The 41,047-nt window shown below is 44.7% G+C and carries 39 protein-coding genes and 1 riboswitch; of the genes, 10 read left to right on the forward strand and 29 right to left on the reverse strand.

Annotated features, from left to right (window positions below; all coding sequences use genetic code 11):
• Positions 1 to 121: 121 nt before the first annotated feature.
• Entirely contained in the window at positions 122 to 631 is a 510-nt protein-coding gene (locus tag KSP24_RS23865) for a GNAT family N-acetyltransferase (protein ID WP_025674556.1), read from the reverse strand.
• Between the two features lie 109 nt (positions 632 to 740).
• On the opposite strand from KSP24_RS23865, the gene xerS reads away from it, so the two are divergent.
• Positions 741 to 1,841 carry a tyrosine recombinase XerS gene (gene xerS / locus KSP24_RS23870; RefSeq protein WP_216976963.1) on the forward strand — a complete coding sequence of 367 codons (1,101 nt, stop codon included), beginning with the start codon at positions 741 to 743 and terminating at the stop codon, positions 1,839 to 1,841.
• A gap of 8 nt (positions 1,842 to 1,849) precedes the next feature.
• On the opposite strand, the gene mobB is transcribed toward xerS, so the two are convergent.
• The 3 genes from mobB to KSP24_RS23885 all read right to left on the reverse strand — a co-directional run bounded on the left by mobB (position 1,850) and on the right by KSP24_RS23885 (position 4,118).
• Positions 1,850 to 2,401 carry a molybdopterin-guanine dinucleotide biosynthesis protein B gene (mobB, locus tag KSP24_RS23875; protein WP_137078615.1) on the reverse strand — a complete coding sequence of 184 codons (552 nt, stop codon included), beginning with the start codon at positions 2,399 to 2,401 and terminating at the stop codon, positions 1,850 to 1,852.
• Positions 2,398 to 3,675 carry a molybdopterin molybdotransferase MoeA gene (locus KSP24_RS23880; protein ID WP_216976965.1) on the reverse strand — a complete coding sequence of 426 codons (1,278 nt, stop codon included), beginning with the start codon at positions 3,673 to 3,675 and terminating at the stop codon, positions 2,398 to 2,400. Before KSP24_RS23880 ends, mobB begins: the two co-directional genes overlap by 4 nt.
• A 203-nt stretch (positions 3,676 to 3,878) precedes the next feature.
• Positions 3,879 to 4,118: a helix-turn-helix domain-containing protein gene (locus KSP24_RS23885; protein WP_058711193.1), complete on the reverse strand. Its 240-nt coding sequence runs from the start codon at positions 4,116 to 4,118 to the stop codon at positions 3,879 to 3,881.
• Positions 4,119 to 4,206: 88 nt separating this feature from the next.
• On the opposite strand from KSP24_RS23885, the gene KSP24_RS23890 reads away from it, so the two are divergent.
• Complete coding sequence (locus KSP24_RS23890; RefSeq protein ID WP_016820733.1) at positions 4,207 to 4,422, forward strand: helix-turn-helix transcriptional regulator; 216 nt, start codon at positions 4,207 to 4,209, stop codon at positions 4,420 to 4,422.
• Between the two features lie 268 nt (positions 4,423 to 4,690).
• Here KSP24_RS23890 and KSP24_RS23895 read toward each other — a convergent pair whose 3' ends face one another.
• The 4 genes from KSP24_RS23895 to KSP24_RS23905 are packed head-to-tail and all read right to left on the reverse strand — an operon-like array spanning position 4,691 to position 6,747.
• Positions 4,691 to 5,425, reverse strand: a complete 735-nt coding sequence (locus tag KSP24_RS23895) for a hypothetical protein (protein WP_013371423.1) — start codon at positions 5,423 to 5,425, stop codon at positions 4,691 to 4,693.
• Positions 5,426 to 5,430: 5 nt separating this feature from the next.
• Complete coding sequence (locus KSP24_RS25520; RefSeq protein WP_013371424.1) at positions 5,431 to 5,562, reverse strand: hypothetical protein; 132 nt, start codon at positions 5,560 to 5,562, stop codon at positions 5,431 to 5,433.
• The gene (locus KSP24_RS23900; RefSeq protein ID WP_043885981.1) at positions 5,535 to 6,083 is read right to left on the reverse strand and encodes an accessory gene regulator ArgB-like protein; all 549 of its coding nucleotides are present in this window, start codon (positions 6,081 to 6,083) and stop codon (positions 5,535 to 5,537) included. Before KSP24_RS23900 ends, KSP24_RS25520 begins: the two co-directional genes overlap by 28 nt.
• A complete protein-coding gene (locus tag KSP24_RS23905) occupies positions 6,034 to 6,747 on the reverse strand; it encodes a hypothetical protein (RefSeq protein WP_040103619.1) in 714 nt (237 codons plus the stop codon). The genes KSP24_RS23900 and KSP24_RS23905 overlap by 50 nt, the downstream gene beginning before the upstream one ends.
• Before the next feature lie 265 nt (positions 6,748 to 7,012).
• On the opposite strand from KSP24_RS23905, the gene KSP24_RS25700 reads away from it, so the two are divergent.
• A complete protein-coding gene (locus KSP24_RS25700) occupies positions 7,013 to 7,240 on the forward strand; it encodes a helix-turn-helix transcriptional regulator (RefSeq protein WP_216976967.1) in 228 nt (75 codons plus the stop codon).
• A gap of 137 nt (positions 7,241 to 7,377) precedes the next feature.
• Here KSP24_RS25700 and KSP24_RS23915 read toward each other — a convergent pair whose 3' ends face one another.
• The 5 genes from KSP24_RS23915 to KSP24_RS23935 form a co-directional block, all read right to left on the reverse strand.
• Complete coding sequence (locus KSP24_RS23915) at positions 7,378 to 8,133, reverse strand: DUF4247 domain-containing protein (protein WP_025674568.1); 756 nt, start codon at positions 8,131 to 8,133, stop codon at positions 7,378 to 7,380.
• Between the two features lie 13 nt (positions 8,134 to 8,146).
• A complete protein-coding gene (locus tag KSP24_RS23920) occupies positions 8,147 to 8,653 on the reverse strand; it encodes a DUF4178 domain-containing protein (protein WP_017427734.1) in 507 nt (168 codons plus the stop codon).
• Between the two features lie 24 nt (positions 8,654 to 8,677).
• Complete coding sequence (locus KSP24_RS23925; RefSeq protein WP_040103617.1) at positions 8,678 to 9,085, reverse strand: DUF350 domain-containing protein; 408 nt, start codon at positions 9,083 to 9,085, stop codon at positions 8,678 to 8,680.
• A gap of 129 nt (positions 9,086 to 9,214) precedes the next feature.
• Positions 9,215 to 9,883 carry a PspA/IM30 family protein gene (locus KSP24_RS23930; RefSeq protein ID WP_013371430.1) on the reverse strand — a complete coding sequence of 223 codons (669 nt, stop codon included), beginning with the start codon at positions 9,881 to 9,883 and terminating at the stop codon, positions 9,215 to 9,217.
• A gap of 86 nt (positions 9,884 to 9,969) precedes the next feature.
• Positions 9,970 to 10,992 carry an NADH:flavin oxidoreductase/NADH oxidase gene (locus KSP24_RS23935; protein WP_216976969.1) on the reverse strand — a complete coding sequence of 341 codons (1,023 nt, stop codon included), beginning with the start codon at positions 10,990 to 10,992 and terminating at the stop codon, positions 9,970 to 9,972.
• Between the two features lie 303 nt (positions 10,993 to 11,295).
• On the opposite strand from KSP24_RS23935, the gene KSP24_RS23940 reads away from it, so the two are divergent.
• Entirely contained in the window at positions 11,296 to 12,102 is an 807-nt protein-coding gene (locus tag KSP24_RS23940; protein WP_216976971.1) for a polysaccharide deacetylase family protein, read from the forward strand.
• 197 nt (positions 12,103 to 12,299) lie between these two features.
• Here KSP24_RS23940 and KSP24_RS23945 read toward each other — a convergent pair whose 3' ends face one another.
• The 3 genes from KSP24_RS23945 to KSP24_RS23955 all read right to left on the reverse strand — a co-directional run bounded on the left by KSP24_RS23945 (position 12,300) and on the right by KSP24_RS23955 (position 15,560).
• Positions 12,300 to 12,968, reverse strand: a complete 669-nt coding sequence (locus KSP24_RS23945) for a 3D domain-containing protein (RefSeq protein WP_216976973.1) — start codon at positions 12,966 to 12,968, stop codon at positions 12,300 to 12,302.
• Positions 12,969 to 12,974: 6 nt separating this feature from the next.
• Positions 12,975 to 13,144, reverse strand: a riboswitch (cyclic di-AMP (ydaO/yuaA leader).
• A 243-nt stretch (positions 13,145 to 13,387) separates the two neighbouring features.
• Entirely contained in the window at positions 13,388 to 14,110 is a 723-nt protein-coding gene (locus KSP24_RS23950) for an amino acid ABC transporter ATP-binding protein (RefSeq protein ID WP_013371435.1), read from the reverse strand.
• Positions 14,097 to 15,560 carry an ABC transporter substrate-binding protein/permease gene (locus tag KSP24_RS23955; RefSeq protein ID WP_013371436.1) on the reverse strand — a complete coding sequence of 488 codons (1,464 nt, stop codon included), beginning with the start codon at positions 15,558 to 15,560 and terminating at the stop codon, positions 14,097 to 14,099. The genes KSP24_RS23950 and KSP24_RS23955 overlap by 14 nt, the downstream gene beginning before the upstream one ends.
• 148 nt (positions 15,561 to 15,708) lie before the next feature.
• Here KSP24_RS23955 and KSP24_RS23960 point away from each other — a divergent pair, with 148 nt between their 5' ends.
• Together KSP24_RS23960 and KSP24_RS23965 are read left to right on the forward strand one after the other, a co-directional pair.
• The gene (locus KSP24_RS23960; protein ID WP_025674578.1) at positions 15,709 to 16,887 is read left to right on the forward strand and encodes a M20 family metallopeptidase; all 1,179 of its coding nucleotides are present in this window, start codon (positions 15,709 to 15,711) and stop codon (positions 16,885 to 16,887) included.
• Positions 16,888 to 16,926: 39 nt separating this feature from the next.
• On the forward strand, positions 16,927 to 17,997 hold the full coding sequence (locus tag KSP24_RS23965) for a glycine-rich domain-containing protein (protein WP_216976975.1): 1,071 nt from the start codon (positions 16,927 to 16,929) through the stop codon (positions 17,995 to 17,997).
• A gap of 88 nt (positions 17,998 to 18,085) precedes the next feature.
• On the opposite strand, the gene glgA is transcribed toward KSP24_RS23965, so the two are convergent.
• Positions 18,086 to 19,528, reverse strand: coding sequence for a glycogen synthase GlgA (glgA, locus tag KSP24_RS23970; protein WP_013371439.1), 1,443 nt, complete (start codon positions 19,526 to 19,528; stop codon positions 18,086 to 18,088).
• 21 nt (positions 19,529 to 19,549) lie between these two features.
• On the reverse strand, positions 19,550 to 21,475 hold the full coding sequence (gene glgB / locus KSP24_RS23975; protein WP_216976977.1) for a 1,4-alpha-glucan branching protein GlgB: 1,926 nt from the start codon (positions 21,473 to 21,475) through the stop codon (positions 19,550 to 19,552).
• Between the two features lie 236 nt (positions 21,476 to 21,711).
• Here glgB and KSP24_RS23980 point away from each other — a divergent pair, with 236 nt between their 5' ends.
• Positions 21,712 to 22,938 (forward strand): glucose-1-phosphate adenylyltransferase, encoded by a 1,227-nt coding sequence (locus KSP24_RS23980; protein ID WP_064964185.1) that lies wholly within the window; start codon positions 21,712 to 21,714, stop codon positions 22,936 to 22,938.
• Positions 22,939 to 23,018: 80 nt separating this feature from the next.
• On the opposite strand, the gene KSP24_RS23985 is transcribed toward KSP24_RS23980, so the two are convergent.
• The 5 genes from KSP24_RS23985 to KSP24_RS24005 all read right to left on the reverse strand — a co-directional run bounded on the left by KSP24_RS23985 (position 23,019) and on the right by KSP24_RS24005 (position 28,441).
• A complete protein-coding gene (locus KSP24_RS23985; RefSeq protein ID WP_129550327.1) occupies positions 23,019 to 24,449 on the reverse strand; it encodes a sensor histidine kinase in 1,431 nt (476 codons plus the stop codon).
• Positions 24,446 to 25,144, reverse strand: coding sequence for a response regulator transcription factor (locus tag KSP24_RS23990; RefSeq protein ID WP_007432526.1), 699 nt, complete (start codon positions 25,142 to 25,144; stop codon positions 24,446 to 24,448). The genes KSP24_RS23985 and KSP24_RS23990 overlap by 4 nt, the downstream gene beginning before the upstream one ends.
• Position 25,145: 1 nt before the next feature.
• Entirely contained in the window at positions 25,146 to 26,480 is a 1,335-nt protein-coding gene (locus KSP24_RS23995; RefSeq protein WP_216976979.1) for a hypothetical protein, read from the reverse strand.
• Complete coding sequence (locus KSP24_RS24000; protein ID WP_216976981.1) at positions 26,477 to 27,202, reverse strand: phosphonate ABC transporter ATP-binding protein; 726 nt, start codon at positions 27,200 to 27,202, stop codon at positions 26,477 to 26,479. Before KSP24_RS24000 ends, KSP24_RS23995 begins: the two co-directional genes overlap by 4 nt.
• A gap of 81 nt (positions 27,203 to 27,283) precedes the next feature.
• Complete coding sequence (locus KSP24_RS24005) at positions 27,284 to 28,441, reverse strand: MFS transporter (protein WP_216976983.1); 1,158 nt, start codon at positions 28,439 to 28,441, stop codon at positions 27,284 to 27,286.
• Positions 28,442 to 28,893: 452 nt separating this feature from the next.
• On the opposite strand from KSP24_RS24005, the gene KSP24_RS24010 reads away from it, so the two are divergent.
• The 3 genes from KSP24_RS24010 (at position 28,894) to KSP24_RS24020 (ending at position 32,120) form a co-directional block, all read left to right on the forward strand.
• Positions 28,894 to 29,811 (forward strand): hypothetical protein, encoded by a 918-nt coding sequence (locus KSP24_RS24010; RefSeq protein ID WP_013371448.1) that lies wholly within the window; start codon positions 28,894 to 28,896, stop codon positions 29,809 to 29,811.
• Positions 29,812 to 29,877: 66 nt separating this feature from the next.
• A complete protein-coding gene (locus KSP24_RS24015) occupies positions 29,878 to 30,642 on the forward strand; it encodes an HAD family hydrolase (RefSeq protein ID WP_013371449.1) in 765 nt (254 codons plus the stop codon).
• Between the two features lie 117 nt (positions 30,643 to 30,759).
• A protein-coding gene (locus KSP24_RS24020; protein ID WP_216976985.1) for an IS1182 family transposase occupies positions 30,760 to 32,120 on the forward strand; the annotation gives its coding sequence in 2 pieces (ribosomal slippage) (positions 30,760 to 31,327 and positions 31,327 to 32,120; 1,362 coding nt in all).
• A 164-nt stretch (positions 32,121 to 32,284) separates the two neighbouring features.
• On the opposite strand, the gene KSP24_RS24025 is transcribed toward KSP24_RS24020, so the two are convergent.
• The 6 genes from KSP24_RS24025 to KSP24_RS24050 form a co-directional block, all read right to left on the reverse strand.
• Positions 32,285 to 34,636, reverse strand: a complete 2,352-nt coding sequence (locus KSP24_RS24025) for a type IA DNA topoisomerase (RefSeq protein WP_216976987.1) — start codon at positions 34,634 to 34,636, stop codon at positions 32,285 to 32,287.
• Positions 34,637 to 35,181: 545 nt separating this feature from the next.
• A complete protein-coding gene (locus KSP24_RS24030) occupies positions 35,182 to 36,669 on the reverse strand; it encodes a glutamate synthase subunit beta (RefSeq protein ID WP_064964191.1) in 1,488 nt (495 codons plus the stop codon).
• 237 nt (positions 36,670 to 36,906) lie between these two features.
• Positions 36,907 to 37,395, reverse strand: a complete 489-nt coding sequence (locus tag KSP24_RS24035) for a dihydrofolate reductase (RefSeq protein ID WP_013371452.1) — start codon at positions 37,393 to 37,395, stop codon at positions 36,907 to 36,909.
• Positions 37,396 to 37,412: 17 nt separating this feature from the next.
• The gene (thyA, locus tag KSP24_RS24040) at positions 37,413 to 38,207 is read right to left on the reverse strand and encodes a thymidylate synthase (RefSeq protein ID WP_013371453.1); all 795 of its coding nucleotides are present in this window, start codon (positions 38,205 to 38,207) and stop codon (positions 37,413 to 37,415) included.
• A gap of 249 nt (positions 38,208 to 38,456) precedes the next feature.
• The gene (lpdA, locus tag KSP24_RS24045) at positions 38,457 to 39,878 is read right to left on the reverse strand and encodes a dihydrolipoyl dehydrogenase (RefSeq protein WP_013371454.1); all 1,422 of its coding nucleotides are present in this window, start codon (positions 39,876 to 39,878) and stop codon (positions 38,457 to 38,459) included.
• Between the two features lie 3 nt (positions 39,879 to 39,881).
• Positions 39,882 to 41,047: dihydrolipoamide acetyltransferase family protein (locus KSP24_RS24050; RefSeq protein WP_216976989.1), on the reverse strand; the 1,166-nt coding region annotated here is incomplete at its 5' end.

The following is a 41,047-nucleotide window of genomic DNA, read 5'->3' on the forward strand; positions in this document are numbered from 1 at the left end:
GTTGTCTCCATATCTTACGACATGGTTGCATTCTCTTGAAGGTGTTTTGATTTGTCTCACGTTAAGGGGTCAGTCCCTATTCTCCTCGGCTCTTTTCTGATGATTTTCTATTATGAATTTTTCATGTATTGAAAAACTGACTTATATTTCCTCGCACTGGATGTGTCTGCTCCCTATACTCACCATTCGTATAGCTTCCAATTACCTTGCGCCAAAAGGATTGGGCTGGTCTATTCGTGCTCATCTGCGTCACCTTCCACCGCCCGTTAAAACGTCCAAACAGCTCATGAGCCGCCCATGTACCCACACCATTGTACCGATAAGGACGAAGTACAAAGAACTCAGCCATGTAATAGTCAGCTTCTCGATTGCTAGACATTCGGTCAACGAGTGCAAAGCCCACAGGAATATCCTGTCTCCAAATCAGAAAAGGTAGCTTCTGTTCGCCGCTCGTCCAGTATTGATACAAGTCTGGATAAGCCGGGAATGTTCCCTTCTCAGTGACATCAATTCGCAGATAGGCTGTAAAATCGTATAAGTAAAATTGCATGAGTTGGACAATAATGTCCTTCTGCGACTCTGGTACACTCTTTATGGACAGCTTCAATTCTGATTTGATATTATATCCCATACTTTCACCTCTCTTGGCGGTCAGCTTGTTCTTTACTTTGATTACTCCCATCCAGTGCTGTTCAAAATATGCTAAAATACATGTATTATGACCGGACGAGGTGGACCCTATGAACATACAAAAGATCATCGACCGGCGCAAACTGGATGAAAAGATGCCGGATCTGCCATGGTACGTACAGCAATTTATGGATTACAAGCTTCCCGACCTATCCCCCTCTACTTTGCTGGAATATGTACGGGATTACGAAGCTTTTTTTTCATGGCTTCGCTCGGAAGGCTTGTCTGCCGGAGAAGCGAATGCCCAAGTTACGCTGGAAGAATTAGAGAGACTTCATATGGATAGCATTACAGGCTTTCGCTTGTTCCTGTCTACCAAACGCGAAGGCTCCAATTCCCGCATCACCATTTCACGTAAGTTGTCGTCCCTGCGTTCACTCTTTCATTACTTGAGTCAAATCGCTGAGGATGAAAACTTTTATCCGTTGCTCAAGCGCAATATTATGGCCAAAGTCGAAATTAAGCGCGTACATAAACCCAAGGATACGGCCGCCAAGCTCAAAGGAAAAATACTGGAAGAGGAAGAGCTGCTTGAATTTATCGGCTATATTTATGAAGGCTACGGACAAGATTTGGCTGATAACAAGCAAGCCCTATACTCCTATGAATTAAACAAGGAGCGGGATGCCTGTATCGCAAGTCTTATTCTGAACTCGGGGCTACGTGTATCCGAAATCGTCAACTTGAATATGGATGATCTCGATATAAACAATAAATTACTGTATGTGTACCGCAAAGGAAATAACGATGAAACTTTTAAAACGCCAGTATATTTCCGCGAGCAGTCCAAAGATGACCTCGCACTTTATTTGTCCTTAAGACATACCCGTTATCGCGCTCCAAAAAAAGAAAAGGCTCTTTTTGTCGCACGTCCCAACGGCAGTACGGAGGGCAAACGGATGACTAAAAGAGCGATTCAAGCTATGATCATCAAATACGCCAAACGGTTCGGCAAGCCCTATTTGACCGTTCACAAGCTCCGTCATTCCTTTGCTACTGACTATTATTTACAAAATGATATTTACAAAACCAAGGAACAGCTGGGGCACGCTTCGACAGAAACAACGGAGGTCTATGCCCACCTGACTGACAAAACGATGTCTCAGGCGATCGAACGACGGATAGAGACTCAGACTGACCCAGCCGATTAATGGCCCTCTCAGCCCTGCTCTTTCTGGAATCCTGCTCTGTGCCTCTGAATTTGTTCGAGTAACCAGCGGCCTGCCGGGTCGCTGGCATCGGCAGGATATATCTGCACCGTTTGTTCATCTGAGTAGTAATCCTGAGCCCAATCCATATGGCACTCCCAAACTACTACTCCCTGTACATTTGTCAGCTCCTGAACAAGTCGGGCATCCGATTGTTCTCGCACCATGACCAGCTTCGGATATTTTTCCTGCTTGAAGCCTTCCAGCAACACACAGTCATACGCCTGAAAATGCCGGATGAGTCCGGTCACAGGCCGACTTTGTTCCTCTAAAATCGCTGTTCTTCCTGCCGAAACAATCGCTACGCCTTCGGCGCCTGCCTGTCGGTGCTTGTACGTATCTGTTCCCTCATGATCCATCTCAAATTCATGGCCATCATGCTTGATCACTGCTACACGTAGTCCTGACTGCTGCACATAACGAATTAAACCTCCGAGGAAGGTGGTTTTTCCTGTATTTTTGAATCCGACGATTTGACATACAAATGGATGTTTTGTTTTCACGTCACCTGTCCGCCTTGAAGCACCAGTACATGCACCTCTTCACCTTCGCGCAAGCCTTCTGTTGTGGGAGGAACTACGATCAGACAATCGCTGTCCTTAATCGTGACCATGGCACTGGATTCATCTACTCGCGCAGGAATCGCATATACTTGTCCACCACGTATCTCCAGAGAACTGCGTACAAAGCGGGTATAGTTGTTTACCTTCGTATAATCTGCTCCTAGCTTCGCTGTCCAGGTTTGCAAATACGGATGTGCCGAAGATAACATCATTTGAATAGTTGGACGTACAAACAGCTCACAGCCTACAAAGCATGCGCCGGGATTGCCTGAGAGCGCAAATAACAGCTTGCCGTCTATCACTGCGGCTGTGGTTACACTACCTGGACGCATCGTAACCTTGTTGAACAGCATATTCACATCTTCCTGTCGCACGAGGTCACCCATAATATCAAAATCACCCACCGACACTCCACCACTCGTAACCACGATATCATAGGTAGCTATTGCTTCTCTGACAGAAGCCCGAGCAAGGTTCAAATCATCATGAATGGCTTGCAGAATGAACGGCTCTCCTCCTGCCTCTCTAATTTGAGAAGCCAGCATATATGTATTACTGTTTCGAATTTTCCCCGGTTGTAACGGCTCATCCACTGCGAGCAATTCTGACCCTGTGGAAAAGACGGCCACCCTTGGCTTCCTGTAAACAGGCACCCGATGTACACCAAAAGTAGCCAGTACCGAGATGTGCCCCGCTCCCACGCAAGTTCCCTTACTGAGCAAAAGCTGACCTTCCTTAATCTCATGACCAATTTGTGTCACATTTTTGCCAACTTCCATACGCTTCTTCAAGCCAACATATGTCTGTCCATTTTCCTCACGCAGCTGTGTCGCCTCCAGCATAACCACCGTGTCCGCTCCTTCAGGTAATTGTGCTCCTGTCATGATGCGGGCTGCCATTCCCGTCTCCACCCGCTTGTCCGATACGGTGCCACAAGGAATTTCATCAATCACATGTAGCCAGATTTCCTGACCAGTCGAACAGACTTCAGTGTCCGAGGCAAGGATCGCATAGCCGTCCATACCAGAGCGACGAAAGCGGGGATACGGATGTGGCGCAGTCAAATCCATCGCCAGATAGCGACCATGTGCTTGCTCAAGCCCTACGTCCTCCCTTTCGCCCTGTTGAACATAACTAGCTATCCTGCTTTGTGCCTCTTCCACCTTAACTGCTTTACGTTGGAATTTTTCTGTATTTAATGGCGTCTGATTCATGTTCTCACTCCGTTCTTCTAAAATACCCTCTTTCTGTTATAACGCTAAAACCGTTATCTGGCAAATCCGAACGGTATTTATTGGATTGCTGCAAGTCTCTATCCGCCAAAAAACAGCCTGAATATCATATCGCGGCTGTTTTTGGTAGATTTTAGTCTTTGGTTTTTGGTTTTGCATGTCATCACGTCAGTTTTCTACGTATATTAGGTTATATTATTTTTACCGAAATAGATTGAATCTATTGTAACCTCATACAACGAGGACATTTGCTGCGCTCGAGCTATTGTTAAATCAGATGAATCTTCCTCTATATGTTTTAATTCATTCATTGACATACCAAGTATATTGCAAGCTATTAACTCACTATATCCTGAAGCGAGTCGTGCCATCTTTATTGTATAAAAGCTAGTGCAAGTTACATTTTCATTTTTATCTGCAACCATCCAATCAACTCCACAATATAATTGATAAAAAAGTAATTTACCTGTATACTCTGAACGAAACACTTTTCCCCTGTTAGGAGCAAGTAAGGTGCAAAAACTTACTCGGGGGAAATGCCTTTTGAAAGAGGAGCTCAAATCTCATGGACGCACTCAATCATGGCTCGCCCGACGAACTGGATATTCGCGGCAACAAATATCCAACTGGATCGCGGGACGTGACAAAATGTCATTCGAGGCGGCAGTCCTCATTTCTAGGATATTGGAGTGTAAAGCTGAGGACTTATATGAGTGGGAACTTGCCTGACAAACAGGCATTTCCTTCGGGGCATTTGTACATGCCGGCATTTACAATATATATCCCGCTTTCACCCTCCTTTTCTTATATGTAGATTGTTTCACCTTAATTTAAAAGATTGTTATTTTTTTCATAATCAATTTTATCACATGGAAAATGATTAAAAACGGGAAATATGTCGAATTAAATCGAACCCGTCCGGCTTATCCTAGTCTAACTGATTATTGACTTATTCATTTAAATCTGGTAATAAAAATGACCCCTGAATTTTCATGGGTCATTTCCACAGTTTTTTAAGCGCTTTAAGTTTATTATGAGACATCGAGCATGTGAAGTCAGATCCTTCGAATCGTACCAGCCCTCCAAATGCGTTAGACTCAATTTCACAAACCAAGTCGAGATTTATCAGGGTATCTTTATAAGCTGGATATAGATACGGAAAAGCTTCCCTGCAAGCCTGTGCGGTTAGCCCGATTGTATAAGAGCGATCTCCAGAGTGGAAACGCGGGACATAGTAATTTTTTTTAGGTTCCCACATATCCACACTAAGCATATTCCCTACCTTAAAAAAACCGCTCACTGTTGCCTTACCCACTACCTTGATTTCCGATCCGAAAATATAACGAATTTCTCTATCGGCATTCATTGCATCCGCATATATTTGTTTCCATCGAGATAAATTGGCTGAATTTATACTTTCTTTGATGTCTTGATTTTTAAAAACAACCTGCCCCCCTCCATAATCTCCCGTAACGATCTTGTCCACTTGTGTGATGTTAACCAAATTAGATCCGTCCAAATTGCAAAAAGTGGGTAAGCCTACGGAACATTCATGGAGGGTGGTGGGAACTGTAAATCTTCCATGAGAAGTATGAAAAAGCGGGATGTGATAATTGCTTTTAGGCTTCCACAATTCAATCGCAACTAGGTGATTTTCACAAAAGAAAGAGCAATCTCCAAGTGAATTGTCATCAAGCAATGGAGTGGCTAGGATTCGCTTTCCCTCTTCCATTAAATTCAGTTCTTTTCTGTTTTCTTCAGCTCAGCTGGTACCGGTTTAGCGCCAAATATTGTTTTTTCTTTTTTGGTAGACTCGTTAGCGTATTTCCCAAGGCTTATACTTAAAACTCTCGCCAATTTCTTATCCATTTTCGCTCACCTCCTTTCCATAAAGGAAGAATACTGAATGCTTGTATAACTATAGATAAACATATTATGTGAGATTGTACAAAAAAATTTAATATGCAAACCAAAATACATATCGTTTTATAATACTTGTGATATTTGGTCTTATTAATATAGATAAAATGATTGGGAGCATATACTACAAACACTAATAATGAACAAGCGTTAATTATCAAAATTGTTGATAAACCTAAAGAAACAAAAGGTATAGTTACACATATGGCCGTTGTAAAACAGACACAAAGGGTAAGGTTGCTGAAGTGTACCCCACCTGAAAATCTCCTTACAAACATGATCGTAGCCAGAGCTAGTAATGCCCCCCAAAAATGTCCTGTTATCCAGGCTATAACTGCAACCATTAGTACTGCCGAAATTTCGGTTATTTTTATACCAATCGCATACTCCATCACTTCTACACTTGTAGGTCCATCAGGATCAGCTTTCTTTATTTCTGATGCGATGTGCCTCGATAGCGTTTCTAGCATCCTCGTAATCTCCTTTCTCTGAAAAGAAGTACGAAATTCCAAAAGTTAGCAATGAGATGGAAAGTAGTCCTATCGTATTGGAGTTATAGAGCATATACAAAGTAACAAGAATAGTGACAAATGATATTAGGGAGCCTATGATGAACATTTTATTAAGGGGTGATAGGTAATTTTCACCTTTCAAAAAATCATGTGGGGGCTGAATGATAAATGAGAAACCAAAGTTGTATTTCCCCATGACAAAAGAAATAAAGTACGCAGTAAAAATAGAAGCTAACTGTATAACGTAAATGGAAGAACCAGAAGTATTATTAATAATATCAGGTTGTGCTACTCCGAAAAAATTTGCAAATATATATACAAATAGCTGTAGGTTAATGTAAGCTGTTAGACCAGAACCAGCAGAAAATGCTGCAAGATATGTTTTGATCCCTAAACCAAATCTTAAAAAGAGAACCATTAACAAATACTGAAGCGGAAAATCAAATTTAGGCATGCCTATAACTTCTCTCATGAGAAAGGAAAAGAAAGCTATGCCAATTGCATAGAAAAGTATTTTTCTTCGATTTTCCCACACCGGAAGCATATAAAGCTTCAAGACCAAAGTAACTGCCGCTAAAGCATCGAAAAAACCAAGTAAAATATATAAAAAAGCAGATAACACAGTTACATCATCCTCCTATTTCGCCTGATGTAATTGTATATTTTACTAATAGATGTGGCAATGAAATAATCTAGTAAACTGTCATTTTTTGTATAAATATGAGGTAAAATTTTCTTTCTATGGCTTTCTTCTTCAAACTCGACACCCATTCGTGCTAACAAAAAAATCCCCCCAAGTGAGCGACGTTGCTTTTGCTAATGTATTATGTTGGTTTTTTTTCGATATCAAGGTTATAATCTACTTAATTTGGGGTGGAGGGATTATAGTGGCTTTAAGTGACAATTTTAAAAAATTACGTATAAAATATCATTTGACTCAACAAGAGCTTGCTGAGATCGCTGGGGTTACCAATAAAGCAATTTCAGCTTGGGAGAGCGGACTTTCTGAACCACGAATGGGTGCTATAGAAAAGATAGCTCGTCATCTCCATATCAAAAAAAGCAACATCATCGAAGACGATGGCATTGAGCACATAAGCACTGATCAAGTGTAGGTCAAAGTAGACGGTAATAAAATCGAAGTGAGAGCATCCGTTCAATTCACTGTAGGTTATATCAAACAACAAAAAAGGAACTGTGCAACAGCTCCACAGTTCCGCAAACAACTTTAGAAGAATATAAAACATTACCATTATCGTCGACTTCGTCGGCTGATTTTACCTGAGCCGCTGCGTGTTTTAGGCTTACTATACGATTTGCGCGGCGAATCAAATATGCTGGAACCGCCGCTGCTGCCTCGGTCACGTGAAATCGAGCCTCTGCTCGGTGAACTGCTGGAGCCTCTATCGAATAGACTCCCGCTTGATCCAACGCTGGAATCCGAATTTTTCCCTCTACGGGTAACTGAGCCTTTTCGCTCCACCGTTATCGGCGGGATCGCTTTTTTCTCCTGTGCTGTTGGAGCACGATATTGCCCTTGTGAAGGTCGGTATACATCTCTGCTCGAATAACCTCGATAGGAGCCAGACCCCCGCAACGAATCGAACAGAGCATCCAGCACAGTTGCAGTTAAGTATCCTTTTAGAAAGCTGGAACTGTAATTTTGCTCGACATACTTTTTACTATCAATTTCAATGAGTGTGTCTTCCTTCTTAGCTGGATCCTGCTGCAAATGGTACCACTCATCACTATATACCAGAAACATCCGCTCATTGCTCTGAGGTGACATTTGTTCCGGTGTACGCTGTTCTTTCAATTCCTCCGCTACTTCGGGAACCGTTTTGCCTGCCGCCCGATACACGTACGAGGTCGAGTTTCCGCTACCACTAACGGATTCCAGCGGATACGTATCTTTCACATTTGGCGCGCCGCAGCCGCTTAACACGGATACGAACAAGCTCAGCGCCACAATGACCTTTAATGCATATTGCCAGGTGCGTTTGCTCATGTGTAACCCTCTCCTAGCTTGCCCGAATAACCTTGACGTCTCCGGTAATCACTTCTTCTCCTTCATAAAGCATAAAGCGACCGTCCTGCCATTCTACCCGCAATAGATGGTAATCATCAGACTGGTACTGCCAAACATGTTGCTCTCCACCCTGCCGGAAAGGAGCACGGCCCATAACGGTAACATGCCCAAAATACTGTTCTTCCAAATGATACGTTGTATCATCCAGTTCTAAAATGGTCGGTACTTCCTCCGGGTTGTCTAGTCTGCCATCGATGGCCTGATAAAGTCCGAATTGCAGTGTTTCCCGTTCCTCAATATGAAGATAACTCACTTGATTACCATCCTGAAGCGTCAAAACAACGGCATTCCGAGCACGATTATGTACACGACCTACCACTTCATAGGTGACAAGCGACACCTCACAAATATCCCCTGGATTTAAGTGAAGCATGCTTTTTTCCGCTTTCGGCGGTTCAGGCTTGGCAAATAGATTTGAAATTCGTTTCCATACACTCATGGTCATATTCCCTCCTTACTTTGCCTAGAAGCATGCTGTAATGATTAAGGCACCAACCAAATGCAGCGCTCCCGAAAACAGACCGAAACCAATTTTACCTTCCTGGGTACCTTTATCCAGATCAAACTGTGCCCAATACCGCAACAGCAGGCGCACAATCACTTCCAAAACAAGCAGGATAATAAAGGCAATCACAGAATACACAAGCGCTTCAAGCAAATTATTAGCGGTAGCAATTGAACCTGATAAAATATATCCTTGTGCAATCAGCTTCATAATCATCCGTACCGTTACGGCCATATTTCCGGATTTTACTTCGGCAAAATCCTTATACTTTGTAAATAAAGAATCGACATACATTAATACGAACAGCAAAATAGCACCCGCGCCCGTCCATACCAGCATCGCTTTCATCGTTTCTAAAAAATGCATTTGCTACCATCCTCCACATCTTCTTGACTACATATATTGATTTACGCCCCCAGGCAGGGAAAAGCGAAGGAGAAAACGTTTCTCCTTCGCTTACTGAGCCATCACACTAGCGGCAATGCTTAAAAGTTCTTATTTGTTTTCGTATTGTTTCAGCAAAGCAGCAAGTTCATCGTCCACAGCACTTTTCTTATCCAGCTCTTTGAACTCTTCATCCAGCGATTTTTCCTTGGAAGCCATTTCGTTGCTCGCTTCAGCACGTGCTTCTGCTTGCAGCATTTTTTCCTCCATACGCTTCAATCCAGCAGTTGCCGTATCCGAGCTAAAACCGTTCATAGCTTTGTTAATTTCAGTTTGCGCTTTAGCTGCGTTATAACGGGCAACCAGTGTCTCGCGCTTGTTTTTCATTTCAGTCAGCTGTCTACGCATTTCATCCAGCTTACCACGCAGGTTGTCAGCTGCAGCTTTGTTTTGCTCATAACCAGCTTGGAACTCGTTCATTTTTTGTTCGGCAGATTTCTTTTCTTCCAGCGCACGACGAGCAAGATCCACATTTTGTGCTTTTGCAGCCGTATGAGCCTGTTCTTCGCGTTTTTTCACCAAAGCTGCCTGTTCTTCGTATTGCTGTTTGAATCTCTTTTCAATAGCAATTTGAGCGGCTACCGCTTTCTCTGCGTCTTCCAGATCCTCTTGCATATCACGAATGTATTGATCCGTCATTTTAACTGGATCTTCTGCCTTGTCGATAATGGCGTTAATGTTAGACATCGTAAGATCTCTTAATCGTTTGAAAATAGACATGTGAAGTTCCTCCTAGAATTGAATGCTTAAATTTTAAGCTCTGTACACATGTTTACGCAAGCTTTGCAAAGAGGTTTCAAAAATATCTAAAAACCGCGTAGATAAGGCTCTGGGATATCTGCCTGTACTTTTAGCGCCCGTGAAGCATGCAGCGCCCAATAGGGATCACGCAGCATGGCACGCCCTATGGCTACCAGATCAGCTTCATTTTGCTGAACGACTCGGCGGGCATCCTCATAATCATCCAATAAGCCGACAGCAATGACAGGCACATTCAATTTTTCACGGATGGTATGAGCCAAATCGACCTGGTAACCAGCACGCGCAGACGGGCCTCCGCTGGAGCCTATCGGACCCTCACCACCAGAAGAAATATGGAAAATGTCCACACCTGCATCACGATATCGTTCCCCTATGGCTGCTATGTATTCAACATCATATCCGTCTTGGACATATTCTTTGGCAGATATCCGCATTAGCACAGGCATATCAGCAGGAAGTACCTCTTTAACAGCACGGATCACCTCAACACCAAACAGTGACAAACCCTGCCCATACTCATCTTCTCTGGTATTGGTTAAAGGGGAATGAAATTGATGGATCAGATAGCCGTGAGCACCATGAATCTCTACCGTGTCAAAACCCGCTTCTACCGCCCGGCGAGCCCCCTCTTTGTAGGCCTGAACCAGTTCCTTGACTTCTGCTCTCGTCAAAGTGTGCGGATCTTTAAAGCGTTCACTAAAGGGGATCGAGGACGGGCCTACAGGTGTCTCAGCATCCTCGGCCTTGCGTCCGGCATGGCCTAATTGAATGGCAATTTTGGCACCATACTTGTGGACTTCCTCTACAATTTTACGATATGCAGGAATATGTTCGTCACTCCAAATGCCCAAATCACGATCTGTAATGCGTCCATCCGGATGAACCGCTGTCATTTCCACAATTATGAGCCCAGTCCCTCCTATCGCGCGACTCACATAATGGACATAATGCCAATCCGTCGGTTTGCCGTCCTTGGCCTTCACGCTGTATTGGCACATTGGGGGCATGACAATCCGATTTTTTAATGAAAGCCCCTTTAATTGATAAGGAGTAAACAAGTCGGTCACTTTTATCCATCCTTCCCTCAATTCCAAGTATGTATTATTATGAATAGCATCCCCATTATACACCAGCTGTCATGGTATACCGAATCCTTTGTAAGGCTAAAACTTGCGAAAATGCTTCAGTTTTCGGTCATGTTTAAGAGAATATGTACGTTTACTTCGTCATCTTCACGGATACCCGCTTCATGATGTACTTCTCTTCAGCCGTGTAGGGCTTCACTCAATCACCAGCATAATTTTAATAGGACAGGTACATAATAGCTGAGAGCACCACTAGGTACCACTGCACGGAAAGGGGGAATACAAATGCGGTACAGGGGAGTGTTGCCATGTTTAGCACTGTTACTAGCATTTTCAAGTTTTCCCGTTCACGCGGACACGCCTTCCAACATTGGAACGCCCCATCCCAAGGAAGCTGTTGTCGCTACTTCGGTATATCAAAGTAAAGATCGAGCTACTCCAACATTAGCGATGCTACGAAAAAAGCATGCGGACATTTTTAAAATGTGCGGCCCGCACACCCGCCAAATTGCCTTAACCTTTGATGATGTGCCCGATTCAAGGTATACGCCGCAGGTTTTGGACGTATTACACGCAAATGGTATCAAAGCTACCTTTTTTATCGTCGGCCACCGTGCGGAAAAGCATCCGGGGATCATACGCCGTATCATCCGTGAGGGTCATGCTATAGGAAACCATTCCTATACTCATCCGGATTTCAGGAAGGCCAGACCAGAACGTTTTCGCCACCAGATTACAAAAACAGAACGCATTTTAGAAGCCAGTATAGGTTTTCGGCCCAGATTGATACGACCACCCTATGGTGAAATCACGGAGCCTCAAATCCAGTGGGCACGTCGTCATGGGTACATGATCGTCAATTGGAATGTGGACTCTCTAGACTGGAAGGGATTAAGCAAAACACAAATTCAGCGCAACGTGATCCCGGCTACCGGACCTGGCTCCATTATTTTAATGCATGCAGGTGGAGGTCAAAGTTCCAACTTGCAAGGCACTGTCCAAGCTTTGCCGGGTCTAATCCACTCTCTAAAAGCTAAGGGCTACAAATTTGTCACTGTCCCCCGGCTACTTCACACATCGGAACGAAAATAACAGTATGTCTAAGCTTCAAATATACCAACAACGTAAAAAGGCTGCCTTAACGAGCAGAATACTTCTGCTTGTAAGACAGCCTTTTTTAGCGATAAACAACCGGGCCTAATAAAAAGTTGTCCCAGTTATATGTTGTATGATAGATCAAGTTTACATAACTTATATTATGTTTAATTAAATCATACATAAGCACAATGCTATTTATCAATGACGTACAGTTTCACATTCTGGAAGCCGAAGTCGTTCACGAATGATTTATTGCCAGGGATAAAGATATCAATCCGCTTTCCGGTAATAGCACTGCCCTGATCACGGGCAACGGCCACAAAAGAATGGTCTGGCAATCCGGGATGGGAATAACCTGTAACTAGCACCTTTGTTCCCATAGGAATGACTTTCGGGTCTACCGCAATTGTACCTAGCTTAAGCGGATTGCCGTAATAATCGACCGCACCCCATTTGCCATTTTCATCAGCTGCGGCAGAATATGCTGTAGCTTTAACATCAACTACTTTACTGTATTTAAATGTTTTGCCCCATGCTTCAATTGTTGGCTTCTCATTCGCTGGTGCTTTCTCTGTAAGAAGCTGTGGCTTCGAATCCGAAGCCGCCTTTACACTTTTTTCGTCTGGCACTTTAATTTGCAGACCTGCATATATGTTGTTGGACGCAATATCCGGGTTAGCCTTCGTCAACTCATCTACTGATACCCCATAACGTTGAGCAAGCAAAAAGAAGGTATCGCCTTCTTTGGCAGTGTGAAGCGAAGCAGCATCTGCTACTCCAGCTGTCTGTGCCAGCCCTGCAATAGCTGCAGCAAGCACCGTAAATTTCATAGTTTTTCCAATATGTTTTAAATGTTTCAAAGATATGTACCTCCTCTGTTATGCCTGCGAAGTTAGCTGTCGGATTCGGACTCAGGAGAAGCCCTATGCTTGTGCAATTCACCCCTAGGCATATTCCACAACATCTCTATGATGCATTGGAATCATTGCCGTTGTTACGTCCCCCGCACTTCCCATGGTTTGAGCCCAGCACCTGAGTATTTATTATCATTACTGCTGCCCCGGTAAGTTTTGGCTTACTGCATAATATCACAATTTTGTAACCTTATCTGCATGAAAATGTTGGTAACCTTGAATATCATACTATACTCGTTACAATTTTGTCATCAAGAATCCGTTTTCTGTTACGAAAATATGGAGATATAGTGACAAAAAGAGAAAAGCCCTCCGTGAAACATCATCACGAGAGAGCTTTGTTAATATTTCATAAAAGCATTTTCTTACAGCACTTTAGCAAGAAAATCACGGGTACGGTCATGGCTTGGAGTACCGAATACTTGCTCAGGCGTACCTTGTTCTATAATTTGACCGTTGTCCATAAAGATGATTCGATCCCCTACCTCACGGGCAAAGCCCATTTCATGCGTCACGATCACCATCGTCATGCCGCCCTCAGCGAGCTTCTTCATCACGTCCAGAACCTCTCCAACCATTTCAGGGTCAAGGGCAGAAGTAGGCTCATCGAACAGCATTACGTGCGGCTGCATGGCCAAAGCACGTGCTATCGCAATACGTTGTTTTTGACCGCCAGATAACTGGTTTGGGTAGGTATTCTTCTTATCCTCAAGACCCACGGTCCGCAGGAGCTCCAGTGCAATTTTCTCCGCTTCTTTCCCCGACTGCTTTTTCACCTGCGTTGGTGCAAGCGTCAGATTCTGCAGTATTGTTTTATGCGGAAACAGATTAAAATGCTGGAAAACCATCCCCATCTTCTCCCGAGTCGCATTAATATTATGACCACGGGCCGTAATCGGCTCACCCTCAAACAAAATTTCCCCTTCTGTTGGCTGTTCCAACAGATTCATACAACGCAAAAACGTACTTTTTCCTGAACCACTCGGGCCGATAATGACGACTACTTCACCTTTGGCGATATCTATATCAATGCCTTTTAAAATTTCATTCTTACCGAATGATTTACGCAGTTGTTTAACGGTGATCACTGGCTCTCAACTTCCTTTCCCATAAACCCAACAGCTTAGATAAGCTGAATGTCATTACAAAATAAATAGCGGCTGCGATTACGAACGGACTCAAGCCTTCGTAGGTAATATTCTTAATGACCTGGGCTTGATACATAATATCCACCATCCCAATGGTCGAAATAATTGATGATTCTTTAATGATCGTAATGAACTCATTACCAATAGCAGGCAATATAGATTTAAATGCTTGCGGTAAAATGACATGACGCATTGCTTTGCCTCGTCCCATCCCAAGCGAGCGGGCAGCTTCCATCTGTCCACGGTCTACTGCCTGAATACCAGCACGGAAAATTTCAGCCAAATATGCCGAACTATTCAGAGACAACGTAATTATACCGGACTGAAGTGGCGTAAAATTAACCCCCAACGTCAAAGCAACTCCGTAATGAATGATCATGAGCTGCACCAGCATAGGTGTGCCGCGCAGTATCTCTACATATGCGGTACCTAACCACTCGATAATACGAATCCCACTCATCCGCAGCAAGGATATGATCAGACCAATAATGAATCCGAACAGTACTCCAAGCGCAGACAGCAATAGGGTGTAGCCGATACCCGTAGCGTAGAAACTGCGATATTTCAAAAATATATCTACAATGCTATTCGAAGAAACTTGTCTGTCGGCAGACAGTGCACTTGCTTCTGTAGAAAACTTCTCAATCGAACCGTCTGCTTTCAGGCGAGCCAACGTTTTATTTACTGAAGCAAGCAATTCCGCATTTCCTTTACGAATGCCTACAGCAGTTTCTGCTCCTTCATCCTCAGGTACTGCCTTGGCAAGTGTTACGGTACCGTCTAGTGTGTATCCTTTAGCAACGGTATCCTCGATTACAACCGCGTTGATACGGTTGGTCCGAAGCTGGAGTACCAGATCGGATATTTTATCCAATGAGGTCACAGAAGCATTAGGCACTTTTTGCGCAATTTCTTCCTGGATACTCCCCTTCTGCGCACCGAGCTTCTCTCCTTTTAGAGCAGCCATCGTTGAATATTTGTCTTTATCTTCTGGACGTACCATAATGACTTGCTTTGAACGATAGTATACATCCGAAAAATCAATGCTCTTTCTGCGTTCATCCGTCGGTGTCATACCGGACAGTACCAAGTCTACGCGACCACTTTGCAGAGCAGGCAGCAAAGAGTCAAAACTCATGTCCTCTGGGACCATCTCCGCATTCAGATCCTTGGCGATTTCCTTGGCAATTTCAACATCAAACCCAACAATGGTATCCTGACCGTTAATAACTTTATGAAACTCATACGGCGGAAAGTCAGCACTCATGCCCACTACAAGTTTTTTCTGTGGCTTTTCTTCCGATCCGTATGCAGTGAGCATGGGAAGACCAGCCAACAGTAAGATAACCGCCGACAAAACCAGGGCGGTAAAACGATATGCCTTTTTCAATCTTTTTTTCTCTCCTTAAATTCTTTATAATAAATAAGATTGTGTCATTATAAATGAATATGCATGATTATGCAATGAATGTTATAGTACAATTTTAGTATATCTATCGCAGTACCTACATTACAGCATATATAAAGGAGTTTTTAGCATGAATTTCAAACAGACCATTCAACACACCATTGAACAGCACGCCCAGCGGTTTAAGGACATTTCGTTATATATTGGCGCAAACCCTGAACTTGGAAACGAGGAATTCCTGGCCTCTGCCCGTTTAAAAGAAGAACTTGCTTTTCACGGATTTGAAGTTCAGGCACCCGTATTGGGTATAGAAACAGCCTTTATTGCTACTTACAAAGCAACCAAGCCTGGACCAATCATTGCTTTTCTGGCAGAATACGACGCTCTGAAAGGGCTAGGACACGCCTGTGGGCACCATTTGATATGTATGATGAGTACAGGCGCTGCCGTAGGTCTCAAATCGATTATCGACGAGACTGGTGGAGAAGTACGTGTATACGGCACACCTGCCGAAGAAACACGCGGTGCAAAGGTTCCGATGGCGGCGGCCGGGTTGTTTGATGATTGCGATATAGCTATGATGACACATCCCTTTGACCGCTACGAAAAATCAGGCAAATCGCTAGCGATTGATGCTGTGCAGTTCGAATTTTTTGGTCAATCCGCTCACGCTGCGGCCAGTCCGCACGAAGGGATTAATGCTTTGGACGCTGTGATTCAAACGTTTAACGGGGTTAACGCATTTCGGCAACAGGTGAAAAGTACGGTACGTATCCATGGCATCATTAATCAGGGTGGGCAGGCTGCCAATATTATTCCTGATTACGCCTCAGCCCAATTTTACGTGAGGGCCGCTACACGCCAAGAGCTGAACCCGCTTACCCGCCGTGTTGTTCAAATTGCTGAAGGAGCTGCTTTACAAGCCGGGTGTCGTTTGGAAACTTCCAATTATGAGACTTCTTACGATGAAATGGTGACCAATCGTGTACTCTCCGACACCTTTACAGCAAATTTGGTGCAGGCTGGCATTGCGCAAGAAGATATTACGGAGGGTGAAGATCATGGCTCTATGGATATCGGAAATGTATCACTTCATTGCCCTGCGATCCACCCGTACATTCAAGTTATTGACGAGAAGCATGCCTTGCATACACCAGAATTCCGCGATTTAGCAATGCAGGACCGCGCAATGGAAGGAATGCTCTTGGCCGCGAGAACCTTGGCATGGACGGCTTGCGATGTAATCACAAATTCTGAGCTGCTGGCACAGATTAAAAAAGAATTCGCTCTACTGAATAGCAAAAGCTAAAATCGGAAATGCCGTCTTCTTTTAGAAAGGAGTGCCCTTATGAATAGTATGACTAGCTTTTGGACGTTGTTTATTGTGGTTGGTCTCATCATTCTTTGGTTTATATTCCGTGCTATACGCAGGAATCGTGGAAACAGAAGTACGCGGCGCCGAAATGCATTTTTCCTTAGCTCTCCGTCTCCTTCGTCACTCACGCAGGAGCGTCATCGAGAGATTACAGAGCTGAAGGAGCTGCTGGAGCGATGCATTCCAGCCTCCTATGCTCATAACGTAAAGCAACGTGTCATGGACGCCCATCCTAGCCTGACGGAGCAAGAATATAATTGGCGCTGGCATGAGCTAAAACGATACTTCATGCTATGCGCCATTATGAATCGGGTGCCTATGTTCAGTAGTGATGTAGATGAACTATGGCACGAAATGTTAATGTTTACGCGTGAATACCAGCAATTCTCCGAAGCTTTTTTTGGTCGTATGCTTCACCATGCACCCCATTCGGGCGGCTCTCAGCCGATGCCAGAGGAGCGGGCGTGGTTTGACTGGTTGTATGTGGAATGCTTTGGTTGGAATCGTTATAGTGCCAGTTTGTGGGGAACTTTTTTTAATCATCCGCTACCGAACGATGAGCTTTCACACTATTACAAACTGACAGCTTCGATGCAGCCAATAGGTGACCGATGGAATTCCCATGAAAATGTAGACATTTCACAGCAAGCACAACAAGCGGTTCAAAAGATAATCCAACACCTCCGTGAGCGGGTAAATAAAGCTGTAAATGATCCAGAGGGCAAGCAGCTACCCAAGGTCAACTATTTGCAGGTTGACTATCTGCTATTGGCTGTTGTGTGGTATTCATGGTATCAACCTGAACAATTGGCCATACACATGCACCCAGATTCTACAAACAGTGCCGTACTAGCCAGCTCATCCGGCTGTAGCTCCGCAAGCGGCTGCTCGAACTGGGATACACACCACTCGCACCATCATTCCTCCCATGACAGTTCTCATGGTGGAGGCTCTTCTCACCACGATTCAGGCGATTCCGGGAGCCATTCCTCGTGTAGCAGCGGCTCTTCGTGTGGAAGTAGCTGTGGTGGCGGGGGCGACTGACCAGCAACAAAAAAGGGAATTCCGCAGCCAAACCATGGCTAAAGGAGTTCCCTTTTTCATTAGCATAAATATGGTATTTATGTGCTGTTTAATCGGTCTTTGCTAGCGAACGGTAAATATCCATATACGCCTCGGCCGATACATCCCAACTGTACTCTCCTGCAAAGGCCGTCTGTGTAAGCTTGTTCCAATGCTCAGGTTGACGATAGTAATGAACAGCACGACGAATGGTATGCAGCATGTCATGTGCATTGTAGTTCGTGAAACTAAAACCGTTACCTTCACCTGTGGATTCATTGTAAGCCTGCACCGTATCGTTCAGCCCTCCAGTTTCTCGCACGATGGGGATACTTCCATAACGAAGCGCCAGCAGTTGACTAATCCCACAAGGCTCAAACCTCGATGGCATAAGATACATGTCACTTGCCGCATATATTTTTCGTGACAATGGTTCGCTAAAAGTAAGCTGCGCTGACATTTTCAGAGGATATCGTCCCGCTGCTTCCCGGAACCAGTGCTCAAAAGCCGGGTCCCCTGTTCCCAGCACGACAAACTGAATATCATCATAATACAAAATTTCGTCAAGCACTCTCGTTACCAGATCTAGCCCCTTCATATCCACAAGCCGGGTTACCATGGCAATCATAGGTACGTCCGGACGCACCGGCAAACCCAGCTCCTTTTGTAGAGCAATTTTATTTTCCTTTTTCTTTGCCAGACTTGTGCGGTATTTCGTATAAATACGATTGTCTGTGGCAGGATTGTAGCTTTGGGTGTCAATTCCATTCACAATCCCCGTTAAGCGTCCCTGCTGTCCTAATTTACGAAGTAGACCCTCCAGTCCGTATCCGTAAAATTCAGTTTGAATTTCCTCTGCATAGGTTGGACTCACGGTCGTGACATGATCCGAGTAAGTAAGCCCACCTTTCATAAAGTTTAGTCTGCCATAATATTCCACACCCTCCGGGGTAAAATAGCTTCCATCCAAGTTAAGCAGCTCCGTTAAGACCTCATATGGAAAATCACCCTGATACAACAGATTATGTATCGTAAACACCGTGCGAATATCGTTGTAAAAGGGCAAATGTCGATAATCGGCATTCAGAAGTAGCGGAACCATCGCCGTATGCCAGTCATGACAATGCACAATATCTGGCCGAAAATTCAGTTCAGGCAGCACTTCCAAAATCGCCCGGTTGAAGAAGGAGAAGCGTTCGCCATCATCCATATAACCGTAAATACCGTCACGACCGAAGTAATATTCATTATCTATAAAATAAACCCTGATCCCGTCCAACGTCAGCTCCTCTACTCCACAATATTGATCACGCCAGCCTACAGCTACATGCTTGACCGTTACCGGACGCAGAGACTTCTTATAGGTATCGGGAATACCCGCATATTTAGGTAAGATGATTCGGACGTCACACCCTGCCTGATGAAGTGCCTTTGGCAGTGCGCCAATAACATCAGCCAACCCGCCTGTTTTAATAAATGGATGTGCTTCTGCTGCCGCAAACAAAATGTTCATATGTGCTTCCTCCTTATGTGGTCAATCTGCTTTTTTAGACCTACGTGGTGGTGTCTTCTTGAGTATAACGATGCTTAGGGGTGGAATAGTCACCTCCAAGCTGTGAAGCTGTCCGTGGTAAGGGATTTTGGAAGTACGTATCGCTCCGGAGTTTACCTGACCACTTCCCCCAAAGTCCTTATGATCGCTGTTCAGCAATTCCATATAGCTTCCTGCCTTTTGCAACCCAATTCGATAATTTTCTCTTTGCACAGGCTGAAAATTAATAAGGACAACCAGCGTATCCCCCGTTTTTTTGCCTTTACGTAAATACGTAATTACACTCTGCCCTCGGTCTTCAGCTTCAATCCATTGATAGCCGTCCCACGAATGGTCCAATTCCCATAATGCTTTCTCCTGAAGATATAAATGATTCAGTGCTTTCGAATATGCGTGCAAAGACCGATGACTGTCATAGTCCAGCAAAAACCAGTCAAGCTGATCCTCATCCTTCCATTCAATAAACTGGCCAAATTCCCCTCCCATGAATAAGAGCTTTTTACCTGGTGAGGTCATTTGGTAGCCAAGGAGCGCCCGTAGTCCGGCAAATTTTTGTTCATAGGTGCCCGGCATTTTATCAAGCAGCGACTTCTTACCATGAACAACCTCATCATGCGACAATGGCAGTGTAAAATTTTCGCTGTATGCATAGGCTATGGGAAAGGTCAGCAAATTATGGCGCTCGGGTCGTTGATCAAACTCCGATTCCATATAATCAAGTGTATCGTTCATCCAACCCATATTCCATTTGTAATTAAAACCGAGCCCTCCATCGCTTACTGGGGAGGTCACCATCGGCCAAGCGCTGGACTCCTCTGCCATCATGAGTGCATATGGATAATAGCGGAATACCGTCTCATTCAGCTGTTGAAGGAAGGCGATAGCCTCCTCATTTTCAATCCCTCCCTTGGAATTGAGACAATATTGTCCTTCCTGCTTTTCAAAATCCAGCCGTAACATGCTCGTCACCGCATCCACACGCAGACCATCAATATGGTACACATCCATCCAGAACAATGCGTTGGAAATCAGAAAAGAACGTACTTCTGGCTTGCTATAATCGAACGTTAGGGTTCCCCAGCCGGGCTTTTCAGCAATTAGCGGGTCCGCGTATTCGAACAGTGGCGATCCGTCAAACCGTCTCAATCCATGAGCATCCTTGGCAAAATGAGCCGGAACCCAATCCATAATCACTCCAATTCCCGCCTGATGGCAACGATCCACCAAATACATAAAATCATGTGGTTCACCATAACGGCTTGTGAGTGCAAAATATCCTGTTAATTGGTAGCCCCAGGAAAGATCATACGGATGCTCACTCAGCGGCATCAGCTCAATATGTGTATACCCCATATCAGTTACATAAGGCACAAGAAGCTCAGCCATTTCCCTGTATGTATAAAACGTACCATCTGCTTTTTGCTTCCAAGTGCCTAGATGAAGCTCGTATATATGTAGAGGTTTACCATAAGGTGCTCTACGTTTACGGCGCCAAGCTGCATCGTTCCAAACATAACCATCCACTGAAGATACCACTGAAGCCGTAGCCGGTCTCACTTCAGCACGTACGGCGTAAGGATCTGCTTTCAGAAATCGTTCACCATTTGGACCTGTAATGTCGTATTTGTAAAATGTTCCTTGGGATATCCTCGGAAAAAAACGACTCCAAAAACCGGATTTGGGAACCCTATATAAGGAATCCTGTTCCCCATTCCAGTTGTTGCGATCTGTAGCAAGCCCGACATGGAGAGCATGAGGAGCCCAGACCGTAAAACGAACGCCCTGTTCTCCGTTCTCCACAGTAAGGTGGGAACCCAAAGATCGGTAGCTGTGATAAAGCGTTCCTTCATGAAACAAATAAATATCTTCCGATGAGATAGTCTGTTGCGGAAGAGTTTGGTCTGTCATCACGTCACCACCCTTTTATGTTTGTAAGTAAAAATGTATGAATCGGTAATGCATTCGCTTTTGGGTCAAAGCTGACCTGAGTTATTACCCCATTCTAGCCACAATGAACAGAAAAATGACTAGGAAAAAAATAAACCTTAGTTTTTGGGGAATCTTATATACCTGATGGTTTCAAGAGTACCCCATACCGTTTATGTATGTACTACAACAGACAACTAAACCGGGAGGGAAACGAAATGTTTAATAAAGAATGCATTGCCATGCTGCTGGCAGGCGGAGAGGGACGCCGTCTTGCTCCCCTTACTTCAACGATTGCAAAACCCGCCGTACCTTTTGGCGGTCATTACCGGATCATCGATTTTCCTCTCAGCAATTGCGTAAATTCAAACATTGATACTGTAGGTGTACTGACGCAATATGAGGCAGAATCCTTGCACGAACATATTGGGGATGGAACTCCATGGGGCCTTACAAAAACGGATGACAAAGGAATTACCCTGCTTCCATCTTATAATACAGGTAACGCTGAATACTTAGGAACGGCAGATGCTATTCATAAGAATATCGAATATATTGACAGCCAAAATCCAGAACATGTGCTTATTTTATCCGGTGACCATATTTACTATATGAATTATGGCGAGATGCTGAACTACCATAAGGAAAAAGGAGCTGCGGCAACCATTTCTGTCATGGAGGTTCCTTGGGATGAAGCACACCGTTTTGGTGTTATGAGCGCCGATGAAGATCTGCGCGTCACTGAATTTGCAGAGAAGCCGGAGAAACCGGAAAGTAATTTAGCCTCTATGGGGATTTACCTTTTCAAATGGGATTACTTAAGAAATTATCTACTGGAAGACGCACAGGATCCTCAATCCAGTCATGATTTTGGCAAAGATATCATACCTAAAATGCTGGCAGACCAAGAATCACTATACGTTTATGAATTCCAGGGCTATTGGAAAGACGTAGGTACAGTTAAAAGCCTATGGGACTCCCACATGGACTTGCTGCAAGAAAATTGCGCGATTGACCTTCAGCGTCAAGACTGGCCAATGTATACACGTGAACGCCGCACAAGGCTGAGCGCGCAAAAGGTGCCTGGTCGTAAAATGCAGTCATTGGACAGCCTACTGCATGATTCCTGCCAAGTCGAAGGCCAAATTGAGCGCTCCGTAGTGTTTAGCGGCGTCGAGGTGGGAAAAGGCTCTTCCATCAAGGAAAGTATCGTTATGCCTGACACACGTATTGGGCGCAACGTGCATATTGAGCACGCAATTATCGGTGAAGGTGCTGTAATTCGTGATGGTGCTGTTATTAAAGGTAATCCGAGCGAAATTATGGTTATCGGACCCAATGAAACAGTATTTGGCAAAATGGCAGTACGGCCGCAAACTACACGTATGCTAAAAGAAGCCTACGAGCGTAACACACGCTTGCGTGCAGAAGGCTTTACTTCATAACTCTCCCCTAAATTTCAAACAGCCAGCCCTCCAATATAGTGAGGACTGGCTGTTTTTATGGTTACATCTTACATTTAACTTTAAATCTGCCCTTCCGAGAGTTGTGGTGGTTCCACAGATGGCTCTGCTTGCAGAGCAGGCAATGAAACCGTAATGGTGGTTCCAGCTCCCAATTCACTTCTAATGAGCATCTGACCGTGATGACGCTCAACAAACTGTTGCGAGATTGCCAATCCCAGTCCAGTCCCTCCATTTTGGTGGTCTACCTGGAAAAAGCGATCTCTTACTCTGGCAAGATTTTCTTCACTAATCCCAATCCCTGTATCCTGTACCGATATCTCGATATTGCCTTTAACACGTTGAAGAGACAGATAAATAATCGAGCTCTCATGCGAAAATTTGATGGCATTATCTACAATGTTCAAAAACACCTGTTTCAGACGGTTACCGTCTCCATGAACAAGGTATGCCGTTTCCTCGGAATCCAGTTGGAGCTTAATCTGCTTCATTTCTGCCTTGGCCCATACATTCAGCATAATTTCCTGCAAAAGCTCTCGAAGATCAACTGTTCCCATCACGAGCTTCATGGCATTTTGTTCCAGTTTGGAAAAATCGAGAATTTCCTCCACCAAGCCAATCAGCCGGTCCGTTTCCTTAGAAATAATCTGCATTCCGATCTTGGTCTCTTCCGGGTCATATCCGCCAGAATTTAACGTTTCACTCCAGCCCTTAATGGAAGTAAGCGGAGTACGCAGCTCATGAGAAATGGAAGAAATAAAATCATCCTTGATTTGATTGGTTCTGACAATTTCCTGTGCCATGTAGTTCAACGTCGATGCCAGTTCACCCAGTTCATAGCGATAATCGCCTTTGATACGTGCATCAAATCGCCCCTGCGCCATCTGAGCAGATACGTCGCGAATATTGTTAATCGGTCTGACAATGGAATTGGCAAGCCCTGTACTCACTACAAATACAATAATCAATACAGCTGCCATGATTCCCACCGAAAATAATGTAATGATGAATAACTTGTCATTTACTAATTCCAACGAAGTCGTATACCGGATTATATACACCTGATCCCCGACAATATTGTCCAGTTTCTGAGATACCGCCATCACCTGCTGTCCCGTGCCGGGTTGCTTTCCGATCCATTTGCCCGTATCTCCAGCTAAGGCTTGTGTCACATCACTGGTTTGCACACTTAGATCCGCAGCAAAATTTGTCGAGTTATCAATTACATTTCCCTGTTCATCAAGCAATTGTAATTCAGTGTTGGGCAGTGAAAATGTATCCAACAAATACGATTGTAATGATTGTTCCGGCTCCTTGAATTTGGATGCAAATTCACTTACCGATTGGATACGGTTCTCGATCTTTTTATAAATAGTGTCATAATAATATGACCGGAGTGCAAACATAAAAATGACTTCTACTAACAGAAGCGCCAAAAACACTACGAAAAAATAGTGAAGCACAATCTGTCGGCGGATCCCCTTTTTGATCATTGAGACTGACCTTTCCATTTATATCCATGTCCCCACACGGTTTGTAAAAAAGCTGGCTCGGATGGATTGTTTTCAATTTTCTGCCGCAGACGTCGGATATTCACATCTACAATTTTCGGATCACCCATATATTCCTTGCCCCATACGTGGTCGAGTAAAACATCTCGGCTAAGCGGCGTATTTTCTTTCTCCAGAAAAAACTGAATCAGGGAAAACTCTGTCGGTGTCAGCTCGATCAGCTGCCCGTTTTTCTTAAATTGCTTAGCTATCAAATCCAGCGTGAACGGACCGGACTGGAAGGACACCTTGGCTGCTGTTTCACGATGTACATTCACCCGACGCAATAACGATTGAATACGTGCAATCAGCTCTGTCGGGCTGAAAGGCTTGCTCACATGGTCATCAGCCCCTACAGACAAGGCATACACCTTATCCTGTTCCTGTACCTTGGCTGTCAGAAAGATAATGCCAATACGCTCATTCGTTTCCCGAATTCTCCGACAAACCTCAAAACCATCCATGCCCGGCACCATCACGTCAAGTAACGCAATATCGATATCCCGCACCGTATTCAAAATATTCAAAGCCTCGTGTCCTTCTGACGCCTCCAACACCTCAAAGCCGTTACGTTTCAAGTTAATGACGATAAAGCTACGGATCGATTCCTCGTCTTCCATGATTAAAACTTTACTCACTCTACTCTACCTGCCTTTCCCCCAGCTTGTTTTTAATGGCTTTACGTGGCTCCAGCTCGCTGGATCGTTTTATACCAACTACCTGTGCATTCGTTCGCCACAGTTGGCTATAGCCTTCGTTATTTCGCTCCCATTGTGATAACGAGAAAAATTTAATTTCCGCTATCGTTTTGTCTGTATCATCCAAAATAAACCGCAAATAGCTGTCCTTCCTTGAAACCTTCGGATCAATAGTCACCTTGCCATGCAGCTCTTTTGGCAGCCTGAAGTAGACCTGTTCATTAGAATCACGATACTGTTGCTGCTTGAAAATCGTCCCTTTGGCCCCATCCCACTGATAGAACGATACAAAATAAGGAACTTCATCGAGCGGCCTGTTGCTCCAGCCTTTAGGCTTCTCCAAATTTCCAAATTCGAGAAGACCGTCACCGTCCACATCACCACTGGCGATGGTAGCATCCTTGAAGGTAACATCCATAAGATTGAGCTTTCTAAGTTTGCCGTGATCCATCACGATAACATTGGATACCGTAGTCGTCTGAGCAATCTTTGTATCTATAATGATTCCCTGCCTACCCTGGGCTACCTTACCAGCGACCACATTATAGACACCTAAAGCCTGACTGTCCAAATCCAACGATCCGATCTCCTTAAAGGTTCCTCCGCTGAACTGGAACGTTTTTACAGTAAAAAATTCATTGCGACGGAGCAAGATAATCGTCAAGTCATTCAGATTGTCCCCGTTCAAATCCATCTTCTTATGGTTAAAATCGTCTACAACGAAGTCCGTATAGCCCGTTGCATATATTTTTTCTAACGTTCCTCCAGTATAAGAGTAAACGATAAGACCCTTCTGCTCCCCGTTCTCGCCACTGTCTCCGCTCGAAAAGCCTGCTACAATATCAAGCGTACCGTCATTTGTTAGATCCACTAGTTTAAATGATTCCAACACTGTGCCTTCCCCATCAAATGTAAGCTTCTTTACCCACGTCCCGCCCTGATCTTCAAACAAGGCACCATGTATCTTTACGCTCTCATCTGGTGTTTCATAAAAGAGCACTGCTTCGTCTATACCATCATTATTCAAATCTCCCGTCCGAATTGGCGTAGGATCATCCGGATCATTCGGCCTTAAAGGCTGTACCGCCCCTAATTGCGTATTCACTGCTCCATTCAGCTGTTGTTTCTCGTCAGACATCGTTGGTGTCTGCATCAGCGAAATTGGATCGCTAATCACATTACAGCCGCTTAAAAATCCAGCAAGAAGCAGCAAGGAACAGCAGCAAGCCACCATTTTCAACAGCATTTTTTTCACTTCTCTTGCCGTCCCCTTCACAATTTGTTCTTTTCTGCCTGTGTCAATCGTCTTCCCTGGATATCAAACACCAGTTTACCCTCATTCAGACCCCAGATTCGGGAAGCAAAACGTTCAGCCATTTCCAGCGGCAGTACAGTAATGATTGTTACTCGCTCGCCAGAGCACAGCTTGCGAAAGGTTTCCAGTACATGCGCTGCTGAGGCAGGATCAAGTCCATTTACAGGCTCATCAGCTAAAATAACCTTAGCACCGTGGACGAGAGCACGCGCTGTGGCTACCCGTTGCCGTTCGCCGCCGCTGAGCTTGTCGCATTTATCATGCGCCTTATCCAGCAGACCCAGATCCTCTAGAACGTCCATCGCTCCCATATAATCGTCGGAACGCACCATGCCAGTCACCATTCTCCACCAGGGTGTTTGACCCGATCGCCCAATGAGCACATTTTTAAGAGCGGTCCGATTCACATTAAGATGCGGATTTTGCTCCAGGTATGCCCACTCTCGCTTTATTTTCATCTTGCCCGTCCACCCGGATCTCAGTACATCATTGCCACCAACAATCAAACTGCCTTCTTCCCAAGGCTCTTGTAAAGCAAGACAGCGAAGAAGTGTCGTTTTACCGCTTCCGCTTGGCCCCACTATAGCAATGAATTCACCCTGATGAATTTCAGCATCAATCCCTCGAAGCAACGGGGTACGTTCAGGCCCCACTTGCTTGGTCAGCTTCCGAATTTTAATCATCTATGATTCCCCTTTGTCCGCCATCAATACATGTTTATATTTTATAGTAATTGTGAAACAAATACCATGCAAACCGCAGTTTTATACCGCTGGTGCTCTTTTTCGGGAAAACAGACCTAACAATCCGAAAACAATATAACTACCTCCAAGGACTAGAAACATACTGCCTTGAGTTCCAATGTCCAGCAACCCTCCGCTAATATTAGGTCCGATCACACTTCCCAGATTAAAATGAAAGGATGCCAGCACATTTGCAGCCGCCAAAAATGATTTGGGCAACAGGTCAGCTGCATAGGCCAAACCAAGTGAGAAAAAGGAGCCTACCAATCCACCTGCGATGGTCAGCAATACCAATGTGAACATAAAATGATTGCCACTCCATGGTAGTAACATAAAGGTCAACCCTCCTGCTATACCTACGCTCATTAGCACCTTTTTACGTCCCCAACGGTCACTTAATATACCTAAAGGCAGTTGCAGCACTAAGCCTCCCAAACTGACGAAAGGCAGCAAGGCAGCAATTTCATCGGTATGGAAGCCAATACGCAGGCCATAGACTGGAAAATTACTGTTCAGGCTCGCTTCCATATAACCGTATAGAAATGCAGGCAACAGAGCGTACCATGCCCATCTATAGCTGCGCCGGAATCTTTGTGCGGGACGCGCCTCAGTCTCCTGCTTCTCGGGTCTTGAGTCAGGCAGCTTGATTAACACTAACAGCAACACAAGCAAGCACAACAAAGCCAACGCAGCAAATGGAACCAGCATTCCATAATCAAGCAGCCACAATCCCAATGGGCCTAATGCAAAACCGAGACCATAAGACATACCATAAAAGGAAATGTTGCGGCCTCGATTCTCTGCTGGAGTTACCAGCAATATCCACAACTGAGCAGAATAATGCAACGCACTGTCACCAATACCTACTAGCAGGCGCAGTACGAACCAAACCCGAATATCAGGGATTAGCGGGAACAGCAGCAGCGTGATCAGCACAAGCACAAGACCACCAGCCATCAGCTTTTTAAATCCCAGCCACCCCAAAGTCCGTTCAGCCACCAGTGTCATTGCGAATGAACCAATATACAGTGCAGCCGCGTTCATTCCGTTTAGCGAAGACGAAACCCCCATTTGTTCCAAAGAGATCGACAGAATGGGCAATAGTAAACCCTGACATAATCCAGCAACAATAATAACTGCAATTAAGATAAAATAATGAACACGTAACGACGACGACATCCCAGCTCCTCCTGCTCGAACAAATAAATTATTAACATCATAAAATGAATGTTTAGAAATGATTTGCATTTGATACCATAATCAATAATAAATCTTATCACGATGTGTACCATGACTTTCTAAAAATCGATATATTACATATTAAGATGTTTTTAGCGTGTTAATTTTAGTGTATTAAAGAGAGAAATAAAAAAATCGCCATCTGAGATGACGATTTTACGGATAGAGCTAGTCTGGTATGTATCCGACTCCTCGGTTAAGAGCCTCGTATGTTCAATCCGACCAAGTTCACGTCACAACGCACTATTTCATATTATAGTGGACAATGCCTGGCAGAACAAGCCATAATAAATGAGTGGGCAATTTCAAAATGCTCATGTTTTGCTTATGGACGGGCTTTATTTACGTTCACCGCTCTGGGCTAGAAGACAGAATAGGAGGCATTTGGTTCCATGAGTTATCAAATTAAAATAGACACTTCCCCAATTTATGAATTGCTCGGCAGCTTTATGGCCTATGTAACTAAAAAGTGGGTCCAAGATATGGACTTGGGCCATGAATGGATCGACAAGGTGGATGCACGATTACAACAGGAAGTTCGTACTGAGCTAGCTACAGCTCAGGATTGCCCTTTTAGCGATTATGACGCACTCTATGCCTGGGCGTTGCTTCGACCAGAAACAGATGAAATATCCGACTATATTTCTTACTTGGATCACGGACCGGATAAGGATATGTTTGAGTTGCTTGTTCCGCATATTCCTTTTTTAACCTTTGAAGAATCTTTACGCATTCGTAAGGTATATGCACCGCTCCTCAGATTGTGGGATCGTGATTATTTTCGGGCCTTGGAAGGCGAACTGCGTGTATTGGCAGAAGAAGATGCTGCGGAAAAGCGCATGCTGTTAAGTAAAATGGAACCGGAAGCACTTGTTGAATATGCAACAGCTGGACTAGTCGTGCCACATATGGAAGACCTCGATACAGTAGTGCTGTTTCCGGTCGTTCATAATCGCCCAATTAATTCATACTGCTTTTACACCCGTACACTGCTGATCCAGTATCCGGTAGATATTCCCGAAGAGAGTGAGGAAGAACCGCCCACGCTTCTACTACGACTCACTCGTGCAGTCAATGATCCACAACGGCTGCGCATTTTGCGTTATGTAGCTCAAGGTCCTAAGTCTCTTGAAGACATGCGTCATGATTTGAGCCGATTGGAAGATACACTAATGTCTGATATGATGATTTTGCGTGTGGCTGGTTTGCTCCGCATACACATTGGACGCTATCACAAGGAAAAATTCAGCATCCGTCCCGACGGTGCGGCTGATTTGCAGGTATTTTTGGAATCCTATATTGGATTGTAATTTGAATCGCAACTTTAGTTATAAACTGAACACCGTTAAAGCTTTGGCTTGGAAGGAGTATGCATCATGTCGTATCCGAAACAGCACATTTTATTTGATCTTGATGACACTTTGGTCCACTGCAACAAGTATTTCGACCTTATTCTCAACCACTTTTTCGATTTGCTTCAGGAATGGTTTGCAGCTCATAACCTAACGAGAAATACAATCCGTGAAAAACAAATTGAAATTGATGTGGCTGGGGTTCATCAGGTGGGTTTTGCCAGCGAGCATTTTCCACAATCCCTAATAGATACGTACCAGTTTTTCTCTGAACAATTCGGACGCCGTACGGATTCTCGGGAAGAACAGGAGCTTCGCTCGCTTGGCCGAAGTGTGTACGAGCAGGAAATTGAACCGTATCCAGGTATGGCCGAAACGTTAAATTCACTCCAAAAAGCAGGGCATTCCCTTCACCTTTATACGGGCGGTGAGCAGGTCATTCAAGAAAGAAAGATTGAGCAAATGAAGCTGGCTACTTACTTTGATGACCGTATCTATATTCGCCAGCATAAAAATGTCGAAGCACTGGAAGAAATCATCCAAATAAATCGGCTGGACCGAGGCATCACCTGGATGATTGGGAATTCTTTACGCACCGACGTATCTCCAGCCCTTGCGGCAGGTATTCACGCTGTGTATCTTAAGCAGCCTAAAGAATGGATTTACAATATGGTTGAATTGCAAAAAAACGTGAACTCTGTAATGTATACAATACAAAAGCTAACAGAAGTGCCACGGGTGATCCACGAAAGCATACAATTGCATCAACAAAAAAGGACCCTCGGATAGGGTCCTCAGGCTGTCGAGAAAGTCTCGACAGCTATTTTCTTGTGAATTTAATTCAACACGACACCGCGTTAATGTTGTATAAAATTAGTAAATAAACCGTTCGGAAGGGTGTTAAATATGTTGCGTTCGAATCGAGAAAAACAGCAGGCTTACGAATTTGTTTCAATTGAAGAGTTGGTCCCTCAAGATCATCTGCTCCGTAAAGTGGACAAGTATATCGATTTTTCTTTCATCGACGAAAAGGTTCGTCCGCTTTACTGTGCTGATAATGGGCGGCCTGCTATCGACCCTGTCGTGTTATTTAAGATGATTTTCCTCGGTTATTTTTATGGCATCCGTTCCGAACGCCAACTTGAACGTGAAATTCAAACCAACCTCGCTTACCGCTGGTTTTTGGGGTTAGGTCTAACCGACAAAGTGCCGGACCATTCTACGATTAGCTGGAATCGTCGCACTCGCTTTAAAGACACCGAGATTTTTCAGGAGATCTTCGATGAGATTGTGCTTCAAGCTATCCAGCACCGTATGGTGGGCGGACGTGTCTTAGTTACCGATTCAACCCACGTCAAAGCGAATGCGAACAAGCATAGATACACAAAGGAGCAGGTTTTACAAAACACCCGTGATTATGTGAGTGAACTTAATGCTGCCGTAGAGGCTGACCGGAATGCACATGGAAAAAAGCGTTAAAGCCTAGAGAGGACGTGATCGAGGAAAAGGAAGTCAAAGTGAGCACGACAGATCCCGACAGCGGTTATATGATTCGTGATGGGAAACCGGAAGGATTCTTCTACTTAGACCACCGTACCGTGGACCTGAAATACAATATGATTACGGATGTACATGTCACCGCTGGAAATGTCCACGATTCTGTACCGTATTTGTCCCGTTTGGATCGTCAACAACAACGATTTGGTTTTAAAGTAGAAGCCGTTGCTCTAGACTCGGGGTACTTGACTTCACCCATCTGCAAAGGGCTGCAAAGCCGAAACATTTTTGCCGTTATTGCTCACCGAAGGTTTCACCCGACCCAAGGCTTATTCCCAAAATGGAAGTTCACGTATGATGCACAGCGCAATCTTTATGTCTGCCCGGCGAAGCACGAATTACCGTACAAGACGACTAATCGCGAGGGATACCGGCAGTACGCTTCTGATCCACAGCATTGCAAGAACTGTCCGTTATTAAACGAATGCACACGGTCTCGCAACCACCGAAAGGTGGTAACCCGCCATGTCTGGGAGGACAGCAAAGAGTGGGTACGAGACAACCGGTTGAGTCGATCCGGGAAATATCTCTACCGAAAACGAAAAGAAACGATTGAGCGAAGCTTCGCGGATGCCAAAGAGCTCCATGGGTTTCGCTATTGTCGTTTGCGCGGACTGCAAAACGTCAGGGAACAGGCCCTGATGACAGCAGCCGTGCAGAACATGAAGAAGATGGCGATCCACCTGGATCGCCTGGAAAAACGGGGGTAGCCCCTCATTTTTTCGTACTTAGTTACTTGGGAAAAACAGAGAAACCCTGATCCTTAAAAAAGGACAGGGTTTCTCGACAATCTGAGGACCCTCGGATAGGGTCCTTTTTTCGTGTTTAAAAAGTCATTCAACCTTCATATTCTACTATGATAGACGACCCTATTTCAGGATTCCTCACGAACGCTAAGTTGTCCTGTTCCTGGTACATCCAGAACAATCCGCGCTTTGACGGTCGATCCATCTTTACGTTTAAAAGACAACAATTGCGTCTGCCCCTTCGCGAGCAGGGACTTGAGCATCGTTTCAGTAATCTGCTTGCCAGCATATTCCTTCCAAATGACAAAGCCACAGCCTTGCTTAAAATGGCTACACCCATACCCTTTACGGCCTTCAATAATACTCCCACCGCAATTGGAGCACGGGCAGCTGCCTAACGCCTGCCTTTGGCTCACTGAAGCATCTGACTGTCCATCAGATGAGCTCCGCACTGCTTTTGTAGCTGAACTGCGTCTTGTTGGTGCTGCTGCTTGCTTTAGCGCAGCACTTCCTGCACTACTACCGCCTCCTGATGGTGTGCGATCCATTCCTTTGGCAGTGGCACGTCCACTCGCGCCTACACTGCGGGCGTTCCCCTTGCCTCCCGAGCGATTACTCCTTGCCTCCTCGCCAAAGGCATTTGCGGGAGCAGGTGGCTGCTGCCTTACCTTATCAATGATGGACAACGTGAATCTTTTAACGTTATCCATAAACTTCTCCTGAGCTGCCTCACCCTTGGAAATTTGATGAAGACGGCGTTCCCATTGACCTGTCATTTCCGGTGAGGCTAATAGATCTACCCCGGCATGACGGATCAGGTCAATAGCCATCTTTCCCTTATCTGAAATAAGAATCTTTTTGCCCTTCATTTCAATGTAGCCGACCTTCTTCAATCGTTCAATTGTGGCAGCTCGTGTCGCAGGCGTACCTAAGCCAGCGTCCTTCATAACCTCGCGTAATTCCTCATTCTCCATCTGCTTGCCGGCGCTTTCCATCGCTTTAAGCAATGTGCCCTCCGTGTAGCTTTTAGGGGGCTGAGTCGCCTTTTCTTTCATCTCGGCGCGAACACAATCCACCGGACGACCTGCATCAATTTCAAACTTCTTGTCTGTCCACTCGTCCGTTTCCTCTTCATCTTCCTTTTTGGATGTTTTGCTCTTTTTACCTTTATCCTGGTCAGCCTTGCTCAAAACCACTTTCCATCCCAAGGACAGAAGCTCCTTAATATTGGTTTTAAACAAATGCTTGTCCACCTGCGTCATTACGGTATGCATTTTATATTCAGCCGGCGGGAAAAAATGCGACAGAAACCTACGAATAACCAGGTCGTATACATTTTGTTCCTCCTTGCTTAGCGTCCCCGGTCTTTTTAACGTCGGCAAGATAGCATGGTGATCCTCAACACGAGACGGATTGCAGACCGATTTATTCTGTTTATGGACCAAATTAGGGTTTGCTTGTTGAACCAGATCAGCATAAGGGCCTGTCCCGAGCATCCGTAATGCCTTATGCATGCCGTCTATATTCTGCTCTGTCACATAGTTAGAGTTGGTACGCGGATAGGAAATGACCTTGTGACGCTCATAAAGCGCTTGTGCCACATCCAGCGTTTTTTTGGCCGAATAACCGTACTTGGCATTCGCCTCTCGTTGAAGCAATGTCAAGTCGTACAATTTAAAAGGATACTCCTTTGTCTGCTTCGTATCATATTTGGTAATCTTCCCCTCTTTTCCGCGTACCGCCGCAGCAATCCCCTCAGCTTCTTCCGGTTTCGTCAGCCGATCTCCCTGCCATGCCCCTTTGTACTTAATCTGATCTTGCTTAAACTCAGCCCACACGTCATAGAAGGTTTGAGACTGAAATGCTTCAATTTCCTTTTCTCGATCATGAATTAGTGCCAGCACGGGAGTCTGTACCCGTCCTACCGACAGCAGGGTGTTATGACGTGTTGTGAACGCTCTGGAAGCGTTCATGCCAATCAGCCAGTCCGCTTCACTTCGTGCCCGCGCAGCTTGAGTCAGGAATTCAAACTCCGAGGCATCTCGTAATCGTTCAAAGCCTGTCGCAATACTCTCTGCCGTCAAGTCCGAGATCCACAATCGCTTAACCGGCTGTCGTAGCTTTAGCTGCTGCTGAATTAGCGCAAAAATATATTGCCCCTCTCGTCCAGCGTCACAAGCATTCACGATGGCATTGCAGCGTTTGGCCAGCTCACCAATCATTTTTAGCTGATCTTTTGTTTTCGGATTAGGTACGATTTTGAACTGTTCAGGGATAATCGGAAGATCTTGAATATTCCATCGTTTGTACTTAGCATCGTAAGCATCTGGCTCAGCCAGCCCTAACAAATGACCGATCGCCCAGGTTACAATGTATTTCTCCCCTTCCAAATAGGTACGGTTATTTTTAGCACGAGGCTCCATAACAGCGGCAATCGTCCGCCCCATATCTGGTTTCTCAGCAATAATCAACGTCTTCATACATTCCATTCCTTCCTGACGGCCTTCTGTTTCTCCTCCATGAATCATAGATATACATGGAACGCAAATGAAAACACAGCTATCCCGGCCTCATGCAAAAGGAGCTTTCTCTCAGCGAAAGCTCCTTTGTAAATTCATTTAGTCTAGCGCTTCAACAATATACGTCTATTATACCATAGATCTCATGGTTCTCTCAGGTCATGATTTTACTCTATGTTGAAACTACACCATTAATAAACGCGGGTCACATTTGTGTTAATTTATATTACATATATTTAAGTTTTCAGTTAATTGTTTTGTAAAATAAAAGTATTTTTCTTTAAAAAGGCTACACATATCCTCCTTATTTATGTTATGATCACTATAGATAACAGTTGCATGATTAAAAACTCAATTTAAAGTCATTTTATATAACATTATGTTTACAACCCTTTGTACACCTTCCTAGAAAATTGGATTCAACAACTAGCGACAATGCTTGAAACACAAATAAAGCCCCATCCTAAGATGGAGCCTTTACTTGATTCGTAACATTAAATTTATAATTACACCAAAACAGTAGTACCCATGAGGTATTTATCAACTTCACGTGCTGCTTCTCGACCTTCATTAATAGCCCACACAACCAGACTTTGTCCGCGGCGCATGTCACCCGCAGCAAACACCTTATCCACATTCGTCACATATTTCCCATAACGTGCCTTAACGTTGGAGCGACGGTCCGTTTCCAAACCGATTTCCTTCACAATCGTTTGCTCAGGCCCATCAAACCCAATTGCAATCAGCGCAATTTGTGCTGGGAATACACGTTCCGTACCTGGAATCGGTTGATAGATTTTACGTCCAGTTTCATCAACAATACGTTGGATTTGAATGGTGTGCAGTTCTTTCAGATTGCCATTCTCATCACCTACAAATTTGGTTGTCATGATGGAGAACTCACGCGGGTCTTCCCCGAACAACGCTTTCGCTTCTTCCTGTGCATAATCGAGAGAGTACACATTCGGAAACTGCGGCCAAGGATTGGCAATCGGATCACGTTCCAGTGGAGCTTTGGTGTGTGTGCCAAATTGAGTGACACTCCGGCAACCATGCCGCAAAGAAGTAGCTACACAGTCCGAACCTGTATCACCACCACCGATAACAATAACGTCCTTACCTTTGGAAGACAAATAGTTGCCATCTTCAAGGTTGGAATCCAGATAACTTTTGATGGTGCCATTCAAATAATCCATAGCATAATGGACGCCATTCAAATCACTGCCTTCAATATTGAATTCTCTCGGCTTTGTAGATCCACCGCATAGCACAACCGCATCGTAGTCGGCAACCAACTGTTCAGTAGGAATATCCTTGCCAATTTCCGTATTCGTGATGAATTGAATACCTTCAGCCTCCAGCAAGTCTACACGACGCTGTACAACCTTCTTATCCAGCTTCATGGATGGGATTCCGTACATCAGCAACCCACCTACACGATCTGCACGCTCATATACAGTCACGCTGTGCCCTGCTTTGTTAAGCTGTGCTGCCGCAGCCAATCCCGCAGGACCCGAGCCAACAATAGCCACTCGTTTGCCTGTACGTTTTTCCGGCGGGTTAGGAACAACCCAGCCTTCCTCAAAACCTTTTTCGATAATCGCTTCCTCAATTGTCTTAATGGTAACAGACTGCCCGATAAGGCCAACAGTACATGAGCCTTCACATGGCGCAGGACAGACACGCCCCGTAAATTCGGGGAAGTTATTCGTTTTGTGCAACCGATCTAACGCTTCCTTCCACAAACCACGATATACGAGATTGTTCCATTCCGGAATAAGATTATGAACCGGGCAGCCTAAAGTTGCTCCCATGAGATCCATCCCCGTATGACAATAAGGAGTTCCGCAGTCCATACAACGCGCCCCTTGGGTACGCAGCTCTTCTTCAGACATATGCTTATGGAATTCTTCCCAATCCTTTATACGCTCTGCCGGGTCCCGGTCTGTAGGAAGTTGTCGTGTGTATTCCATAAATCCAGTTGGTGTAGACATGTTACGTTCCCCCATCTCTTCGCTTATGAACCCCGATCATCCATTCAGAATTCTAATCAAATTCGAACTTGTCTGTTTGTGTTATGAAAGGGTCTGTTCTCGTTGAATTTGATTTATTGTATCACAATACAGCGTAAAAGTAATGAAAACTTATGCAACTTTCTGCATCTACAGCCAAAAGGATTTTTTATATGGTTTATTAATTTTTCAAATGAGCTAGGTCGAGTTCATCTATTGTTATCCTGTTCTCTCGTAAACAACAAAACGGTAGTCATACAGGTTTTTGTCGTCCTTGATACCTGGCGTCTCACTGACTATAGTCCAACCGCTCCAATCCAGCTCAGGAAACGTCGTATCACCTTCAAAAGTCTCCTCAATTCGAGTCACAATCAGCCGATCAGCATGTGGCCAAAACAGTGAATAAATCTCCGCTCCGCCAATGACCATTAGCTCTTCTTTCTGGGCAAGTTGGAGCCCTTCTTCCAGCGTATGGATTACTTCCGCACCTTCCGCCTGATAGCGCTCATCTCGAGTCAAAACGACGTTGCGGCGGTTTGGTAGGCTTTTCCCGCCAAAGGATTCCCACGTTTTGCGTCCCATGAGTACCGTTTTATTAATCGTCTGCTCTTTGAAGAAGGCCATGTCTCTGGGAAGGCGCCAAGGAAGACTGTTATCCCGGCCAATCACACCATTTTGTGCCATAGCCCATATCATCGAAATGCTCATCTTTCCACCTCCTCTAATCAGATGGCGACAGGCGCCTTGATCCCTGGGTGATGCTCGTAATTCTCAAAAACAAAATCCTCGTAAGTGTAATCAAAAATGGATTCCGGCTTGCGCAGGATTTTTAACTGTGGTAACGGATATGGGTCACGTTCCAACTGCGTATGCACTTGTTGTATATGGTTTGAATAAATATGCACATCGCCTCCTGACCAAATAAACTCTCCGGGCTCCAAACCGCACTGCTGTGCAACCATATGCGTCAGCAATGCATAACTAGCGATGTTGAATGGCAGTCCAAGGAAAGTATCCACTGAACGCATCGTCAGCATACAGGATAACTTTCCTCCAGCTACGTAGAACTGGAATACAAAATGACATGGTGGCAACTTCATCGATTCAATTTCAGCCACATTCCAAGCACTGACGATATGTCGACGTGAATCCGGATTGTTTTTGATTGCCTCAATGACATTCGCAATTTGATCAATATGTTGTCCGTCCGGTGTTTCCCATGCGCGCCATTGCGATCCATACACAGGTCCCAGATTCCCCTGCTCGTCTGCCCATTCATCCCAAATGCTAACTCCGTTCTCCTTGAGATAAGCAATATTGGTATCCCCTCGCAAAAACCATAACAGTTCATGTATAACGGATTTCAAATGTACTCTTTTAGTGGTCACCAACGGGAAGCCCTTGGCCAGATCAAAACGAAGTTGCCTTCCGAACACAGATAATGTTCCCGTCCCTGTCCGATCCTCTTTTTTCACTCCGTTCTCTAAAATATCCTCCAACAATTCCAAGTAGTTGCGCACGTTGTTTCTCTCCTTTGAGCATGAATAAAATACAGCATCGTCAATTTTTAATTTTTAAAATTCTCGATCTACCCCATTAATCTATATTTAGTTTATCATGTAGGGTACTTTTTTGACCATGTGCTGTGTGAATTTTCATGATAGTCCAATAATTTTAAAGTTTGAAAAAAAGAGACAAAGAGCGCAGATATAGCGCTCCTTGCCTCTTTTTTCATGTATGAAAACCAAAAACAAGATAATGAAATGGAATTAGCGACGTGGCGCCAATGCGTGGATCGGATGACCCATTACGACTTCTGCAGCTTCCATCACAAGTTCGCCCAACGTAGGGTGAGCATGGATAGTCAAGGAGATATCTTCGAGTGTAGCACCCATTTCAATCGCCAGACCCAGCTCAGCAATCAGGTTGGAAGCTTCCAGACCTACGATTTGCGTACCCAGTACCAGACCTGTATCTGCGTCAGCTACGATTTTTACAAAGCCTTCAGCAGCGTTCAAGGAAACGGCACGACCGTTTGCTCCATAAGAGAACTTGCCAACTTTGACATTATAGCCTTTTTCTTTAGCTTGTGTCTCTGTGTAGCCTACGCTAGAGCATTCTGGATCTGTGAACACAACAGCCGGAATACATTTATAGTCTACAACAGATGGTTGGCCAGCAATTACTTCAGCAGCTACTTTACCTTCGTAAGAAGCTTTGTGAGCCAGAGCAAGACCAGGAACAATATCGCCGATTGCGAAAATGTGAGGGATGCTTGTGCGTCCTTGGTGGTCAACTTTCACCATTCCGCGTTCATCCAGTTCTACACCGATCAAATCCAGACCCAGTTCACCGTCTGTATTTGGACGACGTCCAACAGTTACAAGCAGGTACTCAGCAGTTACTTCTTTGCTTTCACCGTTAACAGAGAATTTCACTGTTACATCTTTATCAGTTTGCTCCGCACTTTCCGCTTTAGCGCCAGTGAAGATTTCGATACCTGTTTTCTTCATGCTTTTCGAAACGATGGAAGTCATATCTTTATCGAAGCCAGGAAGAACAGTATCCATACCTTCAATAATAGTTACTTTGGAACCGAATTTGGAATACATTTGTCCAAGCTCTGCACCAATATATCCACCACCGATAACGATCAGGCTTTTCGGAATTTCAGGCAGGTTCAATGCTTCGGTAGAAGACAGAATGCGTCCGCCAAACGGGAATGGCTTCAATTCGATAGGACGGGAGCCTGTTGCGATAATTGCATTTTTAAAACGGTAACGTGGTGATTCATGTTCGTTGAATACACGCGCTTCGTTTTCGTTGATGAACATGCACTCACCGTTGAAAACTTCGACTTTGTTGCCTTTGAGCAAGCCGCTTACGCCGCCAGTCATTTTCTTAACAACACCGTTTTTGAATTCTTGTGTTTTTGCAAAATCTACTTTTACATTTTCAGCCGTAATACCGAAAGTTTCGCCATGTTTAGCTGCTTCGTATTGATGAGCTGCAGAGATCAAAGCTTTGGATGGAATACATCCACGGTTCAAGCAGACACCGCCCAGCTCAGATTTGTCAACGATCAATACGCTTTGTCCCAACTGTGCGGCACGGATGGCAGCTACATAGCCGCCAGGACCCGCACCGATAACCAATGTGTCAATATCCAGAGAAGCGTCTCCTACTACCATTGATTACACCTCCATTACAAGCAGCTCAGGGTTAGCGAGCAGCTGTTTAATATAGTTCATGAAGTTTTGAGCAGTTGCACCGTCAATAATACGGTGGTCAAAACTCAGGGAAAGAGCCATTACTGGAGCGGCAACAATTTCACCGTTTTTCACGACTGCTTTTTCACTGATGCGGCCAGTACCCAAAATTGCAACCTCAGGGAAGTTGATGATTGGAGTAAAGAACATACCGCCTGCGGAACCAATGTTCGTGATGGAAATCGTGCTTCCTCTCATTTCATTGGCAGCCAATTTACCATCACGACCGCGTACAGCCAGGTCACGAATGGAATCAGCAATCATCCAGATACTCTTACGATCAGCATCTTTGATAACAGGAACGATCAAGCCGTTGTCTGTATCTGTAGCGATACCGATATTGTAGTATTTTTTGTAGACAATTTCGTTAGCTTCTTCGTCGATCGAGGCATTCAGAGCCGGGAATTGACGGGAAGCAGCAACCAAAGCTTTTACGATGAATGGCAGGTAAGTTACTTTTGTGCCTTTCTTCTCTGCAATTGGTTTGATACGAGTACGGAAAGCTACCAGCTCAGTTACATCCACTTCGTCCATAATTGTAACGTGTGGAGCCGTGTAAGCCGACTTAACCATAGCATTGGAAATTGCTTTACGGATACCTTTAAATGGTACGCGTTCTTCCTCAGCACGCGGGTCTGCAGCTGGTGCGGATGGTGCTGCAGCTTTCGCTTCTTTTTTAGCTGGCTCTTGCGCTTTTGCAGCTTCTTTCGCTACTGGTGCAGCCGCTTGGCCTCCACCATTTTTGAAAGCTTCTACATCTTCTTTAGTGATTTTACCGTTTTTGCCGGAGCCACTCACTTGAGCGATGTTAACACCTTGCTCACGTGCAAATTTGCGAACGCTAGGTGTAGCCAGTACGTCTTTGTTCGAAGCAGCAGGTGTTGCACTTGGTTGCGTGTTCGCTCCACCTTTGGCAGCATCCTCTTCTTGTTTAACAGCAGCTGGTGCTTCTTCTTGCTCAGGAAGTTCACCTTCAGCAGCGATGACAGCCACAACTTGACCTACGTTAAAGATGTCTCCGTCTTTGGCAAATACTTCTTGAACCGTACCATTAACCGGACATGGAACTTCAACTACAGCCTTGTCGTTTT

The organism is Paenibacillus sp. AK121, assembly GCF_019042715.1.
Taxonomy (GTDB): Bacteria; Bacillota; Bacilli; order Paenibacillales; family Paenibacillaceae; genus Paenibacillus; species Paenibacillus polymyxa_C.

What these genes read in the sequence shown, in the direction of transcription:
- KSP24_RS23865 (WP_025674556.1), bottom strand. Translation starts at nt 631, where the DNA reads ATGGGATATAATATCAAATCAGAATTGAAGCTGTCCATAAAGAGTGTA.
- xerS (WP_216976963.1), top strand. Translation starts at nt 741, where the DNA reads ATGAACATACAAAAGATCATCGACCGGCGCAAACTGGATGAAAAGATG.
- KSP24_RS23880 (WP_216976965.1), bottom strand. Translation starts at nt 3,675, where the DNA reads ATGAATCAGACGCCATTAAATACAGAAAAATTCCAACGTAAAGCAGTT.
- KSP24_RS23885 (WP_058711193.1), bottom strand. Translation starts at nt 4,118, where the DNA reads ATGGTTGCAGATAAAAATGAAAATGTAACTTGCACTAGCTTTTATACA.
- KSP24_RS23895 (WP_013371423.1), bottom strand. Translation starts at nt 5,425, where the DNA reads ATGGAAGAGGGAAAGCGAATCCTAGCCACTCCATTGCTTGATGACAAT.
- KSP24_RS25520 (WP_013371424.1), bottom strand. Translation starts at nt 5,562, where the DNA reads ATGGATAAGAAATTGGCGAGAGTTTTAAGTATAAGCCTTGGGAAATAC.
- KSP24_RS23900 (WP_043885981.1), bottom strand. Translation starts at nt 6,083, where the DNA reads ATGCTAGAAACGCTATCGAGGCACATCGCATCAGAAATAAAGAAAGCT.
- KSP24_RS23915 (WP_025674568.1), bottom strand. Translation starts at nt 8,133, where the DNA reads ATGAGCAAACGCACCTGGCAATATGCATTAAAGGTCATTGTGGCGCTG.
- KSP24_RS23920 (WP_017427734.1), bottom strand. Translation starts at nt 8,653, where the DNA reads ATGAGTGTATGGAAACGAATTTCAAATCTATTTGCCAAGCCTGAACCG.
- KSP24_RS23925 (WP_040103617.1), bottom strand. Translation starts at nt 9,085, where the DNA reads ATGCATTTTTTAGAAACGATGAAAGCGATGCTGGTATGGACGGGCGCG.
- KSP24_RS23930 (WP_013371430.1), bottom strand. Translation starts at nt 9,883, where the DNA reads ATGTCTATTTTCAAACGATTAAGAGATCTTACGATGTCTAACATTAAC.
- KSP24_RS23940 (WP_216976971.1), top strand. Translation starts at nt 11,296, where the DNA reads ATGCGGTACAGGGGAGTGTTGCCATGTTTAGCACTGTTACTAGCATTT.
- KSP24_RS23960 (WP_025674578.1), top strand. Translation starts at nt 15,709, where the DNA reads ATGAATTTCAAACAGACCATTCAACACACCATTGAACAGCACGCCCAG.
- KSP24_RS23965 (WP_216976975.1), top strand. Translation starts at nt 16,927, where the DNA reads ATGAATAGTATGACTAGCTTTTGGACGTTGTTTATTGTGGTTGGTCTC.
- glgA (WP_013371439.1), bottom strand. Translation starts at nt 19,528, where the DNA reads ATGAACATTTTGTTTGCGGCAGCAGAAGCACATCCATTTATTAAAACA.
- glgB (WP_216976977.1), bottom strand. Translation starts at nt 21,475, where the DNA reads ATGACAGACCAAACTCTTCCGCAACAGACTATCTCATCGGAAGATATT.
- KSP24_RS23980 (WP_064964185.1), top strand. Translation starts at nt 21,712, where the DNA reads ATGTTTAATAAAGAATGCATTGCCATGCTGCTGGCAGGCGGAGAGGGA.
- KSP24_RS23985 (WP_129550327.1), bottom strand. Translation starts at nt 24,449, where the DNA reads ATGATCAAAAAGGGGATCCGCCGACAGATTGTGCTTCACTATTTTTTC.
- KSP24_RS24000 (WP_216976981.1), bottom strand. Translation starts at nt 27,202, where the DNA reads ATGATTAAAATTCGGAAGCTGACCAAGCAAGTGGGGCCTGAACGTACC.
- KSP24_RS24005 (WP_216976983.1), bottom strand. Translation starts at nt 28,441, where the DNA reads ATGTCGTCGTCGTTACGTGTTCATTATTTTATCTTAATTGCAGTTATT.
- KSP24_RS24010 (WP_013371448.1), top strand. Translation starts at nt 28,894, where the DNA reads ATGAGTTATCAAATTAAAATAGACACTTCCCCAATTTATGAATTGCTC.
- KSP24_RS24015 (WP_013371449.1), top strand. Translation starts at nt 29,878, where the DNA reads ATGTCGTATCCGAAACAGCACATTTTATTTGATCTTGATGACACTTTG.
- KSP24_RS24025 (WP_216976987.1), bottom strand. Translation starts at nt 34,636, where the DNA reads ATGAAGACGTTGATTATTGCTGAGAAACCAGATATGGGGCGGACGATT.
- KSP24_RS24030 (WP_064964191.1), bottom strand. Translation starts at nt 36,669, where the DNA reads ATGTCTACACCAACTGGATTTATGGAATACACACGACAACTTCCTACA.
- KSP24_RS24035 (WP_013371452.1), bottom strand. Translation starts at nt 37,395, where the DNA reads ATGAGCATTTCGATGATATGGGCTATGGCACAAAATGGTGTGATTGGC.
- lpdA (WP_013371454.1), bottom strand. Translation starts at nt 39,878, where the DNA reads ATGGTAGTAGGAGACGCTTCTCTGGATATTGACACATTGGTTATCGGT.